This is a genomic window from Cellulomonas sp. ICMP 17802 (genome assembly GCF_041295535.1).
Classification (GTDB): domain Bacteria; phylum Actinomycetota; class Actinomycetes; order Actinomycetales; family Cellulomonadaceae; genus Cellulomonas.
This window is the reverse complement of the sequence record NZ_JBGFQZ010000024.1, coordinates 1-51,982: the sequence shown is the minus strand read 5'-3', so window position 1 is coordinate 51,982 and position 51,982 is coordinate 1. Positions and strand designations below refer to the sequence as shown.

Sequence of the window (51,982 nt, the reverse complement as noted above, 5' to 3'; positions counted from 1 at the left end):
ACGTGGACTCAGGCGCCCTCGAGCTCGAGCCCGACACCGCGTGGCTGCTGCACCGCACGCACACCGAGTTCGTGCGCGCGGGCGTGGGGCTCGACGAGGCGTCGCAGGACCGGCTCCGCGCGCTCAACGCCGAGATCATGAGCCTGGAGACGGCGTTCGGGCGGGACCTGCTGGCGGCCACCAACGCGGCCGGCGTGCTCGTCACGGACGAGGACGAGCTGGACGGGCTCGCCGAGGACGCCCGGGCGGCGGCCGCCCAGGCCGCACGCGACCGCGGGCACGAGGAGGGCTGGTTCCTCGAGCTCGCGCTGCCCACGCAGCAGGCGCCGCTCGCGGTGCTGCGCGACCGCGGCCTGCGCGAGCGGGTGTTCCGCGCGTCCGCCGGGCGCGGCTCGTCGGGCCCGCACGACACCCGGCCGTCCCTGCTGGGCCTCGCCCGCAAGCGCGCCGAGCGCGCGCAGCTGCTCGGGTACCCGCACCACGCCGCGTACGTCGCCGCCGACGCGACCGCGAAGACCGCCGAGGCCGTCGCCGACATCCTCGAGCGGCTCGCGCCCGTCGCCGTCGCCAACGCGCGGGTCGAGGGCGCCGACCTGGCCGAGGCGCTCGAGCGCGACCATCCGGAGGCCACCCTGGAGCCCTGGGACTGGGCGTTCTACGCCGAGCAGGTCAAGAAGGAGCGCCGGTCGCTGGACGACGCGCTGCTGCGGCCGTACCTCGAGCTCGAGCGCGTGCTGGCCGACGGCATCTTCCGCGCGGCGAACGCGCTGTACGGGCTCACGTTCGCCGAGCGGCACGACCTCGTGGGCTACCACCCGGACGTGCGCGTGTTCGAGGTGTTCGACGAGGACGGCACCGGGCGCGGGCTGTTCCTGGGCGACTACTGGACCCGCGAGTCCAAGCGTGGCGGCGCATGGATGAACAACCTGGTGGACCAGTCGACGCTGCTGGACGAGCCGCCGGTCGTGGTGAACAACCTGAACATCCCGAAGCCGCCCGCGGGCGAGCCCACGCTCCTCACGTGGGACGAGGTCATCACGGTGTTCCACGAGTTCGGGCACGCCCTGCACGGGCTGTTCTCCGCCGTGCGGTGGCCGTCGCAGTCGGGGACCGCCGTGCCGCGGGACTTCGTCGAGTACCCGTCGCAGGTCAACGAGATGTGGGCCTGGGAGCCGTCGATCGTCCGGGCGTTCGCGCGGCACCACGAGACCGGCGAGCCCATGCCGGAGGAGTGGGTGGACACCCTGCTCGCGGCGCGGCAGGACGGCGAGGGGTTCGCCACCACGGAGTACCTGTCCGCCGCCCTGCTGGACCAGGCCTGGTACCGGTTGTCGCCCGACCAGGTGCCCACCGACGTCGGTGACGTCGAGGCGTTCGAGTCGGCCGCGCTCGAGCGCGCCGGCGTGGACTACGCGCCCGTGCCGCCGCGCTACCGCACCACGTACTTCAACCACGTGTTCGGGGGCGGGTACTCGGCCGGCTACTACTCGTACATCTGGTCCGAGGTGCTCGACGCCGACACTGTGGAGTGGTTCCGGGAGAACGGCGGCCTGCTGCGCGAGAACGGCGACACGTTCCGCGCCCGCCTGCTGTCCCGCGGCGGCTCGCTCGACCCGATGCAGGCCTTCCGCGACCTGCGCGGACGCGACCCGCTGATCGACCCGCTGCTGGCCCGCCGGGGTCTGCTCGGCGCGGCCGCGGCGCCGGCCGGACGCGCCTGAGCCCGGTGCCGGAGGCCGGTACGGTGGACGGCATGCCCGTCACCCACCCGGCCTCCGGCACCCCCGTCAGCCCGTCCGTGACCGCCGAGGACGAGGTCGTGCAGATCTGCCGCGACCTCATCCGGATCGACACGTCGAACTACGGGGACGACTCCGGTCCGGGGGAGCGCGCCGCCGCCGAGCACGTGATGGCCCTGCTCACCGAGGTCGGGCTGGACCCCGAGCTGTTCGAGAGCACGCCCGGCCGCGCCAGCGTCGTCGTCCGGCTCGAGGGCGCGGACCCGAGCCGGCCCGCGCTCGTGCTGCACGGGCACCTCGACGTCGTGCCCGCGCGCGCCGACGACTGGACCGTGGACCCGTTCGGCGGCGAGGAGGTCGACGGCCTGGTCTGGGGCCGCGGCGCCGTCGACATGAAGGACATGGACGCGATGATCCTGTCCGTCGTGCGGCAGATGACCCGCGAGGGGCGCAAGCCGGCGCGGGACGTCGTGGTCGCGATGTTCGCCGACGAGGAGGCCGGCGGCTCGCTCGGTGCCCGATGGGCGGTGGACCACCGCCCGGAGCTGTTCGAGGGCGCCACCGAGGCGATCAGCGAGGTGGGCGGCTTCTCCGTGGACGTCGGCGGGCGGCGTGCCTACCTGCTGCAGACGGCGGAGAAGGGCCTGTCGTGGCTGCGGCTCGTGGCCGACGGCCGCGCGGGCCACGGCAGCCAGGTGAACGCCGACAACGCCGTGACGCACCTGGCCGAGGCCGTCGCGCGCCTGGGCCGGCACGCGTGGCCCCTGCAGCTCACGCCGACCGTGCACGCCCTGCTCGAGGGCGTCGCGCAGCTCACGGGCCTGCCGTTCGACCCGGCGGACCCGGACGGGATCGACCGGCTGGTCGCCGCGCTGGGCCCGGCGTCGAAGTTCGTCGGCGCCACGCTGCGCCACACCACCAACCCCACCCAGCTGTCCGCGGGCTACAAGGCGAACGTCATCCCCGGGTCCGCCGAGGCGACGGTCGACGGACGGTTCCTGCCGGGGTTCGAGGACGAGTTCGGGCGCACGGTGGCCGACCTGGCGGGTGAGCACGTCCGGATCGAGCGGCTGCACCACGACACGGCTCTCGAGGTCCCGTTCTCCGGCGACCTGGTGGACCGCATGGTCGAGGCGCTCGTGGCCGAGGACCCCGACGCGACCGTGCTCCCGTACACGCTGTCCGGCGGCACCGACAACAAGTCGCTGGCGCGGCTGGGCATCCGCGGCTACGGCTTCGCGCCCCTGCGGCTGCCCACCGACCTCGACTTCGCCGGCATGTTCCACGGCGTCGACGAGCGCGTGCCGTCCGACGCTCTGCGCTTCGGCACCCGCGTGCTGGACCGCCTGCTGCGCACCTGCTGAGCGGCTACGGCCGCGCCTCGAGCACGACGCAGCACCGGTCCGGGTGCGGCTCGAGCCGCGCGGTGAGCCGGTCGGGTGCCACCGCGTCGGCCAGCCCCGCGACCAAGCACTGGTTGGCCGTGCAGATGAGCTCGGTCTGCACCTGCGCCAGCGCGTGGAACGGGCAGTTGTGCAGGTCGACCCGCGCGCCGTCTCGGCGGGGCTCGTACCCGTGCCGGGCGAGCGCCTGGGCCGCGGCGTCGAGCGGGTCGCCGTCGGCGTCGGCGGGGACCTCCGCGCCCGCGGCCGCGCCGTACGCGGCGAACCTGCGGTTCACCGCGTCGAGCACGGGTTCCTCGGTCCGCGCCGACTCCGCGACCGCGTCGCTGAGCAGGCGCCCCGCGAGCTCGTACTCGCGGTCGGGGAGGGTCACCGCGATCTCGCGGGCGGCCCGCCGGTAGAGCTTGGCCGGCCGGCCCGCCCCCGGGCCGGTGCGGCCCGTGAGCCGCGCGTGGCTCGTGGCGAGCAGCCCGTCGACCGCGAGCCGGTCCAGGTGGAACCGCGCCTGGTGGCGGGGGATGCCCACCGCGTCGGCAGCCTGGTCCCGGCTGACGGGCTCCGGCTGGGAGCGGACGAAGCGGTAGAGCGCCAGGCGGACCGGGTCCGCGAGCGCGCCGATGCGCTCGGCGTCCGCCGCGAAGGTCCCCGTGCTCACCCCGTCCACCCCATTGACACTACAGGCGGAGATTTCTAAAGTACAAGTCTATCTCCGATAGAAACGAGGCTCTGCGGTGACGCTCACGACCACCCGCGCCGACGTCGGGATCGACGCCGCCGAGGACGCCGCCCGCACCTTCCTCGAGGCGCTCGGGATCCCGTGCGACACGCCGGGAACGGAGCAGAGCCCTCGCCGCATGGCGCAGGCCTACGCCGCGATGCTCACCCCGCGCCCGTTCGCCATGACGACCTTCCCCAACGACGAGGGCTACGACGAGCTCGTCGTGGTCCGCTCGATCCCCGTCCAGTCGATGTGCGAGCACCACCTGCTCCCGTTCGTCGGCGTGGCCCACGTCGGCTACCTGCCGGCCGGGCGGATCCTCGGCCTGTCCAAGTTCGCGCGCGTGGTCGAGATGTTCGCGCGCCGCCCGCAGGTCCAGGAGCGCCTCACCCGTCAGGTCGCGGACTGGATCGACGCCGAGCTGGCCCCCCGCGGCGTCGGCGTCGTCATCGAGGCCGAGCACCTGTGCATGACCATGCGGGGCGTGCGCGCGGGTGGCACCGTGACGACCACGTCGGCGCTGTCCGGCGCCCTGCGGGACTCGCCCGCCACCCGCGCGGAGTTCCTCGCCGCCGTCCGTCCGTAGGAGGTCGTCATGTCAGGAACCGTCGTCGTCGGTGCCGGGCTCGCGGCGGCGCACGTCGTCGCCACTTTGCGCGAGGAGGGCGACGACCAGCCGGTCACCCTCGTCGGCGACGAACCCGTCCGGCCCTACGAGCGACCCCCGCTGTCCAAGGGCTACCTGCAGGGGGCCACGCCGCGCGACGAGGTGTTCGTGCACCCCGAGGACTGGTACGCCGAGCACGACGTCGAGACCCGGTTCGGCACCACGGCCACGGCCGTCGACCGGGAGGCGCGGACGGTCGCGCTCTCGGACGGCGGCGTGCTCGGGTACGACCACCTCGTCATCGCCACCGGGTCGAGCCCGCGGACGCTGGACGTGCCGGGGGCGGACCTCGACGGCGTGCGGACGCTGCGCAGGCTGGCGGACAGCGACCTCCTGCGCGGCGACCTGGACGCCCGGTCGCGGCTGGTGATCGTCGGCGGCGGCTGGATCGGCCTCGAGGTCGCGGCCGCGGCGCGGTCGGCCGGCTGCGACGTCACGGTGCTCGAGTACGCCGCGCAGCCGCTGCTGCGGGTGCTCGGTCCGCAGCTGGCCGCGCACTTCGCGGCCCTGCACCGGGCGCACGGCGTGGACCTGCGCACGGGCGTCGGCGTGGAGGCCTTCGACGGTGCGGCCGGACGCGTCACCGGCGTCCGGGTGGGCGGCGAGCTCGTGCCCGCGGACGTCGTGCTCGTCGGCGTGGGCGCCGCGCCGAACGTCGGCCTCGCCGTGGCGGCCGGCCTCGCGGCGGACGCGCGGGGGATCGTCGTCGACGAGCGCCTGCGCACCGCCGACCCCGCGGTGCTGGCGGCCGGGGACGTGGCGCTGGCCCACAACACCGCGCTCGGGCACGGCCTGCGGGTGGAGCACTGGGACAACGCGATCCGGCAGGGTGCGCTGGCGGCTCGCTCGATCCTGGGCCAGGACGCCGTGCACGACTGGCAGCCGTACTTCTACACCGACCAGTACGACCTCGGCATGGAGTACGTCGGCTTCGCGGACGCGGACGACGACGTGGTGGTGCGCGGCGACCCGGCCGGGTCGGAGCTCGTCGCGTTCTGGCTGCGCGACGGACGGGTGCGCGCCGCGATGAACGTCAACGTCTGGGACGTCAACGACCGGCTGCGCGCGCTCGTGGGCCGGCGGATCCCGCCCGAGAGGCTGGCGGACGAGAGCGTCCCGCTCGCCGAGCTGTAGGGCGGGGCGGGGTCAGTCCGAGCCCAGGGTGCTGCGCACGCGGATGACCTTCCGCCGCAGCCAGACCTTGCGCTCGCCGCCCGCGAACAGCAGCGTGCGGGACAGCTCCCACCGGCCCAGCTCGGCCTGCTCGGTGAGCATCCGGCGGGCGTCGTTGCGCGAGGTCGTCGCCGGGATCCGGAGCACGCGGTACTCGTACTGACCGCCCTGCGCGACCCAGTCGGGGCGCTTCGTCCTCGTCTGTCCGTCTGCCATCGACCACCCCGTCCCGCGCGTCTCCGCGCCTACGTCCCGATGCTGGTGCCGAAGAACCTTACGCGCTGCCATTGTGCCTCGCGGGAGGCTACGGTCGTCGCATGACCGTCGACCCGCGTGCCGCGCTGGACCGCCTGATCGCAGCCCTCGAGGCCCATTACACCGCCGTCGCCGCGCCGCACGGCGAGGACGACCCGGCGGTCGACGACGCCTACGACATCCTGGCCGACGCATTCGAGGTCTACGACGACGCCCTGGGCACCGTGCACGGCGAGGCCACGCCGTTCTACCTCGCCGAGGAGGACGACGACGAGGACGAGGACGACGAGGACGACGAGGACGAGGACTACGACGACGCGGACGTCGACGACCTCGCCGACGAGGCCACCCGCTAGAACCTCTCGGGGTACCCGAGGCTCGGCGCGCTGACCTCGTCGAGCGCCTTGCGCAGCTCGTCGGGCAGGACGAGGTCCTGCGCCGCGAGCGACGCCCGCAGCTGCGTGGCGGTCCGGGCGCCCACGACCGCCGACGCGACGCCGCGGCCCTGCACCCACGCGAGCGCGACCTCCAGCGGCGTCCGGTCGAGACCGTCGGCGGCGGTCGCCACGGCCTCGACGATGGTCGCCGCGGCCCGCGCCAGGTAGGGCTCGACGAACCCGGCGAGGTGCGGGGACGCGGCCCGGGAGTCGGCGGGGATGGTGCGCCGGTACTTGCCGGTCAGCACCCCGCGGCCGAGCGGCGACCAGGCGAGCACGCCGACGCCCAGCGCGACGGCCGCCGGCACGACCTCGCGCTCGATCCCGCGCTGCAGCAGCGAGTACTCCGCCTCGACGGCGGTCAGGCCGACCTCGCCCTCGAGCAGGCTCGCCGCGCGGGCCACCTGCCAGCCCGCGTGGTTGGACAGGCCGACGTAGCGGGCGCGACCGCTGGTCACGGCCAGGCGCAGCGCCGACACGGTCTCGTCCAGCGGGGTGCGCGGGTCGGGCGTCTGCACGAGCCACAGGTCGACGTGGTCGGTGCGCAGCCGGCGCAGCGAGCCGTCGAGCGAGGCGAGCAGGCCGCCGCGCGAGGCGTCGACCACGCCGCCGGTGCTCGTGCGCCGGATGCCCGCCTTGGTGCAGAGCACGACCTCGTCGCGGGGCACCACGTCGCCGAGGAGCGTGCCCAGCAGCTCCTCGGCACCGCCGTCGGCGTACGACGCGGAGGTGTCGATCAGGGTGCCGCCGGCGTCGGTGAAGTCGCGGAGCTGCTCGGTCGCGTCGTGCTCGTCGGTGTCCCGGCTCCACGTCATGGTGCCGAGCCCGAGCCGGGAGACCCGCAAGCCGGTGCGGCCCAGGTGGCGCTGTTCCATGAGGCGCAACCCTAATCGGCGCGCGTGTGTGTCATCTGCGGCAACGCACCCCGGCTATCGTTCCGCTCGTGACGGACGCGATGGGACTGGGTGAAGCGATCCTCTTGGGGCTCGTGCAGGGATTGACCGAGTTCCTCCCGGTCTCGTCGAGCGCGCACCTGCGCATCGTCGGCGAGCTCATCGGGTCGACCGACCCGGGGGCGTCGTTCACCGCGATCACCCAGCTGGGCACCGAGACCGCGGTGATCCTCTACTTCCGGCGCGACATCGCGCGGATCGCGAGCGCCTGGTGGCGCGCGCTGCGGGGCGACCACGGCACCGACTGGCGGTCGCGCGCCGGCATGCCCCCGGGCCAGGCCTCCGACCACGACGCGCTCATGGCGTGGTTCATCGTGCTCGGCTCCCTGCCGATCGTCATCCTCGGGCTGGCGTTCCAGGACGCGATCGAGCAGACCTTCCGCAACCTCTGGCTCATCGCGCTGACCCTCGCCGGGTTCGGCCTGGTGCTCGGGTGGGCCGACCGGGTGGGGGCCAAGCAGCGCGAGCTCACGGAGCTGACCGGTCGGCACGCCGTGCAGTTCGGCTTCTGGCAGGCGCTCGCGCTCATCCCCGGCGTGTCCCGGTCCGGCGGCACCATCACCGGTGGGCTGCTCATGGGCTACACGCGGGAGGCCGCCGCGCGGTACTCGTTCCTGCTGGCGATCCCGGCCGTGTTCGGGTCCGGCCTGTTCCAGCTGGCCAAGAGCGTCGGCGACTTCGGGAAGGGCGGCACGCCCGGGTTCGGCCCCACGCTCGTGGCGACGCTCGTGGCGTTCGTCGTCGGCTACCTGGTCATCATCGTGTTCCTGAAGATCGTCTCGACCTTCAGCTACAAGCCGTTCGTGTACTACCGGCTCGGGCTCGCCGCCCTCGTCGTGATCCTGCTGCTCACGGGCGTGCTCGAGCCGAACACCGCGCCGGTCACGCCGTAGCGCCTCAGAGCCAGCCGGACCGGCGGAACAGCGTCCAGAGCGATCCGCAGATCACCAGCATGGCGCCGATGGCGAGCGGGTACCCGTAGGTCCAGTCGAGCTCCGGCATGTGCCGGAAGTTCATGCCGTACACGCTCGCGAGCAGCGTCGGCGCGGCCGCGATGGCCGCCCACGCCGAGATCTTGCGGACGTCCTCGTTCTGCCGCACGGACACCTGCGACAGGTGCACGGACAGCATGTCGCTCAGCAGGTTGTCGTAGCTGTCGAGGTGCTTGTCCAGGCGGTCGACCCACGCCTCGGCCCGGCGCAGCCACGGCTGCGACTGCCGCTGGCCCGGCGCTTCCTCGGCCTCGGCGATGAGCTCGGGCAGCACCGACGTGACAGGGCTGAGCGCGCGGCGGGCCTCGGCGATCTCCCGCTTGAGGTCGTAGATGGTCTCGAGCGGGTTGTGGTGCCGCGCCGTCGAGAACACGAGGCGCTCGGCCTCGGCGACGGCGTCGCCCAGCCCGATCTCGACGTCGGAGGCCTCCGAGACGAGCGTGAGCACGACGACGGCGAGGACCTGGTGCACGCCCTCGTCGGGCACCGGGAAGCCGCCGGTCAGCTTCTCGACCGCGCGGTCGAGCACGTGCGCGTCGCCCATCTCGGCCATGAGCACGACGTCGTCGCCGACGACGCTGGTCAGCGCCCCGGTGTTCACGTCGCGCGTGGACTCGACGTACGAGAGCGTCGGGGTGGTCAGGATGAGCTCGCCGTCGGGGGAGCGGTCGAGCCGGGCGCGCTGGACGTGGTTCGGGGTCGGGGCGTGCGCGCCGGGGATGCGGTGCTCGAGCAGCGCGATGGCGTGCTCGCTGATGCCATGCCGGCGCGCGGCCTCGGACAGGTCGTCGACCGAGTCGACGATCACCCAGCGCGCGCCCGTGCTCCGCGCGCCGGGCTCGGCGACCTTCCACCCGTCCGAGGTCTCCACGCACACGCGCTCGTCGGGCTGGGTCAGGGGCTCGGTGCTCACCTCGGCATTGTGGACCTCTGCACGGCCTCGCGCCGGGACGCGGCTAGGCTTCCGCCGTGCTCACCTGGCCACCCCCGTTCATCCCGCAGATCCCCGGACGTGGCTTCCCGGTCCAGGTGCGTGACTCCTCGACCGACCGGCTGGTCCTGGCCGCGGCCGGGCAGGACGCCACGCTGTACGTCTGCGGGATCACGCCCTACGACGCCACCCACCTCGGTCACGCCGCCACCTACGTGGCCTTCGACGTGCTCGGACGGGCGTGGCGGGACTCGGGGTACACCGTGCGGTACGCCTCGAACGTCACGGACGTGGACGACCCGCTGCTCGAGCGGGCCGCGGCCACCGGCGTCGACTGGCGCGACCTGGCCGCGGAGCAGACCGCGCTGTACGCGGAGGACATGACCGCGCTCGCCGTCATCCCGCCCGACGTGTACTCCGGCGTGGTCGAGGTCATCCCCGCCGTCGTGGAGGCCGTCGAGGTGCTCCTGGCCGCCGGCGCCGCGTACCGGGTGCCGTCCCCGGACGCGCTCGACGACGACGGCCTGGGCGACGTCTACGCCGACCTCTCGGCCGACATCGACTTCGGCGCGGTCGCCGGGCTCGACGACGACACCATGCGGGCGCTGTCCCGCGAGCGCGGCGGCGACCCCGAGCGGCCCGGCAAGCGCGCACCGCTCGACCCGCTGCTGTGGCGTCGGGAGCGGTCCGGTGAGCCCGCGTGGGACGGCGGGTCGCTCGGCCGCGGCCGGCCCGGCTGGCACATCGAGTGCGCCGTGATCGCCCGCGACGCCCTCGGCCTGCCCTTCGACGTCGAGGGCGGCGGGTCCGACCTGCTCTTCCCGCACCACGAGATGAGCACCTCGCACGCCCGGCTGCTCGACTCCGGGCACGGCGCCCGCGTCCACCTGCACACCGGCATGGTCGGGCTGGGTGGCCACAAGATGAGCAAGTCCCGCGGCAACCTCGTCCTGGTCTCCGCGCTGCGCGAGCAGGGCGTGGACCCCATGGCCGTGCGGCTGGCCATCCTGGCGCACCGCTACCGCGACGACTGGGACTGGACCGACGCCGAGCTGCACGCCGCGCAGGACCGCCTCGAGCGCTGGCGCCGCGCGGTCTCCGGCAACGGCGGTCCCGACGCCGACAGCACCCTGGCCGCGGTCCGCGTGGCGCTCGCCGACGACCTCGACACCCCAGCCGCGCTCGCCGCGGTCGACGCGTGGGCGGACCTGGCGCTGGCCGGCACCGCCGAGCCGGTCGAGGGCGCCCCGGGCATCATGGGCCGCCTGCTCGACGCCCTGCTGGGCATCCGCCTGTAGGTCGCCGCGGCACCGGACGCCCGCCCATCCGCGCGCCGGGGCGACCGAATCTGCGGACGTCCGGGTCTTCTGACCGGTGCGTCCGCACATTCGCGCGCTGGGGCGACCGAATCTGCGGACGTCAGGGTTCCTCACCGCTGCGTCCGCACATTCGCGCGCCGGGGCGACCGAATCTGCGGACGTCCGAGCAATTGGGGCCCAGGGGCTGCATCTGCTCGGACGTTGTGGGATCAGGGTGGGGGACGTCCGAGCAGGTGGGGGTCAGGGGCTGCTTCTGCTCGGACGTTGCGAAAGCGGGGTCAGCCGCCTGTGCCCTTGTCGCGGCGGCGCAGGTAGCGCTCGAACTCCTGCGCGATCGCCTCGCCGCTGGCCTCGGGCAGGTCGGCCGTGTCCTTGGCCTCCTCGAGCTGGTGCACGTACTCGCCGATCTCGGCGTCCTCGGCCGCCAGCTCGTCGACGCCGTGCTGCCAGGCGGCGGAGTCGTCGGGGAGCTCACCCAGCGGGACCGGCTCGCCCAGCAGCTGCTCGAGGCGGTGCAGGATGGCGAGCGTCGCCTTGGGGGACGGCGGGTGCGCCACGTAGTGCGGGACGGCGGCCCAGAGCGACATCGCGCGCAGCCCGCGGGCCGCCGCCTCGTGCTGCAGCACGCCGACGATGCCCGTGGGGCCCTCGTACGTGTTGGGCTCCAGGCCGAAGACGTCGCGCACGTCCGGGTCCTCGCTGGTCGCGTTCACGGGGATCGGTCGCGTGTGCGGCACGTCCGCCAGCAGCGCACCGACGGTGACCACGGCGTCCACCTCGAGGGTCGCGGCGATGTCGAGCAGCTCGGTGCAATACCGCCGCCAGCGCATGGAGGGCTCGATGCCGTGCACCAGGACGATCCGGCGGCCGGTCAGGGGCGCGGTCGCGACGGCGACGGCCGTGGTCGGCCAGGTGATCTCGCGGCGACCGTCGGGACCGGGGCCGACCACCGGGCGGTTGACCTGGAAGTCGTGGTACTCCTCGGGGTCCAGCTCGTCGACCTGCTCCGCGTTCCACACCTCGTGCAGGTGCTCCAGCGCCTGGGTGGCCGCCGACCCGGCGTCGTTCCATCCCTCGAACGCCGCGAGCAGCACGGTCTCGCGAACGGGGAGGTCGGCCGGTGGGGACTCGCTCATCGGCTCAGACTAGAGCGCGCAGGAGCGCCCGCCGCGGACGGCCCGTCCGCGCGCGTCGGAAGACCCCCTGCGCCGGCTCGTACGATGGACCGATGCCCCGCACCTTCTCCGACCTCGCCGCGCCCGCCGCCGTCCTCTGGGACATGGACGGCACGCTCATCGACACCGAGCCGTACTGGATCGCGGCGGAGACCGAGCTGGTCGAGGCCCACGGCGGCGTGTGGACCCACGAGGACGGGCTCGCCCTGGTGGGCAACCCCATGCTGGTGAGCGCGCAGGCGCTGCGGGACCGCGGCGTGGACCTTCCGCCCGAGGAGATCGTCGACTTCCTCAACTCGCGGGTCGCGGCCGGGGTGGCCAGCGGCATCCCGTGGCAGCCGGGCGCGCAGGACCTGCTCGAGCAGGTGGCGGCCGCCGGGGTGCCCATGGCGCTGGTCACGTCGTCCTTCGCCGTGCTGGCCCAGCCGTTCGCGGCGGCGGTGGGGCTGTTCGACGTGGTGATCAGCGGCGACGAGGTGAGCCGGCCGAAGCCCGACCCGGAGCCCTACCTGCTGGCCGCGCAGCGGCTGGGGGTCGACGTCGCGACCTGCGTCGCCGTCGAGGACTCCCGCACGGGCGTGACGTCGGCCGTGGCCTCGGGGGCCCGGGTGCTGGCGGTCGAGGTCATGCAGGCCGTGGCCGAGCGGCCCGGCCTCAGCCGGGTCCCGTCCCTGGTGGGACTCACGCTGGCCGATCTCACGCGGATCGCGCGCGGCGACGTGCTGGACCGGCTGCGCGCGAGCTGACCGGTTCAGGCCGCGGGCACGACGCCGATCGACCGCTCGACGGCGCCCGCCGGGATCTGAGGGGGAGTCCCCCCGAACGCCGGGCACAGCGCCTTGAACGAGCACCAGTCGCACAGCTTCGACGTCCGCGGGCGCCAGTCGCCCGAGCGGGCCGCGTCCTCGATCCCGGCCCAGATGGACCGCACGCGCGCCTCGATGGTCGCCATCTCGGGCTCGGTGGGCTCGTGCGTGAGCACCACGCCGTCGCCCAGGTACTCGAGCTGCAGGCGCTTGGGCAGGACCCCGCGCGTCCGCCAGATGACGTAGGCGTAGAAGCGCATCTGGAAGAGCGCCGAGCTCTCGAACCCCGCGCGCGGGGAGCGGCCGGTCTTGTAGTCGACCACGCGGACCCAGCCGTTGGGCGCGACGTCGACGCGGTCGACGATGCCGCGCAGCAGGGGGCCGCCCTCGTCGAGCTCCGTCGAGACCAGGAGCTCGCGCTCCCGCGGCTCGATGCGCGTCGGGTCCTCGAGCGTGAAGTACGTCGCCAGCAGCGCCTCGGCGCTGGTCAGCCACTCGGCCAGCTGGGCGGGCTCCGCGAACAGCTCGGCGACGTCGGGGTTGTGCTCGACGAGCGTGGCCCACTGGTCGGGCAGCAGGGCGTGCGCGGCGGCCAGCGTGCGCTCGACCGCCGGCAGGTCGAACAGGTGCTCCAGCACCGCGTGCACGAGGGTGCCGCGGGCGGCGGCCGAGCTGGGCGGCTCGGGCAGGCGGTCGATCACCCGGAACCGGAACAGCTGCGGGCACTGCAGGAAGTCGTTGGCCCGCGACGGGGACAGGCCGGGGCGGGACGGGGGGCGCTCCGCGGTCTGCTCGACCGCGACCTCGACCAGCTCCTCGACGGCGTCGTCGACCACCACGACGGGGTCGGGTCCGGCGTCGGGGGCCTCGTGGTCGAGATGCTGCACTGTCACGCGGTCGAGCCTAGGCGCCCCCACCCACACCGCGGGCGAGCGACGCCGCGCGCCGGGCAGGCACCTACGCTGGACCGGTGAGCGACTCCCGACCCCCGGCACGGCGCAGCTCCGGCTGGGTGATCGGACGCGTGGCCGGCGCCCCGATCATCCTGGCGCCCAGCTGGCTCATCGCGGCGGTCGTGCTGACCCTGATCTTCGCGCCGAGCGTGCGGTCCCGGGCCGGGAACCTGGGCGCCCTCGTCTACGTCGTGGCGCTCGCGTTCGTCGTCCTGCTGTTCGCCTCCGTCCTGGTGCACGAGCTCGCGCACGGGTTCATGGCCCGGGCGCGCGGGCAGCAGCCCCGGGAGTTCGTGCTGACCCTCTGGGGCGGGCACACCGCGTTCGGCGGTGCCACGCCGACGCCCGGCAGCAGCGCCCTCATCGCCGTCGTCGGCCCGATCGCGAACCTCGTGCTCGCCGCCGGGTTCTTCGCGCTGGCCCGGCCCGTCGACGCCGTGAGCGTGGTCGGGCTGCTGCTGTGGTCCGGCTGCGTCACCAACGCGTTCGTCGGGCTGTTCAACCTGATCCCGGGCCTGCCGCTCGACGGCGGGTACCTGCTCGAGGCGGCCGTGTGGGCCGTGACCAAGAACCGGCACACCGGGACCGTCGCCGCCGGCTGGGTCGGCCGTGTGGTCGCGGTCGCGGTCTTCGCCTGGGCGCTCGGTCTGCCGCTGCTCCAGGGCCGGCAGCCGAACATCGGGGACGTCGTCTGGGCGGCGCTCATCGGGGCGTTCCTGTGGTCCGGCGCGTCCGCGGCCGTGCGCGGCGGGCGCACGCAGAAGGCGGTCGGGCAGGTCACGGTGGCCTCCGTGGGGCGGCGCGCCGTGGGCGTCGGCCACACCGAGTCGATCGCGCACGCGGGGGCCCTGGCGGCCGCCGCGGGGGCCGACGAGGTCGTCATCCTCTCGCCGGACGGGCGACCCGCGGCGTACGTCGACCGCGCCGCCGCGGCCTCGGTGCCCGCGGAGGCCGCCGGCACCACGCCGGTCACCGCGGTCGCGGTCCCGCTGCCGGTCGGTGCCGTGGTCGACGGCAGGCTCGCGGGGCAGGAGCTGGTCGCGGCCGTCGGCCGGGCCACCGAGCACTCGCCGGTCGTGGCCGCCGTCGTCGACGGCCGCGTGGTGGGGCTGATCCGCGCGATGGACGTCGTCGCCGCCATCCGCTCCTAGACTCGGGCACCGTGACCCCCGACCAGACGTCCACCGGAGCCGCGCAGCGTCGCGGCCTCTTCCGCGCGGGCGACCGCGTGCAGCTCACCGACCCGCGCGGCCGGATGCACACGATCACGCTGGCCGAGGGAGCCTCGTTCCACACGCACCGCGGCTACCTCAGCCACGACCTGCTGCTCGGCGCCCCCGAGGGCTCGGTGGTGAAGAACACCGCCGGGATCGAGTACCTCGCGGTGCGGCCCCTGCTGGCGGACTACGTGCTGTCGATGCCGCGCGGCGCCGCGGTGGTCTACCCCAAGGACTCGGGCCAGATCGTCGCCATGGCGGACATCTACCCCGGAGCCCGGGTGATCGAGGCGGGCGTCGGCTCCGGCGCCCTGACCATGTCGCTCCTGCGGGCGGTGGGCGACGGCGGCTCGCTGCACTCGATCGAGCGGCGCGAGGACTTCGCGGCGATCGCCCGCGGCAACGTCGAGGGCTTCTTCGGCGGCCCGCACCCGGCGTGGGAGCTGTCGGTCGGGGACCTGTCCGACGTGCTGCCGACCGTGGCCGAGCCGGGCAGCGTCGACCGCGTGGTGCTCGACATGCTCGCGCCGTGGGAGAACCTCGACGCGGTCGCCGACGCCCTCGCGCCCGGCGGCGTGTTCATCTCCTACGTCGCGACGACGACGCAGCTGTCGCGGCTGGCCGAGGACATCCGCAGCGACGGCCGGTACACGGAGCCGGAGGCGTGGGAGTCGATGGTGCGCGGCTGGCACCTCGAGGGGCTCGCGGTGCGGCCGCAGCACCGGATGATCGGGCACACCGGGTTCCTGCTGACCACGCGCCGGCTGGCCGACGGCGTCGACGCCCCGCAGCGCCGGCGCCGGCCCGCCAAGGGCGCGTACCCCGTGGCCCCCGACGGCGCGCCCGCGGTGGACGACGCCGAGCTCTGGTCGCCCGAGGCGATGGGGGAGCGGCTGGTCTCGGACAAGAAGCTGCGCCGTGCACGTCGCGATGTCGGTCAGGCTCCTCCCACGATCTGAGCCGGCTCGCGCGCGTCGTGCCCCGGCGGTTGACACTGGTGGTTAGGGTCGTCGGACCAGCAGGCACAGAGCCGTGCACGGTGGGACGGAGTGACGACCACGCACGACGCGGAACGGAGGCCGACAGATGACCGAACCGGCTGCCCCTGGGCGGGACCTGCACCGAGAGCTCAGCGTGCTCGCCGCGAAGAACGAGCGCCTCAGCGACGCGCTCGTCGCGGCCCGCGAGCAGATCATCGACCTCAAGCGCCAGGTGGACGACCTGGCCAAGCCTCCGGGCACGTACGCCACGTTCCTCGGCGCGCGCACGGACGGCACCGTGGACATCGTGTCGTCGGGCCGCAAGATGCACGTCGGCGCGAGCCCGTCGCTCGACGTCTCGCGCCTGCGCCCCGGCCAGGAGGTCATGCTCAACGAGGCCCTCACGGTGGTCGAGGCCGGCGGTTACGAGGAGGTCGGCGAGCTCGTCACGGTCAAGGAGCTGCTGGGCACCGACCGCGCCCTGGTGGTCGGCCGGGGCGACGAGGAGCGCGTCGTGCGCTTCGCCGGGCAGGTCAAGGACGCGCACGTGCGGATCGGCGACGCCCTGACCATCGACTCGCGCAGCGGCTTCGTGTTTGAGATCATCCCGCGGGCCGAGGTCGAGGAGCTCGTGCTCGAAGAGGTCCCGGACATCGACTACGAGGACATCGGCGGGCTCGGGCCGCAGATCGAGGCCATCCGCGACGCCGTCGAGCTGCCGTTCCTGCACCCCGAGCTGTTCCTGGAGCACGGGCTCAAGCCGCCGAAGGGCGTGCTGCTGTACGGGCCCCCGGGATGCGGGAAGACGCTCATCGCCAAGGCGGTCGCGCACTCGCTCGCGGCCACCGCGGCCGCGGCGCGCGGCGAGGACACCGCCGACACCAAGAGCTTCTTCCTCAACGTCAAGGGCCCGGAGCTGCTCAACAAGTACGTGGGCGAGACCGAGCGGCACATCCGGCTGATCTTCGCCCGGGCGCGCGAGAAGGCGTCGCAGGGCCACCCGGTGGTCGTGTTCTTCGACGAGATGGAGTCGCTCTTCCGCACCCGCGGCACGGGCGTCTCCAGCGACGTCGAGACGACGATCGTGCCGCAGCTGCTGAGCGAGATCGACGGCGTCGAGCGCCTGGAGAACGTCATCGTCATCGGCGCCTCCAACCGCGAGGACATGATCGACCCCGCCATCCTGCGGCCGGGCCGGCTCGACGTGAAGATCAAGATCGAGCGGCCCGACGCGGAGGGTGCGCGCGAGATCTTCGGCAAGTACCTCGTGCCGACGCTGCCCATCCACCCGGACGACATCGCGGAGCACGGCGGGTCCGCATCGGCGGCCGTCGAGGCGATGATCACCCGCGTGGTCGAGCGGATGTACACCGAGAGCGACGAGAACCGGTTCCTCGAGGTCACGTACGCGAGCGGCGACAAGGAGGTCCTGTACTTCAAGGACTTCAACTCGGGCGCCATGATCCAGAACGTCGTCGACCGCGCCAAGAAGTCCGCCATCAAGGACTTCCTGAGCACCGGCCAGCGCGGCATCCGGGTCGACCACCTGCTGACGGCCTGCGTCGACGAGTTCCGCGAGAACGAGGACCTGCCCAACACGACCAACCCCGACGACTGGGCGCGCATCTCCGGCAAGAAGGGCGAGCGCATCGTCTTCATCCGGACGATCGTGCAGGGCAAGAAGGGCGCCGAGGGCTCGCGCACGATCGAGACGGTCACCAGCACCGGCCAGTACCTCTGACGGACCGGCGGCGCGACGCGCGGTCACGCGACCCTAGGGTGGTCCCGTGACCGTGCGCCGCGTGATGGGGATCGAGACCGAGTACGGGATCCTCCAGCCCGGGCGCCCGCTGGCCAACCCGATGCTGCTGTCCAGCCACGTGGTCGCCGTGCACGCCGCCGCCCGCGAGGGTGCGCGCACCAAGGCCCGCTGGGACTACGACGACGAGGACCCGCTGCACGACGCCCGCGGCTTCCACCTGCAGCGCGCGTCGGCGCACCCCTCGCTGCTGACGGACGACCCGCAGAAGCCCGCGCCGTCCGGCGACGGCCCGCAAGCCCTGCCCCGCGCCACCACGGAGGAGTACGAGGACCCGGGCGCGGCGAACGTCATCCTCACCAACGGCGCGCGCCTCTACGTCGACCACGCCCACCCGGAGTACTCCTCGCCCGAGGTGACCAACCCGCTCGACGCGGTGCTCTGGGACCGGGCGGGCGAGCGCGTCATGCTCGCGTCGGTGCGCGCCCTGGCGTCGACCGCCGCGCTGCCGGACGTCGCCCTCTACAAGAACAACGTGGACGGCAAGGGCGCCACGTACGGCATGCACGAGAACTACCTGGTCGACCGCGCGGTCCCGTTCAACGACCTCGCGGCGCGGCTCATCCCGTTCTTCGTCACGCGGCAGGTGTTCACGGGCGCCGGCCGGGTGGGGCTGGGGCAGCGCGGCGAGGAGCCGGGCTTCCAGCTCTCGCAGCGCGCGGACTACATGGAGGCCGAGGTCGGCCTCGAGACGACCCTGCGCCGCCCGATCATCAACACGCGCGACGAGCCGCACGCCGACCCGGACCGGTGGCGGCGGCTGCACGTGATCATCGGCGACGCGACGATGCTCGAGGTGGCGACGTACCTGCGGCTGGGCACCACGTCGCTGGTGCTCTGGCTCATCGAGCGCGCGGTCGCCGACGGCGGTGCCGGGGGAGCGCTCGCCGCCATCGACCGCCTGACGCTGCGGGACCCGGTGCACGCGGTCCACCTGGTGAGCCACGACCTGACCCTCACCACGCGGCTCGAGCTCGCGGACGGGCGGCGGCTGACGGCCCTCGAGGTGCAGCGCGAGTACCTCGACGCGATCCGCGCGGCGCTGGCCCACGTCGGCGACGAGCCCGACGCGCAGACCACGGACGTGCTGGACCGCTGGGAGTCCGTGCTCGACCGGCTGACCACCGACCCGGCGTCATGCGCGCGCGAGGTGGAGTGGCTGGCCAAGCTGCGGCTGCTCGAGGGCATGCGGCGCCGCGACCACCTGGCCTGGGACCACCCCCGGCTGGCCGCGATGGACCTGCAGTGGTCCGACGTGCGGCCCGAGCGCGGCCTCTACCACCGGCTGGTCCAGGCCGGCGCGGTCGAGCTGCTGGTGAGCCCCGAGGCGGTCGCGGACGCTGTGGTGCACCCCCCGCGGGACACCCGGGCCTACTTCCGCGGCGAGGCCGTCGCGCGGTACGGCGGGGAGATCTCGGCGGCCAGCTGGGACTCGGTCGTCTTCGACGTGCCGGGCGCGGCGACGCTCCAGCGGGTGCCGATGCGCGACCCGCTGCGCGGGACGCACGCGCACGTGGGTGACCTGCTCGACCGCAGCCCGGACGCCGCCGCGCTGCTCGACGCGCTCGGCGCCTGACGCGACCCGTCCGGTCCGTGGCGTGGGGACCGGACGCGTCGGAAGATGGGCCTAGGGTGGGCGTCAGCACGTCGTCCGGCACTTCCGGGAGGTCACCATGGCTGGTCAGGAACACGTACGCCCGCGCCGCGAGGACGAGGAACCGGACGACGGCCCCGACACCCCGGCCCCGGCCGCGCCCAGCGCGCAGGCCCGGGACGCCGAGGTGGATGCGCTGCTCGACGAGATCGACGACGTCCTGGAGTCCAACGCGGAGCAGTTCGTGCGTGGATTCGTCCAGAAGGGCGGTCAGTGAGCGCCGATGAGTTCTCACGACACGTCCGCTTCCGGGCGGCTGCCGCACGCGTTCACGACCCCCGGCTCGTCGTCGTTCGTGGAGTTCCTCTCGAGCCACGCCCCGCAGCTGCTGCCGGGTAACCGGCCCGGCGGCGACGTCCAGGCGCCGCACGGCACCACCATCCTGGCGCTCGCCTTCGACGGCGGGATCGTCATGGCGGGTGACCGCCGCGCGACCATGGGCTCGATGATCGCGAGCCGCGAGATCGAGAAGGTCTTCCCGGCCGACGAGTACTCCGCGGTCGGCATCGCCGGCACCGCCGGCCTGGCCGTCGAGCTGGTCCGCCTGTTCCAGCTCGAGCTCGAGCACTACGAGAAGATCGAGGGCAGCCTGCTCTCGCTCGACGGCAAGGCCAACCGGCTCGCGACGATGATCCGGGGGAACCTCGGCCTCGCGATGCAGGGGCTCGCGGTGGTGCCGCTGTTCGGCGGCTTCGACCTGGACCGCCGCATCGGCCGGATCTTCTCCTACGACGTCACGGGCGGCCGCTACGAGGAGCACGACCACCACGCGGTGGGCTCGGGCTCGGTGTTCGCGCGCGGCTCGCTCAAGAAGCTGTGGCGCCCGGGTCTCGACGCCGCCGGCGCGGTGCGGGTGGCCGTGGAGGCGCTCGTGGACGCGGCCGACGACGACTCGGCGACCGGCGGCCCGGACCACACCCGGGGCATCTGGCCGGTCGTCGCCACGGTGACCGAGTCGGGCTACCTGCGTGTCTCCGACGCCGACCTCAGCGCGGTGGCCGAGACCGTCGAGCAGGAACGTCGCCGCACGCACGAGGGTCGCGGAGGTGCGCGATGAGCATGCCGTTCTACGTCTCGCCCGAGCAGCTGATGAAGGACCGGGCGGACTACGCGCGCAAGGGCATCGCCCGCGGCCGGTCCGTCGTCGTCCTGCAGTACGACGACGGGATCGCGTTCGCCACCGAGAACGCGTCGCGCGCGCTGCACAAGATCTCCGAGATCTACGACCGCATCGGCTTCGCGGCCGTCGGCAAGTACAACGAGTTCGAGAACCTGCGGGTGGCCGGCGTGCGCTACGCCGACCTGCGCGGCTACTCCTACGACCGCGAGGACGTCACGGCGCGGGGCCTGGCCAACGCGTACGCGCAGACGCTCGGCACGTCGTTCACCACGGAGTCCAAGCCGCTCGAGGTCGAGATCGTCGTCGCCGAGGTCGGCCGCGCGGTGGCGGGCGACCAGATCTACCGGCTGGCGTACGACGGCTCGGTGACCGACGAGCACGGCTACGTGGTCATGGGCGGGCAGGCCGAGCGGCTCGGCGCGATCCTGGCGCAGGAGTGGCGGGCCGGGCTCACGCTGCCCGAGGTGCTCGCGCTGGCGGTCCGGACGCTGGGGTCGCCGCCCGACGACGGCGGGGAGGCCCGGGTGATCCCCGCGGCGCAGCTGGAGGTCGCGGTGCTCGACAGGACGCGACCGCGCCGCACGTTCCGACGGCTGGCCGGGGCCTTGCTGGAGGACCTGCTGGACGCAGACTGATCGGGACGGACCGGCGCGGGGGTCGACAGGAGGGAGCACGGCGATGGACAGGCGGATCTTCGGTCTGGAGACGGAGTACGGCGTGACCTGCGCCGCCCAGGACGGTCGCGGGCTGTCCGCCGACGAGGTCGCGCGCTACCTGTTCCGCAAGGTCGTCGCCTGGGGTCGCTCCTCCAACGTGTTCCTGCGCAACGGCTCGCGGCTGTACCTGGACGTGGGCTCGCACCCGGAGTACGCCACCGCCGAGTGCGACGACGTCCGCCAGCTGGTCACGCACGACCGCGCGGGCGAGCGCATCCTCGAGGGGCTGGTGGCCGACGCGCAGCAGCGGCTCGAGCACGAGGGGCTGCCGGGCACGATCCACCTGTTCAAGAACAACACCGACTCCGCGGGCAACTCCTACGGCTGCCACGAGAACTACCTGGTCCGCCGCCAGGGCGACTTCTCGCGGCTCTCGGACGTGCTGGTCCCGTTCCTCATCACCCGCCAGATCCTCACGGGTGCCGGCAAGGTGCTGACGACGCCGCGGGGCGCCCTGTACTGCCTGTCGCAGCGCGCCGACCACATCTGGGAGGCGGTCTCCAGCGCGACCACCCGGTCCCGGCCGATCATCAACACGCGCGACGAGCCGCACGCGGACGCCGAGCACTACCGCCGGCTGCACGTGATCGTGGGCGACTCGTCGATGTCCGAGACGACGACCATGCTCAAGGTCGGCACCACGGACCTGCTGCTGCGCATGATCGAGGCCGGCGTCCCCATGCGGGAGATGGCGCTCGAGAACCCGATCCGGGCGATCCGGGAGATCAGCCACGACATCACCGGCATGCACCCGGTGACCATGGCGAACGGCCGGACCGTCACGGCGGTCGACCTGCAGGAGGAGTACCTCACGCGGGTCACGGACTTCCTCGCCGGCGAGGGCGGGCCGTCCCCCGAGAACAAGCAGGTGCTGGACCTCTGGGAGCGTGGGCTGCGCGCGCTACGCACGGGCGACCTCTCGCTGGTGGACCGCGAGCTGGACTGGGTCATCAAGTACAAGCTCATCGAGCGGTACCGCGCCAAGCACGACCTGGAGCTCTCCGACGTCCGGGTGCAGCGGCTCGACCTGGCGTACCACGACATCTCCCGCACCGAGGGGTTGTACAACCTGCTGGCGGCCAAGGGCATGGTCGAGCGGGTGACCACGGACCTGGAGATCTTCGAGGCCACCGCGGTGCCGCCGCAGACCACCCGGGCCAAGCTGCGGGGCGACTTCGTGCGGGCCGCGCAGGACGCCCGGCGGGACTACACGGTCGACTGGGTGCACCTCAAGCTCAACGACCAGGCCCAGCGCACGGTCCTGTGCAAGGACCCGTTCCGCAGCGTCGACGAGCGTGTGGACCGGCTCATCGAGTCGATGTAGCAGGTCGTCCGTCCAGCACGAGGCCGTACAGTGTGGCGGTCCTGCAGTCGCCAGGACGGCGATCGTGGCCCGCCCGTGCGGTGCCGCCGGGACCGAGAACGGGAAGGAACGACGTGCGTCGACTGCAGGGCCGTGCCCTGACCGCCGGTCTGCTGATGGCCCTCCTGGCCCTCGCCGGGTGCAGCACCCCCGTGACCGAGCCCGCCGCCGTGACGGTCTCCGGTGAGCCGGGCGAGGCACCGACCATCACCTACGTCACGCCGCTGCAGGTGGACAAGACCCGGACCGAGCAGATCTGGGAGGGCACGGGCGCGCCGCTGGTCGAGGGCGCCCCGGTGCTCATCGACTTCTGGCTCGAGGACGCCACCGACGCGTCCCTGGTCAAGGAGAGCTACTCCACGAACCCGACGGCGATGCTGCTGACGGAGGAGGACCTGGGCACCGATCTCTACAACACGCTGCGCGGCCAGAAGGTGGGCGCGCGGCTGCTGCAGGTGAGCCCCGGCACCGGGTCCGGCGCGACCGACTACCCGACCGTGACGGTGGTCGACGTGCTGCCCACGCGGGCGGACGGCGAACCGGTGGCACCCCGCCCCGACCTGCCGGCGGTCACGCTCGACGCGTCCGGCGCCCCGTCGATCACGGCGACGGGCACCGACCCGCCGTCGGCGCTGGTCGCCCAGCCGCTGATCCGCGGGACGGGCGAGCAGGTGGGTGCCAGCGACGTCGTCACCGTTCAGTACACCGGGTTCGCGTGGACCACGGGTGAGCCGTTCGACTCGACGTGGACGCACGGGCTGCCCGTCTCGTTCTCGCTGCAGGACGTGAAGGCGTGGGCCGAGGGCCTGGTCGACCAGCCCGTGGGCAGCCAGGTGATGCTCGTGGTGCCCCCGACCTACGCCCTGGGCGTGACCGACAGCGAGGAGCTGGCCGGCCAGACGGTCGTGTTCGTGGTGGACATCCTCGCCACGGGCCACCCGGACCAGGCGGCCGGCTAGCGCGAGGGCAGGACCGCCTCGAGCAGCTCGAGGTCGTCCGCCGCGCCCGCGATCCGCACGTCGGCGGCGGCGCCCCGGCCCAGCAGGTACAGGGCGAGCTCGCCGACGTCGCCGCGCACGACGACCGTGCCGTGGTCGCCCTTCGGGCCGCGCAGCGGGTGCCGCACCCCGTCGCCGCGCACCAGCACCACGCCCACGGGGACCTTGCGCAGCCGCAGGCCGCCCGTGCGCCGCAGCTGCGCCCACAGGGCCTCGACCTGGTCCGGGTCGAGCTCGCGGGGCGGCACCGGGCCGGCGCCGCGGCGGACGTCCTCGGTGTGCACGAAGAACTCGATCACGTTGGTCGGGTCGCCCGCCCAGGCGCCGGGGTGCCAGAACGCGGGCCGGTCGGCGGCGACCCGGGCGACGAGGTCCCGGTAGGCGCCCTCGGTCGCGGCGGTGTCGGCGAGCCGTGCGATCGCCGCCTCGGCGCGCGGCGAGAGGACGGGGACGGCGATGCCGACTCCGACCAGGGGCGAGCGCTCGCGCAGCACGACGTGCGCGGCCAGGTGGCGGGCCTCCCAGCCCTCGCAGAGGGTCGGCGCGTCCGGCGGGACGTCCAGGAGGGCCTGCGCGAGCTGCGCGCGCTCGATCTCGTGCCAGGTCATGAGCGCAGGATCGCACGGGGGCGACGCAGCCGCGTGGCGGGTAAGCGCTCGCTCTGCCATGAGAGGATGACGGCACCCCCTGAGCTCCACGGAAGGTCCTGTCGTGCCCACGCGAGACGAGTCACCAGCGTCGGTGGCCCTCACCGGCTCCGTACCGCGCCGGGCGGTCCAGCTGATCGCCCGCGGCATGCGCGCGCACCCTGGCACCTACGTGGTGGCGATCGGCACCTCCGCGGTGTTCGGCGCGCTCACGGTCGCGGTCAGCCGCGTGCTCGGCGCCGTGACAGACCAGGTCGTGGTGCCCGCGCTGTCGGGTTCGACCGAGGCGCGCGGGCGCATCTGGCTCGCCGGGCTCGCGATCGCGCTGGTCGCCGTCTCGCTCGCGGTGACCGTCGCCGGGCGGCGGATGTACGCGGGCCGCGGGTACGCGCTGATCCAGGAGGACCACCGCACCGCGGTCACCCGCCAGTACCTGCGGCTCCCGATGTCGTGGCACCGCCAGCACCCGACGGGCCAGCTGCTGTCGAACGCCAGCGCCGACGTCGAGGCGGCGACGGCGATCTTCAACCCGCTGCCGTTCGCGCTGGGCGTGGTCGTCATGCTCGTCGTCGCCGCGGTCGAGCTGTTCCGCACCGACGTGTGGCTCGCGCTCGCCGCCCTCGTCGTCCTGCCGCTCGCCGTGGTCGCCAACCTGGTCTTCCAGCGCAGGATGTCGCCGGCGGCGATCCACGCGCAGCAGCTGCGCGCCGAGGTCGCCGACATCGCCCACGAGAGCTTCGAGGCCGCCGTGCTGGTCACGTCGCTGGGCACGGAGGCGCGCGAGGAGGCCCGGTTCGCGGCGCGGGCCGCGCAGCTGCGGGACGCCAACGTGCGCGTCGGCATCGTCCGCGCGATGTTCGACCCGGTGATCGACCTGCTGCCGAGCCTCGGCACGCTGCTCGTGCTCGTCGTCGGCACCGTGCAGGTCAGCGCGGGACGGATCGGCACGGGCGACGTCGTGGCCGCCGCGTACCTGCTCACGCTGCTCGCGGTGCCGGTGCGGGCGTTCGGCTGGGTGCTCGGCGAGGTGCCGCGGGCGCTGGTCGGCTACGACCGGATCGCGCGCGTGATCGACTCCCACGGCGCGCTCAGCGTCGGCACCACGCCCTGGGTGCCGGCCGCGGGGGCGCGCGTCGAGCTGCGCGACGTCGGCCGGTCGGTCGCGCTGCCCGGCGGCGGCGAGCTCGAGCTGCTGCACGACGTCGACCTCGACGTGCCCGCGGGCCGCACGATCGCGGTCGTCGGACCCACGGGCGCCGGCAAGACGACGCTGGTCTCGCTGGTCAGCCGGCTCGCCGACCCGTCGCGCGGCGCGGTCCTCGTCGACGGCATCGACCTGCGCGACGTGCGCCCCGCCGACCTCAGCCGGCACGTCGCCCTCGTGGCGCAGTCGACGTTCGTGTTCGAGGACACCGTCCGGTCCAACGTCACGCTTGCGGACGCGGGCGAGGCGGGTGCCCCGGACGACGAGGCGGTATGGGCCGCACTGCGCCTCGCCCGCGTCGACGACGTGGTCCGCGCCCTGCCGGGTGGCCTCGACGCGCCCCTGGGCGAGCGCGGCGCCAACCTCTCGGGCGGCCAGCGCCAGCGGCTGGCGCTCGCGCGCGCCCTGGTGCGCCGGCCCGCCGTCCTGGTGCTCGACGACGCGACGTCGGCCGTCGACCCGCGCATCGAGCAGGCGATCCTGCGCGGCCTGCGCGACGAGGCCGGCGCCGGCAGCCCGACCGTGCTGCTGGTGGCCTACCGGATGTCGTCGGTGCTGCTGGCCGACGAGGTGGTGCACGTCGAGTCCGGCCGCGTGGTCGACCGCGGCACGCACGACGAGCTGCTGGCCCGCGACCCCGGCTACCGCGAGCTGGCGACCGCGTACGAGCAGGAGACGGCCCGCCGCGCGGCGGAGGCCGCCGACGAGGAGGCCCTCGAGGTCGTGGAGGAGCCCGCATGAGCGACGGACACCGCTTCGCGCCCGCCAGCACGCTCGGCGTGCTCGCCACGCTGCGCCGCGGCATCCAGGTCTCGCCCCAGCTGCTGGTCGGTTGGCAGCTGACCGTCCTGCTCGCGGTCGTGGCCTCGATCGGCCGGGTGCTCGTGCCGATCGCGGTCCAGCAGACCGTCGACACGGGGATCCTGGCCGCGGGCGGCCCGGACGTGCCCCGGGTCGCCGCCCTCGCCGGGCTCGCCGCCCTGGGCCTGCTGGTCGGCGCCGTCTGCTCGGCCTACGTCAACGTGCGCCTGTTCCGGTCGAGCGAGAGCGGGCTGCTGGCGCTGCGCACCCAGGCGTTCCGGCACGTGCACGACCTGTCGGTGCTCACGCAGAACACCGAGCGCCGCGGCTCGCTGGTCTCGCGCGTGACGTCGGACGTCGACACGATCTCGCTGTTCGTGCAGTGGGGCGGGATCATGCTGCTCGTCTCGGTGCTGCAGATCGCCGTGGCGACCGTGCTCATGGCCGTCTACTCCTGGCAGCTCACGCTGATCGTGTGGGCCGGGTTCGTGCCGCTCTTCCTGCTCCTGCAGCCGCTGCAGAAGCGCGTCAACGCCCGGTACACCGCGGTCCGCGAGCGGGTCGGCGGGATGCTCGGCGCCGTGTCGGAGGCCGTCGTCGGCGCGGAGACCATCCGCTCGTACGGGGTCGCCGCACGCACCCAGCGCAAGATCGACGCGGCCGTCGCCGCCACCCGCAGCGCCATGGTGCGCGCGCAGAACCTGGTCGCCCTGGTGTTCTCCAGCGGCGTGCTGGTGGCCAACCTGGTGCTCGCCGTCGTGGTCGTCGCCGGGACGTACCTCGGCATCGCGGGCGAGATGACCGTGGGCCGGCTGCTCGCCTTCCTCTTCCTGGTCCAGCTGTTCACGGGCCCGGTGCAGATGGCCACCGAGATCCTCAACGAGCTGCAGAACGCCGTCGCCGGCTGGCGCCGCGTGCTCGGCGTGCTCGAGACCCCCATCGAGGTGGTCGACGCCGGCCCCGACGGCGTGCCCAGCCCGCGCGGCCCGGCCCACGTGGAGCTGCGCGGCGTCGACTTCGCGTACCCCGACGGGCCGCCCGTGCTCACCGGCGTCGACGTCGCGATCCCCGCCGGGACCTCCGTCGCTGTCGTCGGCGCGACCGGCTCGGGCAAGACCACGATCGCCAAGCTGGTCGCGCGGTTCATGGACCCCACGCACGGCTCCGTGCTGCTGGACGGCGTCGACCTGCGGGACATCCCGATCGCCCAGCTGCGCCGGCGCGTGGTGCTCGTGCCGCAGGAGGGCTTCCTGTTCGACGGCACGCTCGCGCAGAACGTGGCCTACGGCCTGCGGCACGAGGACGGCACCACCCCGGCCGCCGACGACGACGCCCGCATCCGGGAGGCCGTCGAGGCGCTCGGGCTGGACGGCTGGGTGGACGAGCTCGCCGACGGGCTCGAGACGCCCGTCGGCCAGCGCGGCGAGTCGCTGTCGGCGGGGGAGCGGCAGCTGGTCGCGCTCGCGCGGGCGTACCTCGCCGAGGCGGACCTGCTCCTGCTCGACGAGGCGACGTCCGCGGTGGACCCCGCGACCGAGGTGCGGATCGCCCGCGCGCTCGACTCGCTGACCCGCGGCCGCAGCACCCTGACCATCGCGCACCGGCTCTCCACCGCGGAGGCCGCCGACACGGTCGTCGTGGTGGATGCCGGCCGGGTGGTCGAGGTGGGTCACCACGACGAGCTCGTCGCGCGGGACGGGCACTACGCCGCGATGCACGCCGCCTGGGTGTCGCAGACCCGCTGATCGCTGGGACGGGGTCCGTCGCGTGCGCGGCCGCGTGGCAGGATCGTTCCGTGCCTTCCAGCCCCGCCGAACCGATGCTCGACCCCGCCGTCTCCGAGCGCCTGAAGCGTGACGACCACGGCCTGGTGGCGGCGATCGTGCAGCAGCACGACACGCGTGAGGTGCTCATGCTCGGCTGGATGGACGACGAGGCGCTGCGGCGCACGCTGAGCACCGGCCGGGTCGTGTTCTGGAGCCGGTCGCGCCAGGAGTACTGGCGCAAGGGCGACACCTCCGGCCACGCCCAGTACGTCAAGGGCGTCAGCCTCGACTGCGACGGCGACGCCCTGCTGGTCGAGGTCGACCAGGTGGGTGCCGCCTGCCACACGGGGGCCCGCACCTGCTTCGACGCCGGTGGGCCGCTGCCCGCCGTCGTCGGCACCCGACCCACCGAAGGAGACGCTCGATGACCGCCCCGACCCTGCCGGACGTCGCCGCCGCGGAGGTGCCCTGGGGTGGCACGTGGCCGTCGCTGGAGGTGTTCCGCGGCCTGGCCCGCGACCGGCGGGTGGTCCCCGTGGTCCGCCGGCTGCTGGCCGACGACGTCACGCCGGTCGGCCTGTACCGCACGCTCGCCGCGGGCCGCGCGGGCACGTTCATCCTCGAGTCGGCCGAGGCCGACGGCAGCTGGGACCGCTACTCGTTCGTCGGCGTGCACTCGCGCGCGACGCTCACGGTGCGCGACGGCTCGGCGGTGTGGGTGGGAGACGTCCCGGTCGGGGTGCCGACCGACGGCGACGCGCTGGACGTCCTGGCGGGCACCCTGGACGCGCTGCGCACGCCCGCGATCACGGGTCTGCCGCCGCTGACCAGCGGCCTCGTGGGAGCGCTCGGCTGGGACATCGTGCGGCACTGGGAGCCGACGCTGCCCGCGAACGCGCCCGACGAGCTGGGCGTCCCCGAGCTCACGCTGCTGCTGGCCACCGACCTCGCGGTGGTCGACCACCACGACGGGTCCGTGTGGCTGATCGCCAACGCCATCAACTTCGACGACACCGACGAGCGGGTGGACGAGGCCCACGCGGACGCCGTCGCCCGGCTCGACGCGATGGAAGCGGCGCTGCTGCAGCCGTCGGAGCCGGCCGTGGCGGTGCTCGCCGACGTGCCCGAGCCCGAGCTCGCGTTCCGGTCCACGCGCGAGGAGTTCGAGGACTCCGTGCGCAGGGGTCAGGAGGCCATCCGCGACGGCGACGTGTTCCAGGTGGTGCTCTCGCAGCGCCTGGACCTCGACTGCCCGGCCGAGCCGCTCGACGTCTACCGCGTGCTGCGGACCATCAACCCCAGCCCGTACATGTACTACCTGCAGCTGCAGGACGCGGACGGGCGCGACTTCGCGGTCGTGGGGTCGAGCCCGGAGACGCTGGTCAAGGTCACCTCGGGTCGCGTGGTGACGTTCCCCATCGCCGGTTCCCGGCCGCGCGGCGCGACGCCCGACGAGGACCGCCGCCTGCAGGACGAGGTGCTGGCGGACCCCAAGGAGCGGGCCGAGCACATCATGCTGGTCGACCTGTCCCGCAACGACCTGGTGAAGGTGTGCGAGCCCACCAGCGTCGAGGTGGTCGAGTTCATGGCCGTGAAGCGGTACTCGCACATCATGCACATCTGCTCGACCGTGGTCGGCCGGCTGCGCGAGGGGGCGACCGCGCTGCAGACGCTGGTGGCGACGTTCCCGGCCGGCACCCTCTCCGGCGCGCCCAAGCCGCGCGCGATCGCCCTCATCGACGAGATCGAGCCCGCCCGCCGCGGCATCTACGGCGGCACGGTCGGGTACTTCGACTTCGCGGGCGACATGGACATGGCCATCGCCATCCGGACGGCCCTCATCCGCGAGGGTCGGGCGAGCGTGCAGGCCGGCGGCGGGATCGTGGCCGACTCCGTGCCGGCGCTGGAGTACGAGGAGTCGCGGAACAAGGCCGCCGCGGCCGTGCGCGCCGTGCAGATCGCCTCCCGGCTGCGCCGGGCGGGCGCGTGACGGTGCCCGAGCCCGCCCCGGCCCGACGCAGCCGGGCGGGCCGCGGGCGCGCGGCGGCCCTGCTGCTCGTGCTCGCCGGGCTCACGGCCGTGGTCGCGGTGCCCACGTGGTTCACCACCACCGGGACGACCGCCCTGCAGGGCACCGTCACCGTGCACGTCGCTGGCTCGCAGGTGGCGCCCGCGATCCTCGCCGCGGCGGTCGCGATCCTGGCGTCCGTAGCCGCGGTCGCGCTGGTGGGCCGGGCGGGCCGGTGGGTCGTCGCCGTCGTCGTGGCCGCGTGCGGCGTCCTCGTGGTGGGGACGACGCTGACGGTGCTGGGCGACCCCGTGGCCGCGGTGACCCCCGTGGTGGCCGAGCAGACGGGCGTGGGCAGGCTCGCCGGGCCGGTCACGACGAGCGCCTGGCCGTGGCTGGCCGTGGGCGTCGGGGTGCTCGACGTCCTCGCCGGCGGGTGGCTCGTGGTCGCGTCACGGGGGTGGTCCGGGCCGTCCCGTCGGCACGAGGCGCCGGCTGCGCCGGTGGTCCCCGCGCAGCCCGACGAGCGGTCCGACTGGGACGCCCTCAGTCGGGGCGACGACCCGTCCTGACCTGCACCGGCGGGTGCCGGGTGGCACCCCTGCCGTCCGCTAGGGTGAGCGGAGAACCGAGCACGGAGGGCACCACACATGGCCGACAACACCCTGGCGCACCGAGCGCAGAACGCCACGACCACCGAGGCGATGCACCTGCCGCCCACGGCGGCCCCGACCAACCACGGCAAGACGCTCGCCGCCTGGGTCACCACCTACAGCGTGGTCATCGCCTTCACGATCGCGGGCCTCGGCGTCGCGTTCGCGATGGTCTGGCTGTTCTGGGTGGGCATGGCCCTCGTGGTGCTCGGCCTGGTGGTCGGCAAGGTCCTCCAGGTCTCGGGCCACGGCCAGGGCGGCGCCAAGACCCGGGCCCGGGCGGCCCGCACCGGCGGGCACTGACCCGCCACCGGTTCCACCGCCCACTCGAGACGCGGGTGAGCGCACGCGACGCAGGAGGACCGATGTCGACCCCCAACGAGCCGCAGAGCCCGTACGGCGCCGAGCCGCCGCAGGACCCGAACGCGCCGCCGCCGTACCCGCCGGCGGGTGCGCCCCAGTACCCCGCCGCACCGCCGCCGCCGCCCGCCGCCCCGCCGTACCCGGCCGCGCCGCAGTACCCCGGCACCGCGTCGCCGCAGTACCCGGCGGCCACGCCGTACGGCTCCGCGCCGGGCGGCTACCCGCCCGCCGCCGGTGCGTACCAGCCCGGCTACGCCCCCGTGTACCCGAAGAACAGCCTCGCGGTCTGGTCGCTGGTGCTCGGCATCGCCTCGTTCGTCCTGTCGTGCGGCCTGTTCACGGGCATCCCCGCGATCATCGTCGGCAACAACGCGAAGAAGGCCGTCGCCAACGGCGAGGCCAACAACGGCGGCATGGCCACCGCGGGGATCATCCTCGGCTGGGTCGCCATCGTGCTCTCGATCCTGGGCATCATCCTGTTCGCCGTGCTGTTCTCGAACGCCGACTTCCGGAACTCCTTCAATGAGGGCTACAACTCCAGCTACTGAGGTGCCCGACGGCCCGCTCGCGCCCGACGCCCCGGCGTCCGGCGGGGCGGGCCGTCGCGCGTCCGTGCGCGGACCGCTCGTCGCCGCGGGCGTCGTCGCGGCCGCGACCGTGGTGCTCGCGCTGCGCGACCCCCACGTCACCGGCAGCTACGGCATCTGCCCGCTGTACGCGGCGACGGGCCTGTGGTGCCCGGCCTGCGGGGGGCTCCGCGCGACGCACGACCTCGCGCACGGCGACCTCGCGGGGGCGTGGTCGATGAACCCGCTGTGGGTGCTCACGATCCCGGTCGTGATCGCGGTGTGGGGTCGCCTGGTCGTGCTCCGGGCGCAGGGCAGGACGGCCCGTCCGGCGCCCGCGTGGCTCGCCTGGGTCGGCCTCGGGGTGGTCGTGGCGTTCGGCGTCCTGCGCAACATCCCGGTGCTCTCGCCGTGGCTCGCGCCCTGACGTCCACCCACCGGGCTGTGGTCGGGGTCACTCCGGTACCCCTCTACGATGTGGCACTGGACAACCACGACGCCTCGGCGGCGAGGAGAATGTCCGGAACCGACCGGGGGAGAAGGTGAGCTGTCGATGACCGTGCTGGACGACATCGTCGCGGGAGTCCGACTGGACCTGGCGGTCCGCGAGGAGGCCACGCCGCTCGCCGTGGTCAAGGAGCGCGCGCGGCGCCGCGAGTCCGCCATCGAGTGCGTCGGCCGGCTGCGCGCCGAGGACGCCGTGCGCGTCATCGCCGAGGTCAAGCGCTCGAGCCCGAGCAAGGGCGCCCTCGCCACGATCAAGGACCCGGCCGCGCTGGCGGCCGAGTACGAGAAGGGCGGCGCCGCCGTCATCTCCGTGCTCACCGAGGAGCGGCGCTTCCACGGGTCGCTGGCCGACCTGGACGCGGTCCGCGCGCGGGTCGACATCCCGGTGCTGCGCAAGGACTTCGTCGTCACGCCGTACCAGGTGTGGGAGGCGCGGGCGCACGGCGCCGACCTCGTGCTGCTCATCGTCGCGGCCCTCGAGCAGACAGTGCTCGAGTCGCTGGTGGAGCGCGTGCACTCCCTGGGCATGACCGCCCTGGTGGAGGTGCACGACGCCGAGGAGGTCTCGCGGGCCGCCGACGCCGGCGCGCGCGTGATCGGGGTCAACGCCCGCGACCTGCGCTCGCTCGAGGTGGACCGGACCACGTTCGCCCGGGTCGCCCCGTCGATCCCGTCGCACATCGTCAAGATCGCCGAGTCCGGCGTCCGCGGGCCGCACGACGTCATGGACTACGCCCGCGCCGGCGCGGACGCGGTGCTGGTGGGCGAGGCCCTGGTCACGGACGACGCCCCGCGCGAGTCGGTCGCCGACCTCGTGGCGGCGGGTGCGCACCCCTCGCTGCGGGCGGTGCGTCAGTGACCGGTCGGCCCACCGTCGGCCCGCTCTCGGACAAGCTGCTCGAGGCCACCTCGGGCGGACCGCTCTCCACGCACGCGGGGCCGTACTTCGGCGAGTTCGGCGGCCGATACGTGCCCGAGGCGCTCATCGCGGCGCTGGACGAGCTCGACACGGCGTACCACAAGGCCCTCGCGGACCCGGCGTTCGGGCGCGAGCTCGCCCGGCTGCACAGGACGTACACCGGCCGACCCAGCCCGCTGACGGAGGTGCCGCGGTTCGCCGCGCACGTCGCGCCGGGTGTGCGGGTGTTCCTCAAGCGCGAGGACCTCAACCACACGGGCTCGCACAAGATCAACAACGTGCTGGGACAGGCCCTGCTGGTCAAGCGCATGGGCAAGACGCGCGTGATCGCGGAGACCGGCGCCGGTCAGCACGGGGTCGCAACGGCGACCGCCGCCGCGCTGCTCGACCTCGAGTGCACCGTGTACATGGGCGAGGAGGACACCCGGCGCCAGGCGCTGAACGTCGCCCGGATGCGCCTGCTGGGCGCTGAGGTCGTCCCGGTGACCATCGGCACGCGCACGCTCAAGGACGCGATCAACGAGGCGCTGCGCGACTGGGTGGCCAACGTCGAGACGACGCACTACCTGCTGGGCACCGTGACGGGACCGCACCCGTTCCCGGAGATGGTGCGCGACTTCCACAAGATCATCGGCGAGGAGGCGCGGGCCCAGCTCCTCGAGGAGATCGGCCGGCTGCCCGACGCCGTCGCGGCGTGCGTCGGCGGCGGGTCGAACGCCATGGGCATCTTCAACGCGTTCCTCGACGAGCCCGACGTGCGGCTGTTCGGCTTCGAGGCGGGCGGCGCCGGCATCTCGTCCGGCCGGCACGCGGCGCGGTTCTCCGGCGGCGAGCCGGGCGTGCTGCACGGCGCCAAGTCGTACCTGCTGCAGGACGACGACGGCCAGACGCTGCCCAGCCACTCGGTGTCCGCCGGCCTGGACTACCCGAGCGTCGGCCCGGAGCACGCGTGGCTGCACGACATCGGGCGCGCCGACTACCGGCCCGTGACGGACGACGAGGCCATGGAGGCCTTCCGGATCCTGTGCCGGACCGAGGGGATCATCCCGGCGATCGAGTCGGCCCACGCGCTGGCGGGCGCCATCCAGCTGGGCGCGGAGCTCTCGACCTGGACCGGGGACGACGGCCACGAGCCAGTGCTGCTGATCAACCTGTCGGGACGCGGGGACAAGGACGTGGCCACCGCCGCGGCGTGGTTCGACCTCATCGAGGACGAGCCCGTCGTGCTGGCCGACGAAGGAGAGCAGCTGTGAGCGCCGTCGCCGTCCGGTCGCAGGTGGCCGAGCACCTCGACGCGCTCGGGCGCGCCGCCCTGATCGGGTACCTGCCCGTGGGCTACCCGACCGTCGACGGGTCGGTCGCGGCCGTCCGCACGATGATCGACGCCGGCGCGGACGTGGTCGAGCTGGGCGTGCCGTACAGCGACCCGGTCATGGACGGCCCGACGGTCCAGCGCGCGGTGGACGCGGCGCTGGCGGGGGGCACGCGCGTCAGCGACACCATCCGGGCGGTCGAGCAGGTCGCCGGCCGCGGCGCCCCGATCCTCGTGATGACCTACTGGAACCTCGTGCTCCGCTACGGCGTCGACGCGTTCGCCCGCGACCTCGCCGCGGCCGGCGGCGCCGGGCTGATCACGCCCGACCTCATCCCCGACGAGGCGGCCGACTGGATCGCCGCCTCCGACGCGCACGGGCTGGACCGCGTGTTCCTGGTGGCCCCGAGCTCCACGCCCGAGCGGCTCGCGTCGACCGCCGCGGCCTCCCGCGGCTTCGTCTACGCCGCCTCCACCATGGGCGTGACGGGGGAGCGGGCGACCGTGGGCGACCGCGCGGCCGAGCTGGTGGCGAGCACGCGCGCGGCCGGCGCCCAGCACGTCTGCGTCGGGCTGGGCGTGTCCCGGCCCGAGCAGGCCACCGAGATCGCCGCGTACGCCGACGGCGTGATCGTCGGCTCCGCGCTCGTGCGCACGCTGCTCGACGCCGACGACGACGCCGCCGGTCGGGCCGCCCTCGCGCGCCTCACGGCGGACCTGGCCGAGGGCGTGCGCTCGGCTTCGGGGCGTGTTCGGTGAGCGCGCTGCTGCCGCTCGCGATCCCGAGCCCGTCGCAGGGCGTCTGGCACCTGGGGCCCTTCCCGCTGCGCGCGTACGCGTTCGCGATCCTGCTCGGCATCGTCGTCGCCCTCTGGATGACCCGGCGCCGCTGGATCGAGCGCGGCGGCGAGCCCGACACCACCCTGGAGATCGCGTTCTGGGCGGTGCCGTTCGGCATCGTCGGCGGCCGGATCTACCACGTCATCACCTCGCCCGACGCGTACTTCGGCGTCGGCGGGGACCCGGTGCGCGCGCTGTACATCTGGGAGGGCGGCCTCGGCATCTGGGGTGCCGTGGCGTTCGGCGGGGTCGGCGCCTGGATCGGGTGCCGCCGCCAGGGCGTGCGGCTCGCCCCCTGGGCGGACGCGCTCGCGCCCGGCCTGCTGGTGGCGCAGGCGCTCGGCCGGCTGGGCAACTGGTTCAACCAGGAGCTGTACGGCGGCCCCACCTCGCTGCCGTGGGGCCTGCGCATCGACCCGGAGCACATGCCCGTCGGCGACCCCGCAGGCACGCTCTACCACCCGACGTTCCTCTACGAGATGATCTGGAACCTCGTCGGGGCGGCCGTGCTCATCTGGGCGGACCGCAGGTTCCGGCTCGGGTACGGCCGCGTGTTCTGGCTCTATGTCGTCATTTACACGACGGGCCGGCTCTGGATCGAGCTGCTGCGGATCGATCCCGCGCACCACTTCCTGGGACTGCGCCTCAACGTCTGGACAGCCATCATCGTCGGCATCGGAGCGCTGGTAGCGTTCGTGGTGGTCGGACGCCGGCACCCAGGACGTGACACGACCCTCCTGCTGGCACCCCCGACCGTGCAGGACGACGAGGAGAACGCGACCGACCCCGCCCGCTGACCCGCGGAGGGCCGGTACCTCTCCTCATCGCGGACGATGCACCCGGTCCCGTGGACCGCCCTGTATCGTCGCCACACTGGGCCGACGACGTCCCGCGTTCCCCTTGTTCGTGCAACGCCCCGACCCTCGGGGACCGTGAGGACGGTGCAGATGTCGACGTCGCCCGCGAGCCTTGGCGCACTGCGCGCGCCGCTGCCGCAGGGTCTTTACGACCCCGCGGCTGAGCACGACGCGTGCGGTTTCGCGTTCGTCGCCACGCTGCGCGGCACGCCCGGCCGGGACATCGTCGACGCGGGCCTGACCGCGCTGCTCAACCTCGACCACCGCGGCGCCGTGGGCGCCGAGGAGGACAGCGGCGACGGCGCCGGCATCCTCACCCAGATCCCCGACGCGTTCCTGCGCGACGTCGTCGACGCCGAGCTCCCGCCCGCCGGCTTCTACGCGATCGGCATGGCCTTCCTGCCGGTCGACGAGACCGAGCAGCGCGCCGCCGTGGCGGCACTGGAGTCGATCGCCGCGGAGGAGAAGCTCGACGTGCTCGCCTGGCGCGAGGTCGTCGTGACCGCGGACCTGGTGGGCCCCACCGCGCGCGCCTCGATGCCCGTGTTCCGCCAGCTCGTGGTGGCGGACCCGTCGCGCGAGCTGTCCGGCATCGACCTCGACCGCCGCGCCTACCGGCTGCGCAAGCGCGCCGAGCGCGAGCTCGGCCTGTACTTCGCGTCGCTGTCGGCCCGCACCATCGCCTACAAGGGCATGCTCACCACCGGCCAGCTCGAGCCGTTCTTCGCGGACCTGTCGGACCCGCGGTACGCCTCCGAGATCGCGCTGGTGCACTCGCGCTTCTCCACCAACACGTTCCCGTCCTGGCCCCTGGCGCAGCCGTTCCGGATGATCGCCCACAACGGCGAGATCAACACGGTGCGCGGCAACCGCAACTGGATGGCGGCCCGCGAGGGCACGCTGGCCAGCGAGGAGCTGGGCGACCTGACCCCGCTGCTGCCCGTCTGTACGCCCGGCGGCTCGGACTCCGGCAGCTTCGACGAGGTCCTCGAGCTGCTGCACCTCTCGGGCCGCCCGCTGCCGCACGCGGTGATGATGATGATCCCGGAGGCGTGGGAGAACCACGCCCAGATGGACCCCGCGCGGCGCGCGTTCTACGAGTACCACTCGACGCTCATGGAGCCGTGGGACGGGCCGGCGGCGATCACGTTCACCGACGGCACGCTCATCGGCTCGGTGCAGGACCGCAACGGGCTGCGGCCCGGACGGTACTGGGTGACCGAGGACGGGCTCGTCGTCTGCGCGTCCGAGGCCGGCGTGCTCGACATCGACCCCGCGACGGTCGTCGCCAAGGGCCGCCTCGAGCCGGGCCGCATGTTCCTGGTGGACACCGGCAAGGGCCGGATCATCGACGACCAGGAGATCAAGTCGTCGCTCGCGGCGCAGCGGCCGTACGCCGAGTGGGTCCGCGACAACTCCGTCTACCTCCAGCAGCTGCCCGAGCGCGAGCACGTCGCGCACTCGGCCGCCTCGGTCCGCCGCCGCCAGCGCGCGTTCGGCTACACCGAGGAGGAGCTCAAGATCCTGCTCAGCCCGATGGCCGCCGCGGGCGCCGAGCCGCTCGGCGCCATGGGCTCCGACACGCCCGTCGCGGTGCTGTCGAGCCGGCCGCGCATGCTCTTCGACTACTTCACGCAGATGTTCGCGCAGGTGACCAACCCGCCGCTGGACGCCATCCGCGAGGAGCTGGTCACCGCGATCGGCGGCGCGATCGGGCCCGAGCCCAACCTGCTCGAGGACGGCCCCGCGCACGCGCGCAAGCTGATCCTGCCGTTCCCGGTGATCGACAACGACCAGCTGGCCAAGATCGTCCACGTGGCCAAGGAGCCCTCGCTTGGCTTCCGCTCGGTGATCATCCGCGGCCTGTACAAGGTCAGCGGCGGGGGAGAGGCGCTCGAGGCGCGCCTCGAGGAGATCTTCGCCGAGGTCGACGCCGCGGTGGCGGACGGCGTGAGCTTCCTCGTGCTGTCCGACCGCAACTCGGACGCGGACCTGGCGCCGATCCCGTCGCTCCTGCTGCTGTCCGCGGTGCACCACCACACGCTGCGCCGGCACACCCGCACGCAGATCTCGCTCGTGGTCGAGGCCGGCGACGTGCGCGAGGTGCACCACGTCGCGCTGCTCATCGGCTACGGCGCGGCCGCCGTCAACCCGTACCTCGCGATGGAGACCGTCGAGGACCTGGCGCGCTCGGGGTACCTGCCCGGCGTCGGCCCGGAGAAGGCGGTCGCCCACCTCATCAAGGCGCTCGGCAAGGGCGTGCTCAAGGTCATGTCCAAGATGGGCATCTCGACCATCGCGTCCTACCGCGGCGCCCAGGTGTTCGAGGCCATCGGGCTCTCCCAGCCGCTGGTCGACAAGTACTTCACCGGCACCACCAGCCGCCTCGGCGGCATCGGGCTGGACGTCATCGCGGCCGAGGTCGCCGCGCGGCACGCGGACGCCTACCCGGCGAGCGGCAACCGGCAGGCGCACCTGCGCCTCGCGGTGGGCGGCGAGTACCAGTGGCGGCGCGACGGCGAGGACCACCTGTTCGACCCCGAGACCGTGTTCCGGCTGCAGCACTCGACCCGTACGCGGCAGTTCGACGTGTTCCAGCAGTACACCCACCGGGTCGACGAGCAGTCGTCGCGCCTGATGACGCTGCGCGGGCTGCTGGCCTTCAAGGACGGCCTGCGCGAGCCCGTGCCGCTCGACGAGGTCGAGCCCGTCAGCGAGATCGTCAAGCGGTTCAACACCGGTGCCATGTCGTACGGGTCGATCTCGATGGAGGCGCACGAGACGCTCGCCATCGCCATGAACAGCATCGGCGCCAAGTCGAACACCGGCGAGGGCGGCGAGGATCCCGAGCGCCTGCACGACCCCGCGCGCCGCTCGGCGATCAAGCAGATCGCGTCGGGCCGGTTCGGCGTGACCAGCGAGTACCTGACCAACGCCGACGACATCCAGATCAAGCTCGCGCAGGGCGCCAAGCCCGGCGAGGGTGGTCAGCTGCCCGGCAACAAGGTCTACCCGTGGATCGGGCGGACCCGGCACTCGACGCCCGGCGTCGGCCTGATCTCGCCGCCGCCCCACCACGACATCTACTCGATCGAGGACCTGGCGCAGCTGATCCACGACGCCAAGAACGCGAACCCGCGGGCGCGGATCCACACCAAGCTGGTCAGCGAGTTCGGCGTCGGCACCATCGCGGCCGGCGTCGCCAAGGCGCACTCGGACGTCGTGCTCATCTCGGGCCACGACGGCGGCACCGGCGCGAGCCCGCTCACGTCGCTCAAGCACGCGGGCACCCCGTGGGAGATCGGCCTGGCCGAGACCCAGCAGACGCTCGTGCTCAACAACCTGCGCGACCGGGTCGTCGTCCAGGTGGACGGGCAGCTCAAGACCGGTCGCGACGTCGTCATCGGCGCGCTGCTGGGGGCCGAGGAGTTCGGCTTCGCCACGGCGCCGCTGGTGGTCTCGGGCTGCGTGATGATGCGCGTCTGCCACCTCGACACGTGCCCCGTGGGCGTCGCGACGCAGAACCCGGAGCTGCGTGCCCGGTTCACCGGCAAGCCGGAGTTCGTCGTCACGTTCATGGAGTTCATCGCGGAGGAGGTCCGCGCGCTGCTCGCGCAGCTGGGCTTCCGCACGCTGCTCGAGGCCGTGGGCCACGTCGAGCTGCTGGACACGCGGGCGGCCATCGACCACTGGAAGGCCGAGGGTCTCGACCTGGCGCCGGTGCTCGCCGTCCCGTCGCCCGTCGCCGGCACCGAGCTGCACCGCACCAAGGACCAGGACCACGGCCTCGACCGCGCGCTGGACAACCGGCTGATCTCGCTGGCCGAGGACGCCCTGGAGCGCCGCGAGCCCGTGCGGATCGACCTGCCCGTGCGCAACGTCAACCGGACGGTCGGCACGATGCTCGGCCACGAGGTGACCAAGCGGTTCGGCGGGGAGGGCCTCGCGGACGACACCATCGACGTGACCCTCACGGGCTCGGCCGGCCAGTCGTTCGGCGCGTTCCTGCCCCGGGGCATCACGCTGCGGCTGTTCGGCGACGCCAACGACTACGTCGGCAAGGGTCTGTCGGGCGGCCGCATCGTGGTCCGCCCCGACCGCAACGCGGCCCTGTCCAGCGAGCACAACGTGGTGGCCGGCAACGTCATCGGCTACGGCGCGACCACCGGGCAGGTCTTCCTGCGCGGGCTGGTCGGCGAGCGGTTCGGCGTGCGGAACTCCGGCGCCACGCTGGTGGTCGAGGGCGTGGGCGACCACGGGTGCGAGTACATGACGGGCGGCACCGTGCTGGTGCTCGGCCGCACCGGCCGCAACTTCGGCGCCGGCATGTCGGGCGGCACGGCCTACGTGCTCGACCTCGACCCGGCGCTGGTCAACCTCGAGGCGGTCCGCACCGACGAGCTGTCGCTCGACCCGCTCGACGACGAGGACGCCGTGGTGGTCGAGGGCCTGCTGCGCGCGCACCTCGACGAGACCGGCTCGCCGGTCGCCGCCCAGCTGCTCGACGACTTCCCCTCCACGCGGGCGCGGTTCACGCGCCTGCTGCCCACCGAGTACGCCCGCGTCCGCCGCGCGCTCGCCCAGGCCGAGGCCGACGGCCTCGACCCGGCCGCGCCCGGCGTGTGGGACCAGATCCTGGAGGTGGCCCGTGGCTGACCCCCGCGGCTTCCTGAAGGTGCGGGACCGTGAGCTCCCGCCCAACCGCCCCGTCGAGGTCCGGCTGCGCGACTGGAAGGACGTCCACGAGAACCTGCAGGACGGCCAGCCGTACCTCAAGGAGCAGGCGGGCCGCTGCATGGACTGCGGCATCCCGTTCTGCCACAACGGCTGCCCGCTGGGGAACCTGATCCCCGAGTGGAACGACCTGGTGTGGCGCGGGCAGTGGTCGGACGCGATCGACCGCCTGCACGCGACGAACAACTTCCCGGAGTTCACGGGCCGCATCTGCCCGGCGCCGTGCGAGTCCAGCTGCGTGCTCGGCATCAACCAGCCGCCGGTGACCATCAAGAACGTCGAGGTGTCGATCATCGACGAGGCGTTCGAGCGCGGGTACGTCACGCCGCAGGTGCCGCAGCGGCTGACCGGTCACACGGTCGCCGTGGTGGGTTCGGGCCCGGCCGGCATGGCCGCGGCGCAGCAGCTGACGCGCGCCGGGCACACGGTCGCGGTCTACGAGCGCGACGACGCCATCGGCGGCCTCATGCGCTACGGCGTGCCCGACTTCAAGCTCGAGAAGGTCCACATCGACCGCCGCCTGGCGCAGATGGAGGCCGAGGGCACCCGGTTCCGGCCGGGCGTCGAGGTCGGCCGCGACGTCACCTGGCCGCAGCTGCAGGCGCGCTACGACGCCATCGTGATCGCGACCGGCGCCACCGTGCCGCGCGAGCTGCAGGTGCCGGGCAAGGAGCTGGGCGGCGTGCACGTCGCCATGGAGTTCCTGCACCAGGCCAACGCGGTCGCGGCCGGCAAGCCGGTCGAGGACCAGATCACCGCCGAGGGCAAGCACGTCATCATCATCGGCGGCGGCGACACCGGCTCGGACTGCCTCGGCACCGCGCTGCGCCAGGGCGCCGCCTCGGTGACCACGCTGGCCATCGGCAAGCGCCCGCCGGAGGACCGCCCCGCGCACCAGCCGTGGCCGACCGACCCGATCCTCTTCGAGGTGTCGTCCTCGCACGCCGAGGGCGGGGAGCGCGACTACCTCGCGTCGACCGTCGAGTTCGTGGGCGACGAGACGGGCACCGTGCGCGCGCTGAAGCTGGCGACGACGCAGTACCTGTCCGACGGGCGCCGCGTGCCCACGCCCGGCACCGAGCGGGAGATCCCCGCCGACCTGGTGCTGGTGGCGATGGGCTTCACCGGTCCCGAGGTCGACCCGCTGACCGCGCAGATCGGCATCGAGCTCACGCCGCGCGGCCTGGTCGCGCGGTCCGACGACTACGCGACGACCGTCCCCGGCGTGTTCGTCGCGGGCGACGCGGGCCGCGGGCAGTCGCTCATCGTGTGGGCGATCGCCGAGGGCCGTGCGGCCGCCGCGGCCGTGGACACCTACCTCTCGGGCAGCACGGAGCTGCCCTCCCCGGTCACCGCCAGCACCGTGGCGCTGCGCCCCTGAACCCCTCCGGACCGGCGTCCTCTACCGGCCGGCCATGGTGGCCGGACGGGACTTTCGGTCCGACCTCGAAAACACGGAAGGCATAGGCTCGCTTCATGCGTAGAGCAAAGATCGTCTGCACCATCGGCCCCGCGACGGAGTCCGCCGAGCAGATCCAGGCCCTCGTCGATGCCGGGATGGACGTGGCGCGGCTCAACCGCAGCCACGGTGACACCGACGTGCACAAGAAGGTGTACGACAACGTCCGCGCCGCCGCGCAGGCCTCGGGCCGCTCGGTCGCCGTGCTGGTCGACCTGCAGGGCCCCAAGATCCGGCTCGGCCGGTTCAAGGACGGCAAGCACGACCTGGCGGTCGGTGACACGTTCACCATCACGACCGAGGACGTCGAGGGCACCAAGGAGCTCGTCTCGACGACGCACAAGGGCCTGCCGAACGACGCCCGCGTGGGCGACCCGATCCTCATCGACGACGGCAAGGTCCTGGTCCGCGTGACCGCCGTCGAGGGCCCGCGCGTGGTGACCCGCGTCGAGGTCCCCGGCCCCGTCTCGAACAACAAGGGCCTCAACCTCCCCGGCGTCGCCGTGTCGGTGCCCGCGATGAGCGACAAGGACGAGGAGGACCTGCGCTGGGCCCTCAACGTCGGCGCCGACATCATCGCGCTGTCGTTCGTGCGGTCGGCCGAGGACTACACCGACGTGCGCCGGATCATGGAGGAGGAGAACCGGGTCGTCCCGGTCATCGCCAAGATCGAGAAGCCGCAGGCCGTCGAGAACCTGGCCGAGATCATCGCGGCGTTCGACGGCATCATGGTCGCCCGCGGCGACCTGGGCGTCGAGCTGCCCCTCGAGCAGGTCCCGCTGGTGCAGAAGCGCGCCGTCGAGCTGGCCCGCCGCAGCGCCAAGCCGGTCATCGTCGCCACGCAGGTGCTCGAGTCGATGACCACCAACCCGCGCCCGACGCGCGCCGAGACGTCCGACTGCGCCAACGCGGTGCTCGACGGCGCCGACGCGGTCATGCTCTCGGGCGAGACCAGCGTGGGCGACTACCCGATCGAGACCGTGCGCACGATGGCGCGGATCATCGAGGCGACCGAGGAGCTGGGCCGCGAGCGGATCGCTCCGCTGGGCTCGACCCCGCACACGCGCGGTGGCGCCATCACGCGGGCCGCGGCCGAGATCGGCGAGACGCTCGACGTCAAGTACCTGGTGACGTTCACGCAGTCGGGCGACTCCGCCCGCCGCATGTCGCGCCTGCGCTCGGCGATCCCGCTGCTCGCCTTCACGCCGAACGAGGACGTCCGCAACGTGCTCTCGCTCAGCTGGGGCCTGCAGACGTACCAGGTGCCGCCGGTCGAGAACACCGACGCGATGGTCAACCAGGTCGACTCGACGCTGCGCGCCAACGGGCTGGCCGAGATCGGCGACTACGTCGTCGTCGTCGCCGGTGCGCCGGTCGGCGTGGTGGGCTCGACCAACTCGATCGTCGTGCACAAGATCGGCGACGAGGAGAGCGTCAGCGGTCGCATCGCCTGACCTCCCCTCCCGCACGTCCTGAACGGCCCCGCGCGCCCGCGCCGGGGCCGTTCGGCGTCAGTGCGTTGTCGCGAGCCCCGTGACGTCGGCGATCAGCCGGCCGGCCGCGGTCTCGAACCGCGCGGGGTCGCCGTGCGACCGGGCCACGAGCATCGCGCCCTCGAGGCCGCCGACGATGATCCGGGCGGCGTCCTCCGACGGGCCGGTGAGCCGGAGCGCGCCGTCGGCGCGGCCCGCGTCGAGCACCTGCTCGAGCCAGGACTCGTTGAGGTCGAAGAACGCGGTGACCGCCTCGCGCATGGGCTCCGGGAGCGTGGGGTACTCGGCCGCGAGCATGCCGCACAGGCACATCCGCTGGTCGCGCAGCACGTCGGTGTACAGGGCGGCGTACGCGTCGAGCTTGCGCCGGGCGTCGTCGGGGCGCTCGCCGATCGCGGTCAGGGCCGCGGCGAACCGCTCCGCGTAGCGGCGGATGAGGGCCTCGCCCAGGTCGGCCTTGGTCGCGAAGTGGTAGTGCAGGCTCGGCTTGGCGATGCCGAGCTCGGTGGCCACGTCGGCGTAGCTGAACCCGTTGAACCCGCGCGTCTGCACGAGGCGCTCGGCGACGTCCAGGATCCGCGTGCGGGTGTCGGGCGTCGCGCGCGTGTCGGTCTGGGTCATGCCTGCATCCTCCGCCGGGTGAGATCCATTGACACCTACCTACTAGAAGGTCAGGATAGCAGAACCAGGCTCATATCAGGACAGAACGCCCGATCAGCGAGGAGGCCGGACAGATGCAGGAGACAGCGCACAAGACGTTCCAGGCGCCCGACGAGATCCGGGAGTTCCCGCACGGCAGAGCAGAGATCGTGACGGTCGGGGACAGCGACATCGGCCGGTTGGTGCTCGAGCCGGGCTGGCGCTGGTCGGTCGACGTGAAGCCGATCGCGGGCACGCCCAGCTGCGAGGCGCCGCACTTCCAGTACCACGTGAGCGGTCGGCTGGCCGTCCGCATGGACGACGGCACCGAGCTGGAGGCCACGGCCGGCGACGTCACGTCGCTGCCCCAGGGGCACGACGCCTGGGTGGTCGGGGACGAGCCGGTCGTGGTCGTCGACTGGTACGGCGCGAGCGACTACGCGCGCGGGCGGTGAGCGCGATGTCCGAGGCCGAGAACCGGGCGGTGGTCGAGCGGCTGATCCAGTGCCTCAACGACCGCAAGGTCGAGGTGATGGACGACCTGTTCCACGAGGATGCGGTCATGGACTGGCCGCAGTCGGGGGAGACGATCGTCGGCGGCGACGCCCGGCGCGGGGTCTACGGCGCGTTCCCGGTGCTGCCGACGATCACGCCGCGCCGCCTGCTCGCGGCGGGCGACCTCGTGGTCGCGGAGGCGTCGCTGGACTACGACGGCCCGGTGTACCTCAGCACATTCATCTTCGAGTTCCGGGACGGGCTGATCGCCCGCGAGACCGCCTACTGGTCGGAGGCGTTCGAGCCGCCCGCGTGGCGGTCGCCCTGGGTCACCCTGGCATGACCGGGCCGGGCCGCACGTAGACGGTGGTCGTCGTCCGGGTGCGGCTCAGGCTCCGGGTGAACAGGCTCAGCCGGCGCTCCAGCGGCGGGGCGTCGCGCCAGGTCGGCGCGGCGGCCGCCAGGAGTGCCGCGAGGGGGGCGGTCTCGGCCCCGGTCGACGCGAGCCAGCGCAGCACGCGCTCGTCCAGCTCGTCGCGGCCGACGAGCGGCGGCGGGAACGCGCAGGTCACGGTCAGCTCGCTCACGGCGCCCGTCGCGGGGTCGACCCGCAGCGAGACGCCCGCGCGCTGGCGTGCGGCGAGGGAGGCGCGCAGGACGCCGGGGACCTCGGGGGTCAGGCTGGCCACCTCGTCGGGCAGCCGGCACGCCGCCAGCACGTCGCTGACCAGCTCGGGACGCCACCCGGTGAGCTCGTAGTACACCTTGAGCCCCCACCGGCCGTCGGCCGCCAGGCCCACCCCGATCTGCTGGCACCAGCCGGCCGCGGCCAGCAGTGCGGTCGCGGCGCGCACGGGCGAGCCCTCCGGCACACCGGCGGCAGCGAGGGCGGCGGACTCGCGCGCCTGCCAGCCCGGCACGTCGCCCCCGTGCGTCGCCAGGTAGGCCTTGAGCGTGACCGTGGAGTCGGCGTGCAGGTCGAGCCCGCCCCAGAGCCAGAACCGGCTCCCGTCCGGCACGGGCAGGTCGCGGTCGGCGAGCACCGCGAGCACGTCCCGGGCGGCGTGCCAGGCGTCCGCGACGCCGAGCAGGTCCGCGGTCCGGGCAAGCGCGGCCACGCCCGAGCGCGCGCGCCGGTGAGGCGGCAGTCGCGGGTCGCCCACCTCGCAGGCCAGCCGCAGCGCGGGGTCGGGGTGGACGGCGAGCTGCACGGAGAGCTCGACCGGCCGGCCCGCGGCCAGCGACGACAGCTGTTCGGCCGGCCACGGCGACGGCGCCGTCAGGCTCTCGCGGGTGAGCGCGCGGAAGACGGCGACGGCATCGTCGGGATCGACGCCCTGGCCGGCGGCGGCCGCGCCGACGAGGTGGTCCCAGCGGTCGTCGCGTCCCGGACGGACGGTGGCGGCGGTGGGCGCCGACGGCCAGGGTCGGGTGGCGAGCAGGGCGTCCAAGGCCGTGGCCGTGCTCACGACCCCGCGTGCGTCGGTGGTGCGGGTGGGTGCCTGTCCCGCGTGGGCCGGCGGCACGGCCAGCACGGTCGTGCCGGGCCACTGCCCGTCCGGCAGGGCGGCCGCCAGCAGCCGGTCGACCGGGGCCGGCCCGCCGGTCGCGGCGGCGATCCGGACGAGGTCGGCGGCGCCACCGGCCGTGCCCAGCCCGGGAGCGGCGGCGATCCGGACGAGGTCGGCGGCGCCACCGGCGCTGCCCAGCACGGGAGCGGCGGCCGTGGGGCGCCCGGCGCACTGCCAGGCGGTGAGCACGATCGCGGTCGGGTGCTCGGGCGTCGGCCACCAGTGGCTGGACCAGCGGCGGTCGGCGCCGAAGTGCTGGACCCACTGCGCGGCGAGCTCGTCGCGGGTGAGCCGGCCGCCCTCGTACCGCGCCAGCAGGACCGCGGCGGTGACCTCGGGCATGGCCGCGGACCACCGGCCGGCGGCGCGCGAGCCCGCGTAGGTGTGCGCGCCCGCGACCCCGTCGTGCTCGTCGAGGAACTGCCACGTGCGCGCGTCGACCGGCCGGCCCGTCGCGCACAGCAGGCGCACGGCCCAGGCCGTCGAGTCGGCGTCGGGCCGGACGGTCGGCGACCAGCCCCAGGCGGCGTCCCGCGCGGTCGCCAGCAGGGCGTCCGCGGCGCGGTCCGCCGTGCGACGGGCGAGCGCGCGCACGTCGTCGTGGAGGCGGTCGTCGTCGGCGGCGTGCGCCAGCGACAGGCCGGCGTAGGCCGTGACCCACGACGAGGACGGGCCGGGGGACAGCCAGAAGTCGGTCCAGGTGCCGCCGGGGTGGGCGAGCTCGGCGAGGCGGCGGACGGCCGCGCTGACCACCGCCCCGACCGCGGGCACCCTCAGTCGCCCGGCGTCGCGTTCGGGTAGACGACGAGGTCCGTGCCCGACTGCTGCTGGCTCGTGGTCCACTGGCCCTGGTGGTCCGCGTAGTTGTTGCGCACGCGGAAGCCGACGGCCGAGATGCCGCCGGGCGCGCCCGCCGCGACGTCCTCCAGCGTGATCCGCGCGGCGATCGTCTTTGTCGGGCTGGTCGGGCTGAGCACCACCGACGTCGGCGCACCGCCGGGCGGGGTGACCTCGACCTCGATGCTCACCAGGCCCTTCCAGCGGTCGGGCAGCGTGCCGGTGGCGAAGACCGGCGACGAGACGGTCAGGTCGCGGCTCGAGTCGGACGCACCCGCGAGCTCGTGCAGGTGCTTGAGCATCTGGTCGGGCGTGGTGATCAGGCGCTTGTCCACCAGCTCGAACAGCACCCCGTTCCAGATCATCTGCGCGTCCGGTGTGGCCGCCTCCTCCGCGGGCTCGATGGGCAGGTCGACCGACCCCGTGCTCGGGATGGTGAGCGGGAACGTGGCGGTGCAGCGGCCCGGGCAGGTGTCCACCGGCGTCACGGACTCCTCGTCGACCTGCAGGAGCGTGACCTCCGCGCCGCCGACGGTGATGTCGACGCCCGAGGTGTTGGTGACCGTCACCGTGCGCGGCGACGACACCGCGGGGAGCGCCACCGTGCAGGGCAGGTCGTCCACGTGGTCGAGCCGCAGCGACACCGCGACGTTCGTGGCCTGGTCGGCCGCCGCCGTGGTCGACGTGCTCGCCGTGCCGTCGGTGGTGGGCGGGGAGGTCGCCAGCACGACGTCGACCGTGCCGGGCACCCCGATGGGCGTCGTGATCTGCTCGCAGAACAGCTGGTAGTAGGCGAGCGACAGGTCGAGCGTGAGGTCCAGCCCGGTCAGCGGCGCGGGCGCGTCGGCGTTGCCGACCACCGTGAGCTCCTCCGGGAACGAGCCGCCCATGCGCAGCATCGACTTGTCCACCTCGCCGATGACGACGTGCGCGGCCGGGAGGTTGACCAGCTTGCGCACCATCGCCAGCTTGCGGACGTCGTGCCACGGGGCGAGCCGCAGCAGGAGCCGGACGCGCATGTCGCCGGTGGTCGTGCGGTGCAGCGTCGGGATCATGTGGGGGCCGCCCAGCTCGGCGTCCCACGCCAGCCGCAGGTCGTCGGGCAGCCGGTAGACCGTGTTGGGCAGGTCGGAGCCGCACATCCAGCCGGCGTCGCCGCGCACCCAGGCGTCCGTGAGGTTGGCCGCGCCGTGCAGCGACCGGTAGATCGGCGCGTTCTGCTCCACCGACGGCTCGAACACGAACGGGACCGAGCGCACGACCGTCTGCGAGCGGTTCTCGGGGTTGGTCGGCTGCGCCGCGAAGATCGCCGACAGGGCGGCGCCCTCGAAGACGTTGCTGATCTGCGCGTCGAACCGGCGGGTCAGCCCGACCACGGGCGCGGCGGCGGGCTCCGCGGCGACGACCGAGGAGACGTCGAGCGCCTGGAAGTCGGCCTGCGGCGACAGCTGCACGCCGTCCCGGATCCGGTGGTCGCGGACGATCGGTCCGTCGAGCACGGGGTGCCGGTGGTCGCGGACGATCGGACCGTCGAAGATCGGCCCGGTGGGGGACTGCCCGCCGTCGACCGGCACCTGCACCGTGTAGTCGTACGTGTACGTGACGGTGAGCCGGCAGGCGGAGTCCGGCCGGACCATCGCCGCCTCGAGCTCGTTCGCCTTCTCGCGCAGGATCGGCGCGCCCCCGTGGATCAGGTACGCGGGCTGGTCGGGAGCATGCCCCTCGACGGGTTCCAGGCCGGGCGCGACGAAGTCGAACGAGCCCTGCGCCCACTCCATGCGGACGGCGGTGATGGTGAAGGGCAGCGGCACGGCCGCGGGGTTGGCGGCCAGCGGTTCCGTGGCGAGCGTCCACTGCAGGCTGATGTCGCCCGCGTCGTCCTTGAGGAACCAGACGTCCGGTCCGGGGCGCCGTCCCGGCGGGCGACCGGCCACGACGATCTGCGGCCGGAAGTACGCGACCCCGTCGGTGGCCGTGTACGCGGTCCCGTCGAGCAGCGGCTCCTGGCTCGCGTTGAACGTCGGGCCCCCGCCGCCCACCACCAGGACCGCGCGCTGCAGCATCGAGAGGTTGACCGACGTCGCGATCGTCTGCGAGCGGGCCAGCCGGAACGTCTCGCCGGACAGGGCGGCGATCGCCATCGTGTTGTCGGCCATGGCTCAGGCCACCGGGGTCGTCGGGGTGGTCGGCGTCGTGACGGGCGGCGTCGGTGTCGGGGTCGTGACGGGCGGTGTCGGCGTCGCGACGGGCGGCGTCGGGGTCGTCACCGGCGGGGTCGGGCTGGTCGCCGGGGTGTCGGCCCGGACCAGCAGCACGCTGTCCGTGCCCTCTCGCCAGCCCGAGTCCCACGGCTGCCCGTTGCCCAGGGCCAGCAGCTGGATGCGGTACCGGTAGGTGCGGGCGGCCGGGTCGCGCAGCAGGACGCGGAACACGGGCGGCGCGGTGGCGTTGGTCAGCTGGTAGCTCTGCGTCTGCGTCGCGCCGGCGGGGTCGCGGTACTCCATCTGCACGATGGCCGAGCTGAACGACCGGTCGTCGAGGTTGGGCACGAGCATGACCTCGAGGGCCGCGCTGGCCCCGACGCCCACGAGCACGGTCTCGCCCAGCACCGCCGGCGTCGGACCCCGCTGCTCGCTCGACCCGTTCTTGAACAGCACCGTGGTCCGGTAGCTGAACGCCGTGCGGGCCGGGTCGCGCAGCGCGACGGACCACGGGTCGGACGCGCCGTTGGTGGCCAGCTCGGCGTGGTGGGTCAGGTGCAGGTCGTGGTCGGCGTCGTCGTAGGCGGCGTCGACGATGACCTTGTCCACCACGGAGAAGTCGCCCTGCGCGACGAACGTCGCCGTGGTCCGGCCCTCGAACGGGTTGCCGACGGCCAGGATCTCGGACCGGCTGGTCTGCGGGGCGACGTCCATCTGCTGCCCGTCCGCGAGCACGTACGTGACCGCGTAGGTGTACGGGTCGGGGTCGCCGTCGTGCCCGGTGTAGGTGAAGTACCGGCCCGTCGGGGCCGCCGGCGTGAGCTCGATGGTCTGCGTGGCGGTCTGTGCGGTCGACCGCGGGTAGGTGAACGTGACCCGGACCGAGACGACCTCGGCGGGCTGCGGCCCGAGGGTGACGCCGACCTTGACGAAGCCGAGCGAGCGGTAGCTGATGATCAGCTCGGTGCCGGTGCCCGGCAGGTACCCGGAGGACGGCACCCGGATGGTCTGCCCGGTCTCCTTGTAGATGATCTCGGAGAAGTACCGGTACTCGTCCTTGGTCTTGCCGTCCGAGCCCCTGGCCAGGATCTGGCGGAACGTCTTGACCTCGTCGGCGCTGGTGAACAGCATCGACTTGGCGCCCTTCACCGGCCGCGGGATCTGGTCGTCCTGCTGGTCGTACTCCACGTTGACCTTGAGCCCGTAGACCGGGTCCTGCTCGAAGTTCACGTTGGCGTGCACCCGCAGGAAGAGCTCCTTGAAGTACGGGTCGCTCAGGTCCAGGTAGGTGACCGCCTTGGTGATCTCCTCGGGCGTGAGGTCCTTGGCCAGCGCGCCGTTGGGGTTCTTGGCGATCTGCACCACGGCGGACTTGGAGAACGTGATGTCGACCGTGCCGGTGACGGTCGAGGTGATCTCCGTGGACGACACGTCCGGCGGCGGCTTCGACGGGTCCTGCGTCTTGGCCAGCGCCTCGCGGGCGGCCTTGAACTGCTCCTCGGCGCCCTTCATGATCGACGGCACCACCGACTCGGTGAAGATCTTGATCGCCATCTCCTCGAACTTGGCGCGGATGGCCACCGAGTCGGGGTCGTTGCGGAAGTCGGAGTCGTCGATCTCGAGCGTGATCGACTGCGTGTCCTGCTGGAACTGCTTCACGGTCACGCCGGGGGTGGTCCAGCGCCGGTAGTAGTCGTAGGTGAACGAGATGAGGCCGCCCCAGTACTCCTCGTAGGTGTGGACGTGCTCGGTGTGCACCACCTCGTACCGCTGGACGGCCTCGCTCATGAACGAGCTGCGGTCGCCGTGGATGCGCACGGTGATCGACGGGATCCGCGCCGCGAAGGTGAGGTTGGTGTAGTTGACCGCCATCGGCAGGCCGCCCTTGAGCACCCCCTGCCGGGCCAGCTCGGACGCGTCCTGGCTGAGGTCGCCGGCCAGCGTGGCCACGTTGGTGCCGATGAGCGACGGCTTCGACGTCGTGATCGTGCTGGTGCCGCCCGGCGTGGGCATCGAGAGCGTCACGTCGCCGGAGATCCACTCGGCGGGCAGCGTGATCTTGGGCTCCCGCGGCGCGACGTCGAGCGAGAAGAAGCGCGCGAACCAGAGGAACCGACCGCTGTTGACGACGTCCTTGAGGTAGGTCCGGACCTTCTCCTCCTCCTCGTCGGTCAGCCGCAGCTCGACGGAGGCCGCGATCCAGCCGCGCTGCGCCTCGAGCTCCTCGGGCGGCAGGGTGTCCACGTTGCGCGCGTAGATCATCAGCTGCAGCAGGAGCTGGCCCTGGTCGTCCCGTGCCATGCGCGGCGTCGACGGCATGACGTAGAACCGGCAGGCGTCCTCGTCGTCGCGGTAGACCGTCACGCTCTCCAGGCCGGGGACGGTGAGGCTGTCGTAGAAGCTGAGCATGGTGCGGGTCCTCTCGAAGCGGCGATGCCTAGAGGTGGATGTCGGAGAGGCGGGAGATACGCGCGTCGGCCGGCAGGCGCAGGTCCGCCTCCAGCCGCAGGGGCTCCTCGGTGGCGTCGGACAGGTCCACCGCGACGTGCAGCGTGGGTCCCGACGCCGTGGCCGACGACCGCCGGACCGTGCGCACCCGCAGGTCGGCGACCGCGTGCGCGTCGGGCAGGCCCGCGGCCCAGGCGGTCGCGACGGCCGGCCCCGACGAGGCGTCGAGGGCGAGCACCACGGTCGCCCGGTTGTCGCCGAGCAGCGACGCCGG

Annotated in this window: 46 protein-coding genes; 34 read left to right on the top strand and 12 right to left on the bottom strand. The window is 73.6% G+C overall.

Features of this window, described 5'->3' with window-relative positions; translation table 11 throughout:
• Positions 1-1,721: M3 family metallopeptidase (locus AB5970_RS15240; protein WP_370504788.1), on the top strand; the 1,721-nt coding region annotated here is incomplete at its 5' end.
• A gap of 32 nt (positions 1,722-1,753) precedes the next feature.
• On the top strand, positions 1,754-3,103 hold the full coding sequence (locus AB5970_RS15235; protein ID WP_370504787.1) for a M20/M25/M40 family metallo-hydrolase: 1,350 nt from the start codon (positions 1,754-1,756) through the stop codon (positions 3,101-3,103).
• Positions 3,104-3,107: 4 nt separating this feature from the next.
• Here the strand turns inward: AB5970_RS15235 and AB5970_RS15230 are convergent, their stop codons facing one another.
• The gene (locus AB5970_RS15230) at positions 3,108-3,797 is read right to left on the bottom strand and encodes a helix-turn-helix transcriptional regulator (RefSeq protein WP_370504786.1); all 690 of its coding nucleotides are present in this window, start codon (positions 3,795-3,797) and stop codon (positions 3,108-3,110) included.
• Between the two features lie 76 nt (positions 3,798-3,873).
• Here AB5970_RS15230 and folE point away from each other — a divergent pair, with 76 nt between their 5' ends.
• Together folE and AB5970_RS15220 are read left to right on the top strand one after the other, a co-directional pair.
• A complete protein-coding gene (gene folE, locus AB5970_RS15225) occupies positions 3,874-4,446 on the top strand; it encodes a GTP cyclohydrolase I FolE (RefSeq protein WP_370504785.1) in 573 nt (190 codons plus the stop codon).
• A gap of 9 nt (positions 4,447-4,455) precedes the next feature.
• On the top strand, positions 4,456-5,661 hold the full coding sequence (locus AB5970_RS15220) for an NAD(P)/FAD-dependent oxidoreductase (protein ID WP_370504784.1): 1,206 nt from the start codon (positions 4,456-4,458) through the stop codon (positions 5,659-5,661).
• Positions 5,662-5,673: 12 nt separating this feature from the next.
• Here the strand turns inward: AB5970_RS15220 and AB5970_RS15215 are convergent, their stop codons facing one another.
• On the bottom strand, positions 5,674-5,916 hold the full coding sequence (locus tag AB5970_RS15215) for a DUF5703 family protein (RefSeq protein WP_370504783.1): 243 nt from the start codon (positions 5,914-5,916) through the stop codon (positions 5,674-5,676).
• Between the two features lie 101 nt (positions 5,917-6,017).
• Here AB5970_RS15215 and AB5970_RS15210 point away from each other — a divergent pair, with 101 nt between their 5' ends.
• Positions 6,018-6,311, top strand: coding sequence for a primosomal protein (locus AB5970_RS15210; RefSeq protein ID WP_370504782.1), 294 nt, complete (start codon positions 6,018-6,020; stop codon positions 6,309-6,311).
• Here the strand turns inward: AB5970_RS15210 and AB5970_RS15205 are convergent.
• Positions 6,308-7,267 (bottom strand): aldo/keto reductase, encoded by a 960-nt coding sequence (locus tag AB5970_RS15205; protein WP_370504781.1) that lies wholly within the window; start codon positions 7,265-7,267, stop codon positions 6,308-6,310. The genes AB5970_RS15210 and AB5970_RS15205 overlap by 4 nt on opposite strands.
• 80 nt (positions 7,268-7,347) lie before the next feature.
• On the opposite strand from AB5970_RS15205, the gene AB5970_RS15200 reads away from it, so the two are divergent.
• Positions 7,348-8,238, top strand: coding sequence for an undecaprenyl-diphosphate phosphatase (locus tag AB5970_RS15200; protein ID WP_370504793.1), 891 nt, complete (start codon positions 7,348-7,350; stop codon positions 8,236-8,238).
• Positions 8,239-8,242: 4 nt separating this feature from the next.
• Here AB5970_RS15200 and AB5970_RS15195 read toward each other — a convergent pair whose 3' ends face one another.
• Entirely contained in the window at positions 8,243-9,250 is a 1,008-nt protein-coding gene (locus AB5970_RS15195) for a CorA family divalent cation transporter (RefSeq protein WP_370504780.1), read from the bottom strand.
• Between the two features lie 56 nt (positions 9,251-9,306).
• Between AB5970_RS15195 and mshC the strand changes: the two genes are divergently transcribed.
• Positions 9,307-10,566, top strand: coding sequence for a cysteine--1-D-myo-inosityl 2-amino-2-deoxy-alpha-D-glucopyranoside ligase (mshC, locus tag AB5970_RS15190; protein WP_370504779.1), 1,260 nt, complete (start codon positions 9,307-9,309; stop codon positions 10,564-10,566).
• 299 nt (positions 10,567-10,865) lie between these two features.
• On the opposite strand, the gene AB5970_RS15185 is transcribed toward mshC, so the two are convergent.
• Positions 10,866-11,723, bottom strand: coding sequence for a PAC2 family protein (locus AB5970_RS15185; protein ID WP_370504778.1), 858 nt, complete (start codon positions 11,721-11,723; stop codon positions 10,866-10,868).
• Positions 11,724-11,815: 92 nt separating this feature from the next.
• Between AB5970_RS15185 and AB5970_RS15180 the strand changes: the two genes are divergently transcribed.
• Positions 11,816-12,508: an HAD family hydrolase gene (locus tag AB5970_RS15180; RefSeq protein WP_370504777.1), complete on the top strand. Its 693-nt coding sequence runs from the start codon at positions 11,816-11,818 to the stop codon at positions 12,506-12,508.
• Between the two features lie 5 nt (positions 12,509-12,513).
• Here AB5970_RS15180 and AB5970_RS15175 read toward each other — a convergent pair whose 3' ends face one another.
• Positions 12,514-13,380 (bottom strand): RecB family exonuclease, encoded by an 867-nt coding sequence (locus AB5970_RS15175; protein WP_370504792.1) that lies wholly within the window; start codon positions 13,378-13,380, stop codon positions 12,514-12,516.
• Between the two features lie 158 nt (positions 13,381-13,538).
• Between AB5970_RS15175 and AB5970_RS15170 the strand changes: the two genes are divergently transcribed.
• The 9 genes from AB5970_RS15170 to AB5970_RS15130 all read left to right on the top strand — a co-directional run bounded on the left by AB5970_RS15170 (position 13,539) and on the right by AB5970_RS15130 (position 23,349).
• Positions 13,539-14,672: a site-2 protease family protein gene (locus tag AB5970_RS15170; RefSeq protein ID WP_370504776.1), complete on the top strand. Its 1,134-nt coding sequence runs from the start codon at positions 13,539-13,541 to the stop codon at positions 14,670-14,672.
• 11 nt (positions 14,673-14,683) lie between these two features.
• On the top strand, positions 14,684-15,697 hold the full coding sequence (locus AB5970_RS15165) for a tRNA (adenine-N1)-methyltransferase (RefSeq protein ID WP_370504775.1): 1,014 nt from the start codon (positions 14,684-14,686) through the stop codon (positions 15,695-15,697).
• A 127-nt stretch (positions 15,698-15,824) separates the two neighbouring features.
• The gene (gene arc / locus AB5970_RS15160; RefSeq protein ID WP_370504774.1) at positions 15,825-17,459 is read left to right on the top strand and encodes a proteasome ATPase; all 1,635 of its coding nucleotides are present in this window, start codon (positions 15,825-15,827) and stop codon (positions 17,457-17,459) included.
• 46 nt (positions 17,460-17,505) lie between these two features.
• Positions 17,506-19,113 carry a depupylase/deamidase Dop gene (dop, locus tag AB5970_RS15155; RefSeq protein WP_370504773.1) on the top strand — a complete coding sequence of 536 codons (1,608 nt, stop codon included), beginning with the start codon at positions 17,506-17,508 and terminating at the stop codon, positions 19,111-19,113.
• 97 nt (positions 19,114-19,210) lie between these two features.
• On the top strand, positions 19,211-19,408 hold the full coding sequence (locus AB5970_RS15150) for a ubiquitin-like protein Pup (protein WP_370504772.1): 198 nt from the start codon (positions 19,211-19,213) through the stop codon (positions 19,406-19,408).
• Positions 19,409-19,414: 6 nt separating this feature from the next.
• Positions 19,415-20,248: a proteasome subunit beta gene (gene prcB, locus AB5970_RS15145; RefSeq protein WP_370504771.1), complete on the top strand. Its 834-nt coding sequence runs from the start codon at positions 19,415-19,417 to the stop codon at positions 20,246-20,248.
• Positions 20,245-20,946: a proteasome subunit alpha gene (gene prcA, locus AB5970_RS15140; protein ID WP_370504770.1), complete on the top strand. Its 702-nt coding sequence runs from the start codon at positions 20,245-20,247 to the stop codon at positions 20,944-20,946. The genes prcB and prcA overlap by 4 nt, the downstream gene beginning before the upstream one ends.
• A 43-nt stretch (positions 20,947-20,989) precedes the next feature.
• Positions 20,990-22,351, top strand: coding sequence for a Pup--protein ligase (gene pafA, locus AB5970_RS15135; RefSeq protein WP_370504769.1), 1,362 nt, complete (start codon positions 20,990-20,992; stop codon positions 22,349-22,351).
• Between the two features lie 113 nt (positions 22,352-22,464).
• Positions 22,465-23,349 (top strand): FKBP-type peptidyl-prolyl cis-trans isomerase, encoded by an 885-nt coding sequence (locus AB5970_RS15130; protein WP_370504768.1) that lies wholly within the window; start codon positions 22,465-22,467, stop codon positions 23,347-23,349.
• On the opposite strand, the gene AB5970_RS15125 is transcribed toward AB5970_RS15130, so the two are convergent.
• Entirely contained in the window at positions 23,346-23,996 is a 651-nt protein-coding gene (locus AB5970_RS15125) for a TIGR03085 family metal-binding protein (RefSeq protein ID WP_370504767.1), read from the bottom strand. The genes AB5970_RS15130 and AB5970_RS15125 overlap by 4 nt on opposite strands.
• Before the next feature lie 187 nt (positions 23,997-24,183).
• On the opposite strand from AB5970_RS15125, the gene AB5970_RS15120 reads away from it, so the two are divergent.
• The 15 genes from AB5970_RS15120 (at position 24,184) to pyk (ending at position 43,478) form a co-directional block, all read left to right on the top strand.
• On the top strand, positions 24,184-25,980 hold the full coding sequence (locus AB5970_RS15120; RefSeq protein ID WP_370504791.1) for an ABC transporter ATP-binding protein: 1,797 nt from the start codon (positions 24,184-24,186) through the stop codon (positions 25,978-25,980).
• Positions 25,977-27,785 (top strand): ABC transporter ATP-binding protein, encoded by a 1,809-nt coding sequence (locus tag AB5970_RS15115; RefSeq protein ID WP_370504766.1) that lies wholly within the window; start codon positions 25,977-25,979, stop codon positions 27,783-27,785. Before AB5970_RS15120 ends, AB5970_RS15115 begins: the two co-directional genes overlap by 4 nt.
• Positions 27,786-27,859: 74 nt before the next feature.
• A complete protein-coding gene (gene hisI, locus AB5970_RS15110; protein ID WP_370504790.1) occupies positions 27,860-28,234 on the top strand; it encodes a phosphoribosyl-AMP cyclohydrolase in 375 nt (124 codons plus the stop codon).
• Entirely contained in the window at positions 28,231-29,796 is a 1,566-nt protein-coding gene (locus tag AB5970_RS15105; protein WP_370504765.1) for an anthranilate synthase component I, read from the top strand. The genes hisI and AB5970_RS15105 overlap by 4 nt, the downstream gene beginning before the upstream one ends.
• A complete protein-coding gene (locus tag AB5970_RS15100; protein ID WP_370504764.1) occupies positions 29,793-30,386 on the top strand; it encodes a Trp biosynthesis-associated membrane protein in 594 nt (197 codons plus the stop codon). Before AB5970_RS15105 ends, AB5970_RS15100 begins: the two co-directional genes overlap by 4 nt.
• Positions 30,387-30,464: 78 nt before the next feature.
• Entirely contained in the window at positions 30,465-30,770 is a 306-nt protein-coding gene (locus AB5970_RS15095; RefSeq protein WP_370504763.1) for an HGxxPAAW family protein, read from the top strand.
• Positions 30,771-30,832: 62 nt separating this feature from the next.
• Positions 30,833-31,378 (top strand): DUF4190 domain-containing protein, encoded by a 546-nt coding sequence (locus AB5970_RS15090; protein ID WP_370504762.1) that lies wholly within the window; start codon positions 30,833-30,835, stop codon positions 31,376-31,378.
• A gap of 1 nt (position 31,379) precedes the next feature.
• Positions 31,380-31,823 carry a DUF2752 domain-containing protein gene (locus AB5970_RS15085; protein WP_370504761.1) on the top strand — a complete coding sequence of 148 codons (444 nt, stop codon included), beginning with the start codon at positions 31,380-31,382 and terminating at the stop codon, positions 31,821-31,823.
• Between the two features lie 126 nt (positions 31,824-31,949).
• On the top strand, positions 31,950-32,762 hold the full coding sequence (trpC, locus tag AB5970_RS15080; protein ID WP_370504760.1) for an indole-3-glycerol phosphate synthase TrpC: 813 nt from the start codon (positions 31,950-31,952) through the stop codon (positions 32,760-32,762).
• Positions 32,759-34,075, top strand: a complete 1,317-nt coding sequence (trpB, locus tag AB5970_RS15075) for a tryptophan synthase subunit beta (RefSeq protein WP_370504759.1) — start codon at positions 32,759-32,761, stop codon at positions 34,073-34,075. The genes trpC and trpB overlap by 4 nt, the downstream gene beginning before the upstream one ends.
• Complete coding sequence (gene trpA / locus AB5970_RS15070) at positions 34,072-34,893, top strand: tryptophan synthase subunit alpha (RefSeq protein ID WP_370504758.1); 822 nt, start codon at positions 34,072-34,074, stop codon at positions 34,891-34,893. The genes trpB and trpA overlap by 4 nt, the downstream gene beginning before the upstream one ends.
• Entirely contained in the window at positions 34,890-35,771 is an 882-nt protein-coding gene (gene lgt / locus AB5970_RS15065) for a prolipoprotein diacylglyceryl transferase (RefSeq protein WP_370504757.1), read from the top strand. Before trpA ends, lgt begins: the two co-directional genes overlap by 4 nt.
• A gap of 150 nt (positions 35,772-35,921) precedes the next feature.
• Complete coding sequence (gltB, locus tag AB5970_RS15060; RefSeq protein ID WP_370504789.1) at positions 35,922-40,487, top strand: glutamate synthase large subunit; 4,566 nt, start codon at positions 35,922-35,924, stop codon at positions 40,485-40,487.
• The gene (locus AB5970_RS15055; RefSeq protein ID WP_370504756.1) at positions 40,480-41,946 is read left to right on the top strand and encodes a glutamate synthase subunit beta; all 1,467 of its coding nucleotides are present in this window, start codon (positions 40,480-40,482) and stop codon (positions 41,944-41,946) included. The genes gltB and AB5970_RS15055 overlap by 8 nt, the downstream gene beginning before the upstream one ends.
• A 95-nt stretch (positions 41,947-42,041) precedes the next feature.
• Entirely contained in the window at positions 42,042-43,478 is a 1,437-nt protein-coding gene (pyk, locus tag AB5970_RS15050; RefSeq protein WP_370504755.1) for a pyruvate kinase, read from the top strand.
• Positions 43,479-43,535: 57 nt separating this feature from the next.
• On the opposite strand, the gene AB5970_RS15045 is transcribed toward pyk, so the two are convergent.
• Positions 43,536-44,138: a TetR/AcrR family transcriptional regulator gene (locus tag AB5970_RS15045; RefSeq protein WP_370504754.1), complete on the bottom strand. Its 603-nt coding sequence runs from the start codon at positions 44,136-44,138 to the stop codon at positions 43,536-43,538.
• 113 nt (positions 44,139-44,251) lie between these two features.
• On the opposite strand from AB5970_RS15045, the gene AB5970_RS15040 reads away from it, so the two are divergent.
• Both AB5970_RS15040 and AB5970_RS15035 read left to right on the top strand, forming a co-directional pair.
• Positions 44,252-44,611, top strand: a complete 360-nt coding sequence (locus AB5970_RS15040) for a cupin domain-containing protein (RefSeq protein ID WP_370504753.1) — start codon at positions 44,252-44,254, stop codon at positions 44,609-44,611.
• Between the two features lie 5 nt (positions 44,612-44,616).
• Positions 44,617-44,994 (top strand): nuclear transport factor 2 family protein, encoded by a 378-nt coding sequence (locus AB5970_RS15035; protein ID WP_370504752.1) that lies wholly within the window; start codon positions 44,617-44,619, stop codon positions 44,992-44,994.
• On the opposite strand, the gene AB5970_RS15030 is transcribed toward AB5970_RS15035, so the two are convergent.
• The 4 genes from AB5970_RS15030 to AB5970_RS15015 all read right to left on the bottom strand — a co-directional run.
• Entirely contained in the window at positions 44,981-46,993 is a 2,013-nt protein-coding gene (locus AB5970_RS15030; protein ID WP_370504751.1) for a hypothetical protein, read from the bottom strand. The two genes, AB5970_RS15035 and AB5970_RS15030, sit on opposite strands and share 14 nt — an antisense overlap.
• A 2-nt stretch (positions 46,994-46,995) precedes the next feature.
• Positions 46,996-49,215, bottom strand: coding sequence for a hypothetical protein (locus AB5970_RS15025; RefSeq protein WP_370504750.1), 2,220 nt, complete (start codon positions 49,213-49,215; stop codon positions 46,996-46,998).
• A 3-nt stretch (positions 49,216-49,218) separates the two neighbouring features.
• Positions 49,219-51,669, bottom strand: a complete 2,451-nt coding sequence (locus tag AB5970_RS15020) for a hypothetical protein (protein ID WP_370504749.1) — start codon at positions 51,667-51,669, stop codon at positions 49,219-49,221.
• A 28-nt stretch (positions 51,670-51,697) separates the two neighbouring features.
• On the bottom strand, positions 51,698-51,982 hold a 285-nt coding region (locus AB5970_RS15015; protein ID WP_370504748.1), incomplete at its 5' end, for a hypothetical protein.

Coding starts and splice junctions, on each gene's coding strand:
- AB5970_RS15150 (WP_370504772.1), top strand. CDS start 19,211: ATGGCTGGTCAGGAACACGTACGCCCGCGCCGCGAGGACGAGGAACCG.
- AB5970_RS15025 (WP_370504750.1), bottom strand. CDS start 49,215: ATGGCCGACAACACGATGGCGATCGCCGCCCTGTCCGGCGAGACGTTC.
- prcA (WP_370504770.1), top strand. CDS start 20,245: ATGAGCATGCCGTTCTACGTCTCGCCCGAGCAGCTGATGAAGGACCGG.
- AB5970_RS15200 (WP_370504793.1), top strand. CDS start 7,348: ATGGGACTGGGTGAAGCGATCCTCTTGGGGCTCGTGCAGGGATTGACC.
- AB5970_RS15020 (WP_370504749.1), bottom strand. CDS start 51,669: ATGCTCAGCTTCTACGACAGCCTCACCGTCCCCGGCCTGGAGAGCGTG.
- AB5970_RS15205 (WP_370504781.1), bottom strand. CDS start 7,267: ATGGAACAGCGCCACCTGGGCCGCACCGGCTTGCGGGTCTCCCGGCTC.
- arc (WP_370504774.1), top strand. CDS start 15,825: ATGACCGAACCGGCTGCCCCTGGGCGGGACCTGCACCGAGAGCTCAGC.
- AB5970_RS15185 (WP_370504778.1), bottom strand. CDS start 11,723: ATGAGCGAGTCCCCACCGGCCGACCTCCCCGTTCGCGAGACCGTGCTG.
- AB5970_RS15040 (WP_370504753.1), top strand. CDS start 44,252: ATGCAGGAGACAGCGCACAAGACGTTCCAGGCGCCCGACGAGATCCGG.
- AB5970_RS15125 (WP_370504767.1), bottom strand. CDS start 23,996: ATGACCTGGCACGAGATCGAGCGCGCGCAGCTCGCGCAGGCCCTCCTG.
- AB5970_RS15045 (WP_370504754.1), bottom strand. CDS start 44,138: ATGACCCAGACCGACACGCGCGCGACGCCCGACACCCGCACGCGGATC.
- AB5970_RS15215 (WP_370504783.1), bottom strand. CDS start 5,916: ATGGCAGACGGACAGACGAGGACGAAGCGCCCCGACTGGGTCGCGCAG.
- AB5970_RS15180 (WP_370504777.1), top strand. CDS start 11,816: ATGCCCCGCACCTTCTCCGACCTCGCCGCGCCCGCCGCCGTCCTCTGG.
- AB5970_RS15095 (WP_370504763.1), top strand. CDS start 30,465: ATGGCCGACAACACCCTGGCGCACCGAGCGCAGAACGCCACGACCACC.
- AB5970_RS15235 (WP_370504787.1), top strand. CDS start 1,754: ATGCCCGTCACCCACCCGGCCTCCGGCACCCCCGTCAGCCCGTCCGTG.
- AB5970_RS15210 (WP_370504782.1), top strand. CDS start 6,018: ATGACCGTCGACCCGCGTGCCGCGCTGGACCGCCTGATCGCAGCCCTC.
- hisI (WP_370504790.1), top strand. CDS start 27,860: ATGCTCGACCCCGCCGTCTCCGAGCGCCTGAAGCGTGACGACCACGGC.
- prcB (WP_370504771.1), top strand. CDS start 19,415: ATGAGTTCTCACGACACGTCCGCTTCCGGGCGGCTGCCGCACGCGTTC.
- trpC (WP_370504760.1), top strand. CDS start 31,950: ATGACCGTGCTGGACGACATCGTCGCGGGAGTCCGACTGGACCTGGCG.
- pafA (WP_370504769.1), top strand. CDS start 20,990: ATGGACAGGCGGATCTTCGGTCTGGAGACGGAGTACGGCGTGACCTGC.
- AB5970_RS15115 (WP_370504766.1), top strand. CDS start 25,977: ATGAGCGACGGACACCGCTTCGCGCCCGCCAGCACGCTCGGCGTGCTC.
- pyk (WP_370504755.1), top strand. CDS start 42,042: ATGCGTAGAGCAAAGATCGTCTGCACCATCGGCCCCGCGACGGAGTCC.
- AB5970_RS15035 (WP_370504752.1), top strand. CDS start 44,617: ATGTCCGAGGCCGAGAACCGGGCGGTGGTCGAGCGGCTGATCCAGTGC.
- AB5970_RS15105 (WP_370504765.1), top strand. CDS start 28,231: ATGACCGCCCCGACCCTGCCGGACGTCGCCGCCGCGGAGGTGCCCTGG.
- gltB (WP_370504789.1), top strand. CDS start 35,922: ATGTCGACGTCGCCCGCGAGCCTTGGCGCACTGCGCGCGCCGCTGCCG.
- AB5970_RS15090 (WP_370504762.1), top strand. CDS start 30,833: ATGTCGACCCCCAACGAGCCGCAGAGCCCGTACGGCGCCGAGCCGCCG.
- AB5970_RS15220 (WP_370504784.1), top strand. CDS start 4,456: ATGTCAGGAACCGTCGTCGTCGGTGCCGGGCTCGCGGCGGCGCACGTC.
- AB5970_RS15120 (WP_370504791.1), top strand. CDS start 24,184: ATGCGCGCGCACCCTGGCACCTACGTGGTGGCGATCGGCACCTCCGCG.